At 40.5% G+C, this 57,671-nt stretch carries 43 protein-coding genes and 1 other RNA gene (2 of these 44 cut by a window edge); 2 read left to right on the top strand and 42 right to left on the bottom strand.

Annotated elements, in window-relative coordinates:
* The 4 genes from DXB43_RS03010 to nifJ form a co-directional block, all read right to left on the bottom strand.
* Positions 1–783, bottom strand: the 5' portion of a protein-coding gene (locus tag DXB43_RS03010) for an isopeptide-forming domain-containing fimbrial protein (RefSeq protein WP_117946850.1). It extends 684 nt beyond the left edge of the window; 783 of the gene's 1,467 nt are visible here — the first part of the coding sequence; the start codon lies at positions 781–783; the stop codon falls past the left edge of the window.
* Between the two features lie 66 nt (positions 784–849).
* The gene (locus tag DXB43_RS03015) at positions 850–5,868 is read right to left on the bottom strand and encodes an LPXTG cell wall anchor domain-containing protein (protein ID WP_117946702.1); all 5,019 of its coding nucleotides are present in this window, start codon (positions 5,866–5,868) and stop codon (positions 850–852) included.
* A 14-nt stretch (positions 5,869–5,882) separates the two neighbouring features.
* Positions 5,883–6,557: a signal peptidase I gene (lepB, locus tag DXB43_RS03020; RefSeq protein WP_243006628.1), complete on the bottom strand. Its 675-nt coding sequence runs from the start codon at positions 6,555–6,557 to the stop codon at positions 5,883–5,885.
* Between the two features lie 284 nt (positions 6,558–6,841).
* A complete protein-coding gene (nifJ, locus tag DXB43_RS03025; RefSeq protein WP_117946704.1) occupies positions 6,842–10,387 on the bottom strand; it encodes a pyruvate:ferredoxin (flavodoxin) oxidoreductase in 3,546 nt (1,181 codons plus the stop codon).
* Positions 10,388–10,615: 228 nt separating this feature from the next.
* Here nifJ and DXB43_RS03030 point away from each other — a divergent pair, with 228 nt between their 5' ends.
* A complete protein-coding gene (locus DXB43_RS03030; protein WP_022242433.1) occupies positions 10,616–12,256 on the top strand; it encodes an ABC-F family ATP-binding cassette domain-containing protein in 1,641 nt (546 codons plus the stop codon).
* A 164-nt stretch (positions 12,257–12,420) separates the two neighbouring features.
* Here the strand turns inward: DXB43_RS03030 and DXB43_RS03035 are convergent, their stop codons facing one another.
* The 16 genes from DXB43_RS03035 to DXB43_RS03110 form a co-directional block, all read right to left on the bottom strand.
* Positions 12,421–13,191, bottom strand: a complete 771-nt coding sequence (locus DXB43_RS03035) for a flagellar filament capping protein FliD (RefSeq protein ID WP_117946706.1) — start codon at positions 13,189–13,191, stop codon at positions 12,421–12,423.
* Between the two features lie 809 nt (positions 13,192–14,000).
* Entirely contained in the window at positions 14,001–14,690 is a 690-nt protein-coding gene (locus tag DXB43_RS03040; RefSeq protein WP_117946708.1) for a uracil-DNA glycosylase, read from the bottom strand.
* A gap of 4 nt (positions 14,691–14,694) precedes the next feature.
* Positions 14,695–15,456 carry an imidazole glycerol phosphate synthase subunit HisF gene (gene hisF / locus DXB43_RS03045; RefSeq protein ID WP_022242430.1) on the bottom strand — a complete coding sequence of 254 codons (762 nt, stop codon included), beginning with the start codon at positions 15,454–15,456 and terminating at the stop codon, positions 14,695–14,697.
* Positions 15,456–16,076 (bottom strand): imidazole glycerol phosphate synthase subunit HisH, encoded by a 621-nt coding sequence (hisH, locus tag DXB43_RS03050; protein WP_117946710.1) that lies wholly within the window; start codon positions 16,074–16,076, stop codon positions 15,456–15,458. Before hisH ends, hisF begins: the two co-directional genes overlap by 1 nt.
* A gap of 9 nt (positions 16,077–16,085) precedes the next feature.
* Positions 16,086–17,672, bottom strand: a complete 1,587-nt coding sequence (locus DXB43_RS03055) for a hypothetical protein (RefSeq protein WP_117946712.1) — start codon at positions 17,670–17,672, stop codon at positions 16,086–16,088.
* 135 nt (positions 17,673–17,807) lie between these two features.
* Positions 17,808–18,713, bottom strand: a complete 906-nt coding sequence (locus DXB43_RS03060; RefSeq protein ID WP_117698212.1) for a chemotaxis protein — start codon at positions 18,711–18,713, stop codon at positions 17,808–17,810.
* Between the two features lie 111 nt (positions 18,714–18,824).
* Entirely contained in the window at positions 18,825–19,538 is a 714-nt protein-coding gene (locus DXB43_RS03065) for a DUF4352 domain-containing protein (protein WP_117946714.1), read from the bottom strand.
* Positions 19,539–19,589: 51 nt separating this feature from the next.
* Entirely contained in the window at positions 19,590–21,128 is a 1,539-nt protein-coding gene (locus tag DXB43_RS03070) for a sensor histidine kinase (protein WP_117946716.1), read from the bottom strand.
* Between the two features lie 22 nt (positions 21,129–21,150).
* The gene (locus tag DXB43_RS03075; protein ID WP_022242424.1) at positions 21,151–21,837 is read right to left on the bottom strand and encodes a response regulator transcription factor; all 687 of its coding nucleotides are present in this window, start codon (positions 21,835–21,837) and stop codon (positions 21,151–21,153) included.
* A 68-nt stretch (positions 21,838–21,905) separates the two neighbouring features.
* Positions 21,906–22,493 carry a hypothetical protein gene (locus DXB43_RS03080; RefSeq protein WP_117840800.1) on the bottom strand — a complete coding sequence of 196 codons (588 nt, stop codon included), beginning with the start codon at positions 22,491–22,493 and terminating at the stop codon, positions 21,906–21,908.
* 15 nt (positions 22,494–22,508) lie between these two features.
* Complete coding sequence (locus tag DXB43_RS03085; RefSeq protein ID WP_117946718.1) at positions 22,509–23,834, bottom strand: enhanced serine sensitivity protein SseB; 1,326 nt, start codon at positions 23,832–23,834, stop codon at positions 22,509–22,511.
* Positions 23,835–23,945: 111 nt separating this feature from the next.
* Positions 23,946–24,464, bottom strand: coding sequence for an anaerobic ribonucleoside-triphosphate reductase activating protein (gene nrdG, locus DXB43_RS03090; protein ID WP_117698216.1), 519 nt, complete (start codon positions 24,462–24,464; stop codon positions 23,946–23,948).
* A gap of 18 nt (positions 24,465–24,482) precedes the next feature.
* Positions 24,483–26,645: an anaerobic ribonucleoside-triphosphate reductase gene (gene nrdD, locus DXB43_RS03095; protein WP_022242420.1), complete on the bottom strand. Its 2,163-nt coding sequence runs from the start codon at positions 26,643–26,645 to the stop codon at positions 24,483–24,485.
* Between the two features lie 434 nt (positions 26,646–27,079).
* Positions 27,080–28,297 (bottom strand): iron-containing alcohol dehydrogenase, encoded by a 1,218-nt coding sequence (locus tag DXB43_RS03100; protein ID WP_022242640.1) that lies wholly within the window; start codon positions 28,295–28,297, stop codon positions 27,080–27,082.
* A gap of 131 nt (positions 28,298–28,428) precedes the next feature.
* Positions 28,429–29,571 (bottom strand): LCP family protein, encoded by a 1,143-nt coding sequence (locus DXB43_RS03105; RefSeq protein WP_243006629.1) that lies wholly within the window; start codon positions 29,569–29,571, stop codon positions 28,429–28,431.
* Between the two features lie 181 nt (positions 29,572–29,752).
* Positions 29,753–32,926, bottom strand: a complete 3,174-nt coding sequence (locus DXB43_RS03110) for a type I restriction endonuclease subunit R (protein WP_117946720.1) — start codon at positions 32,924–32,926, stop codon at positions 29,753–29,755.
* 109 nt (positions 32,927–33,035) lie between these two features.
* On the opposite strand from DXB43_RS03110, the gene DXB43_RS03115 reads away from it, so the two are divergent.
* Entirely contained in the window at positions 33,036–33,683 is a 648-nt protein-coding gene (locus DXB43_RS03115; RefSeq protein ID WP_117946722.1) for a restriction endonuclease subunit S, read from the top strand.
* Here DXB43_RS03115 and DXB43_RS03120 read toward each other — a convergent pair.
* The 22 genes from DXB43_RS03120 to DXB43_RS03225 form a co-directional block, all read right to left on the bottom strand.
* Entirely contained in the window at positions 33,680–34,354 is a 675-nt protein-coding gene (locus tag DXB43_RS03120; protein ID WP_117946853.1) for a restriction endonuclease subunit S, read from the bottom strand. The genes DXB43_RS03115 and DXB43_RS03120 overlap by 4 nt on opposite strands.
* Before the next feature lie 13 nt (positions 34,355–34,367).
* Complete coding sequence (gene xerA, locus DXB43_RS03125) at positions 34,368–35,351, bottom strand: site-specific tyrosine recombinase/integron integrase (protein ID WP_117946724.1); 984 nt, start codon at positions 35,349–35,351, stop codon at positions 34,368–34,370.
* An 83-nt stretch (positions 35,352–35,434) separates the two neighbouring features.
* Entirely contained in the window at positions 35,435–36,040 is a 606-nt protein-coding gene (fic, locus tag DXB43_RS03130) for a protein adenylyltransferase Fic (RefSeq protein WP_117946726.1), read from the bottom strand.
* 87 nt (positions 36,041–36,127) lie between these two features.
* Complete coding sequence (locus tag DXB43_RS03135; RefSeq protein ID WP_117946728.1) at positions 36,128–37,303, bottom strand: restriction endonuclease subunit S; 1,176 nt, start codon at positions 37,301–37,303, stop codon at positions 36,128–36,130.
* Positions 37,304–37,353: 50 nt separating this feature from the next.
* On the bottom strand, positions 37,354–38,361 hold the full coding sequence (locus tag DXB43_RS03140) for a PIN domain-containing protein (protein ID WP_117946730.1): 1,008 nt from the start codon (positions 38,359–38,361) through the stop codon (positions 37,354–37,356).
* Positions 38,358–39,884, bottom strand: coding sequence for a type I restriction-modification system subunit M (locus DXB43_RS03145; RefSeq protein ID WP_117946732.1), 1,527 nt, complete (start codon positions 39,882–39,884; stop codon positions 38,358–38,360). The genes DXB43_RS03140 and DXB43_RS03145 overlap by 4 nt, the downstream gene beginning before the upstream one ends.
* A gap of 202 nt (positions 39,885–40,086) precedes the next feature.
* Positions 40,087–40,430, bottom strand: a transfer-messenger RNA (tmRNA) gene (gene ssrA / locus DXB43_RS03150).
* A 102-nt stretch (positions 40,431–40,532) separates the two neighbouring features.
* On the bottom strand, positions 40,533–41,000 hold the full coding sequence (smpB, locus tag DXB43_RS03155; RefSeq protein WP_022242388.1) for an SsrA-binding protein SmpB: 468 nt from the start codon (positions 40,998–41,000) through the stop codon (positions 40,533–40,535).
* Positions 40,981–43,146 carry a ribonuclease R gene (rnr, locus tag DXB43_RS03160; RefSeq protein WP_117946734.1) on the bottom strand — a complete coding sequence of 722 codons (2,166 nt, stop codon included), beginning with the start codon at positions 43,144–43,146 and terminating at the stop codon, positions 40,981–40,983. The genes smpB and rnr overlap by 20 nt, the downstream gene beginning before the upstream one ends.
* Positions 43,147–43,287: 141 nt before the next feature.
* On the bottom strand, positions 43,288–43,527 hold the full coding sequence (secG, locus tag DXB43_RS03165; protein ID WP_022242390.1) for a preprotein translocase subunit SecG: 240 nt from the start codon (positions 43,525–43,527) through the stop codon (positions 43,288–43,290).
* 112 nt (positions 43,528–43,639) lie between these two features.
* Positions 43,640–44,905: a phosphopyruvate hydratase gene (gene eno / locus DXB43_RS03170; protein WP_117946736.1), complete on the bottom strand. Its 1,266-nt coding sequence runs from the start codon at positions 44,903–44,905 to the stop codon at positions 43,640–43,642.
* Between the two features lie 84 nt (positions 44,906–44,989).
* Positions 44,990–46,423 carry an adenylosuccinate lyase gene (gene purB, locus DXB43_RS03175; RefSeq protein WP_022242392.1) on the bottom strand — a complete coding sequence of 478 codons (1,434 nt, stop codon included), beginning with the start codon at positions 46,421–46,423 and terminating at the stop codon, positions 44,990–44,992.
* 130 nt (positions 46,424–46,553) lie between these two features.
* Positions 46,554–47,999: an amidophosphoribosyltransferase gene (gene purF, locus DXB43_RS03180; protein WP_117946738.1), complete on the bottom strand. Its 1,446-nt coding sequence runs from the start codon at positions 47,997–47,999 to the stop codon at positions 46,554–46,556.
* A 21-nt stretch (positions 48,000–48,020) separates the two neighbouring features.
* Positions 48,021–48,893, bottom strand: a complete 873-nt coding sequence (locus DXB43_RS03185; RefSeq protein ID WP_022242394.1) for a phosphoribosylaminoimidazolesuccinocarboxamide synthase — start codon at positions 48,891–48,893, stop codon at positions 48,021–48,023.
* 417 nt (positions 48,894–49,310) lie between these two features.
* A complete protein-coding gene (gpmI, locus tag DXB43_RS03190) occupies positions 49,311–50,852 on the bottom strand; it encodes a 2,3-bisphosphoglycerate-independent phosphoglycerate mutase (protein ID WP_117946740.1) in 1,542 nt (513 codons plus the stop codon).
* A 40-nt stretch (positions 50,853–50,892) separates the two neighbouring features.
* Entirely contained in the window at positions 50,893–52,305 is a 1,413-nt protein-coding gene (locus tag DXB43_RS03195) for a CapA family protein (RefSeq protein ID WP_147422398.1), read from the bottom strand.
* Positions 52,306–52,422: 117 nt separating this feature from the next.
* Entirely contained in the window at positions 52,423–52,851 is a 429-nt protein-coding gene (gene sufU, locus DXB43_RS03200; protein ID WP_022242397.1) for a Fe-S cluster assembly sulfur transfer protein SufU, read from the bottom strand.
* Positions 52,841–54,052: an aminotransferase class V-fold PLP-dependent enzyme gene (locus DXB43_RS03205; protein WP_117946744.1), complete on the bottom strand. Its 1,212-nt coding sequence runs from the start codon at positions 54,050–54,052 to the stop codon at positions 52,841–52,843. Before DXB43_RS03205 ends, sufU begins: the two co-directional genes overlap by 11 nt.
* Before the next feature lies 1 nt (position 54,053).
* Entirely contained in the window at positions 54,054–55,130 is a 1,077-nt protein-coding gene (locus DXB43_RS03210) for a SufB/SufD family protein (RefSeq protein WP_117946746.1), read from the bottom strand.
* Between the two features lie 21 nt (positions 55,131–55,151).
* Entirely contained in the window at positions 55,152–56,558 is a 1,407-nt protein-coding gene (gene sufB, locus DXB43_RS03215) for a Fe-S cluster assembly protein SufB (RefSeq protein ID WP_117840781.1), read from the bottom strand.
* Between the two features lie 12 nt (positions 56,559–56,570).
* Entirely contained in the window at positions 56,571–57,314 is a 744-nt protein-coding gene (gene sufC / locus DXB43_RS03220) for a Fe-S cluster assembly ATPase SufC (protein WP_117946748.1), read from the bottom strand.
* 17 nt (positions 57,315–57,331) lie between these two features.
* Positions 57,332–57,671, bottom strand: the 3' portion of a protein-coding gene (locus DXB43_RS03225; RefSeq protein WP_117696912.1) for an RrF2 family transcriptional regulator. The gene runs 101 nt beyond the window's last position; 340 of the gene's 441 nt are visible here — the last part of the coding sequence; its start codon lies off the right edge, out of view; its stop codon occupies positions 57,332–57,334.

Consider the following 57,671-nt stretch of genomic DNA (forward strand, 5'->3'; position numbering starts at 1 on the left):
ATCTGCAAAACGAACTTCAAAAGTGCAGCTATCATCTAAATCTTCTGTAACTACTTCATAGCCGGTTGTTACTGCTGTTCCGTCCACTGTTACAGTTACAGAATCTGCATTGAAAGTAAGTCCGTCAGACATGGTATCATGGAATGCATAATAATAGCTTCCATAGTTATCGTATTTTGCATCTACAGTACCGGTTAACTGGAACGGTACATCATCTCCGATATCGTAATCTGCTGCATCCTGCCAGTCACTTTCTGCACCGGTAGAGTCATTTTTCTCTTTTACTTTCTTTTCAAGTTCCGGTCTGTCTTCCTTTGTTGTTACAGTTACGCTGTCATTTCCAGCTGTGTCTAACATAACAAGGGAATAGGTATCACCTTCATCACCTGTTTTTGTTTCTGCAATCAGGTAATAACCCTGATCAACACCGCTAAATTTATCATCGGATGTTTTTGCTTCCGGCTCTAATGTCTTGATTTTTGCAAATACTGCATCTGCAAATGCACGGATGCCATCTGCATCAAGTTCTGAAATATAACTAATAACTTCTTTATCATCTGTTTTTCCTGTTACTTCTTTTAATGCTGATGCATACTTATCATTTAATGTGTATGCAAATTTTCCGTCGCCACCATCTGTAGCATTCAACAGCTTATAAGCTGCATACTCAGAACCGTTTGCACCGTTCGTAATTGTAATATCTGCTGCATAAACAGTAACACCCATTGCGAATGCCATAACCATTGCAACCATTGCTGCAAAAAGTTTTTTCAATTTTTTCATTTTTGTTCTCCTTCTCTAACTTTTAATTATATTTGATACCTGAAACGGATTTTCTCAAAAGGGGACTTATACGCCTGCCCCCCCTTCTCTTTTCCGTCGCATCCGGTATCCATACAATAGGAATGCCGCCAGCATAATTGCTGCACCGCCTATAGTATAAACAGTAGTACCAGTTCCTCCCGTTGCCGGAAGTTCATAACCATATTCCTGATTCTTAACCTGAATCGAAATACTATCAAGATTATCATAATAGGTAAAGGTATATTTATTTTCTTTGCTTAATTCTGTACCCTTCTGACCTATTCCAACTAACTCATAACCATTTACCAGTTTTTCTTTTACCGTGTAGACCTGACCATCTTCCAACGCCTTATTGCCATTCTGGTCTGTAATGGTCTTCAATGCAACCGATCCACCCTGGCATACGGTAAATTCTGTAATATAATCAGATTCCTCCATTGAATCACCCTTATATAATGCAAAAGTAAAGGTTTTTGTCTGATCATACGGAAGTTCATTTCCATACGCATCCAGAACGTCTTTCTCAATTACCGGTTTCTTATAAATCTTTACTCCGACCTTTGGAGGCTCTGCCCGCAGTGTTTTTTCATTTCCGTTTACTTCTGCCGTATACTGGTATGCGAAGCTGTTCCATGCAGTCTCACCCGGGTTTGCATTCTCTCCTACTACTCCATTATATTTCATGGTAAGAATACAGCCCTTCTTTAATACAAAGGTATCTGCCATCTTTATACGGAAGGACACATCATCTGACTGCCAGAAGGAATGCCACTGTTCTGTTGAAGTACCCGACATATCAGCTTCAGTAAAGCTTACCAGATTTGAAAATTCCACAAAATAATCCACGCCTTCTTCCAGCTGCCGTTTTGTGCCACTCTCCTCCGTTACCAAGAGTTCCAGTCCTTCGGCATATGCAACAGAGAATTCACTTCCTCGTTTTTCTTTCTGGTTCAGTACTCCGGTATCATTTATATGTGGCATACTGTCTACAATAACCATCTGTGTAAAGGAGTTATTGCTGACATTTTCAATATTGTTGGTGTAAACCACATCTTTTCCATCTTCATCCAGATAAATGTAATTCTTTCCTTCCAGTCCAAGATAGCCGCTTCCCCGGTTATCTGAATTACCGGTTTCCTCTACCGTTTTCCATGAGAATGAACCGTAATCACCCAATGCATAAACGCAATCAGAAGCTTTTACTCCAATATATTTTCCACTGTCATCCGTCACCAGTTCTCCCGTTTTTACACTGTTATCATCAAACGGATCATCCGGCAGGAGATATGCAGTATTTTCATAAATCCTGTTCTCATATACTGTATTTCTGGTATATACCGTAAACTCCGCTTTTCCACCTGCAGGAATCTGATATTCTTTTCCCTCCAGATATAGTGAAAACTCGTGGGTCGCATTATCCGGTATCAGCTTCCATACTTCTTCAGACAAATCATACTTATGAAGTACATTATCATCCTCATCATAAATGGTCAGTACAAAAGCATTTTTGTCAAGTCCCAGGTGAAGGGTTTTATTGGTTGCCTCTTCTTTCGACAATATATGGAACGGAGACTGAACAGAATCTTTAATTGTATAATCGCAGATCGGAATGGTTCCATCGTTGCGTAACTCCAACAGCCACTTTGTCGTTACATTCGGCTGTATATTGTCCTTCTCTTCCAATTCAACAGCATCTTCCACATTTTTACCAGATGGTATATAGGACACTGCTTTCTTGGTAATTCCCGGAACAATTACATCCTTCGGTGTTATCATTACAGATGACGAAATAACACGCTTTTCTCCTACAATTCCTTTATCTTCCGATGTGCCGTTATTCTGTCTGGAATCATCTCTGGTTCCTCTCATTGTAATGTCATTCGGATTCTCACGATATTCCACATCCTTATCTACCAGTAAATCCACGGTATTGGTAATTGGAACATCTAATTCCACGTCTTTACTTACCTTGCACATCACAAAGAATGAAAGATTCTTTCCTGCCGGCAAATCATAACCTTTGCCATCGTCTCCAATCGTAAAGGTAACCATATGGTTTTCCTTATCATCATTGGTCATTGCAATGGTAACATCCCTTACCAGACTTCTGCCATCGATATTAGTTACCTGCGCCATGTTCCAGTCGTTTGACTTAATCGGTTCACTATAGCTCTTTTCAATCTGAACCGGAAGCGTATATCCCAGGCTCGGACGTATTCCAATATATTCCAACCCATCCGCCATATGATCTTCCAATGTATCAATATGAACCGGATCTTCTCCTGTATTTGTTACTGTAATATTGTAAATCACATAATTTCCGAGATAATTTCCTTCATTTACACTCTTAGAGAATATGGACTTATCTTTTAACTGGCTGGTCTTCCACTGATGGAACTGATCCAGAATTGCCCACACACTCTTCTGCACATCTACCGCCTGATCCAGCTCCTGTTTTCCTTCCGGTTCCCCTTTTACCGTTACTGTATCCTTCATTCCGTTTACGGTTGCACTATTGGTATAAGTAAAAGTTCCCGTCTGTTCATTCTCTTTATCATCCATATAAATGTAAGCATTGAATTCTTTTTCAATTACTTCACCCGGTGACATGGTGCCAATCCTCCAGATTAAACGGATTCCTTTATGTGCACTGATATTCATTCCATTGCTCTTGCCAATCCAGTATCTCCTTATCTGCACATATTCACCATTTATCTTTGTATAATAAGTTCCCCAGTCAGATGTATTTTCTACATACTCTTTCCAGCTGATACCAGCCTCTACCAGTTCCTCATCATTTTTTGGATATCTGGAATTTAACGTTCCTGCCTGCTTTGCCTTATAAATCTTGTATTCATCCGAAGGAAAAACATGATATGGCATATCATCTGTCAATGACAGTCCGTCTTTCTTATATGCGGCATCTCCATCAGCGTTTGTAATCGTTATGCTGTATTTAAATAATTCCTCTGCTTTAAAGGTTTCTCCACCTTCCCCGCCATTTACCTTCTTATCTACTGTAATCGGATTTTCAGTCTCAATTACAATTTCAGAATTCTCACCGGTTGAAGTACTCTCTACATAATTCTTAAAATGATAATCAGAAGCCTCCGGCAGTTCATTAACATCAACCTTACATACATACTTAATGGTCACCTTCTCCTTTGCATTCAGCCTGCCAAGAGAAAATGTCAATATTTTATCATTTATCTTTAAGCCAACATTGCGGCATCCACCGGTCGCATTGGTTGACTCTGCCACAAAATCCGTCTCGCCCTCCGGAACCTGTGCTCCATTCTTATCTATAACATACTGGAAAACAAGCCCCTTTGGCAGAGTATCCTCTATCGTCTGTTCAATGGTCTTATAATCTTCCATATTTTCAATCGTTATCTTATAAGTAACTAAATCACCATTTTTTACATTCTTCTTATCACCGCTCTTTTCAATAATGAGTTCCGGCTTTTTATAAATAACCGTTATTGTTGAACTCTTATCTTTATAAGAAGCTTTATTATGAATGGAAGTATTATTTTTATACTTTGCCATTTCTTCCTGGCTTTTTACATTAGCTGCAAAAGTAAATGAGACCTTTTCACCGGCTTTTAATGTACCAGGTGTAAAACTTATTGTTCTGGCTGCTTCGTCATACTCTGCTCCTTTATCACGGATTGCCTGTATCTGCTCCGATGTCAACGTCAGATGCTCTGGCAATTTATCTGTCACCTTATAAACGCTTCCATCTGAAGCTTCTCCTTTAATCGGATTGTTTCCCGTATTTTCTACCGTAATCGTATAATTAATGGTATCACCGGCAATTACTTCTTTCTTATCCGCCGTCTTAACAATTTTAAAGTCCTCTTTTATTTCTGGTCTTGACTTTACATCTGCAGACAATTTTGTATGTTCATATTCTTTATAAGGAACAGATTCAAAATCAACATGATTTGTAATTACATCCTCTTTTACTTTTTCTGCAGCTGCTGTAATATAATTATCTGTTAATACTAATTTTGATACATTCAGACTTGCACTTACATTCAGATGCTCCTGTTCTCTTGTTGGCACACCATTTGTCATATACTGGTTCGGCACACTAATCTTATATGTAACAGTTTTTCCATCCAATGTCAGGTTTGTAACGGTTCCTCCCTGAAGATCAGTAAACTGGAAAATCACATTTCCATTGCTATCCACAATGGAAACACCATCTTCACTGACCTTGGTTCCTTCCGGAAAGCTGATTCCATCCGGTAATGTCAATACATCACTCAACTCTACATGATCTGTCCAGATTGCTCCCGTATCACCAACTCCGCATGGATTCATACTGTTTGCAGTGATTCTATAATCTAATGTTCCTTCCAGCGTATTTGCCTTTCCATTCACCGGAATAATTTCCTTGCTGACAGTTTTTTTCAAATCCTGCCAGAGATTTGTTCCATGCCAGATTAATTCTGCCGGTTCAGAAATCACATCATTGTCTTTCTGATCCGGAATCTCCGGTGTCAATGTTACCTTGGAATCCTTTTCCATAATTCCATTTAAGGAATTAAACTGCAAATCGAAGGAAACGGTTGAACCTGCAGGTGGTTCAAACTCTATGTAGGTCTCATCATCCTCTTCTACCAGTTTTACTTCCAGTGTTTCTTCTGTTGTTTCACTGACCGCTTTATAAGTAACCTGCATAACATCACTTTCTTCAAAACCGGTCAATGTAACTCCTTCCGGCAAATCACTAATCCGGATACGAACCGGTACCAGATCTGTATCTGTCGGATTTGAGTTGGTTGCACTAACGGTTGCATACAGAATCTGTCCATTTTTCCCATCATCCGGACTCTTCTGTGAAACGCTCAAGTTAATACGCTCACTAATCGTGCCTCCGACTGATGTCTGCTCTGTTTCCTTATTTCCTGTTGCTGCAAGTCCCGGAAGAATCAGTCCCCAGACTACACCCACCGCCACAAGAACACAGCATATCCCCAGTAAAATTTTTGTTCTTCTGCGGATTTTTCTCTTTTCTTCTGCTTTCTTTACATGTTTTCTTACATTTTCCTGCATATCCCTATCTCTCCCTATTTAAGGAATCCCATTTTACTCAATGGCCAGAATCGAAAAGCCACCTTTCCAATTATCTGATCTTCTGCCACACACCCAATAGCTGAACTCCGGCTGTCAACCGATACCGAACGATGGTCTCCCATCACAAAATATTTGCCTTCCGGCACCTGATAAGGAAAATCAATATCACATTCCCCTAAATCTTTCTTTATTGCATATGGTTCATCTAATTTTTCACCATTTACATATACATTGCCGTCTTCGTCTATATCTATGTAATCACCTGCAGTTCCTATGACCCTTTTTACAAGAATCTTACTCTGATAGTAAAAGCCGATGATATCTCCCTGTTTGATTTTTGTAGTCTTCTTTATTACTACCAGTTCACCATTCTCTAATGCCGGTTCCATGCTCTTGCCCGAAACCTGCAATACTGGTACTAATCTCGTTGCAATCAATACTGAAATTGCTGCCACCACAAGCAGTATTCCGAGTGCACTGAAAAGATGCTGCTTCTTCTCTCTGCGAGCCTGTTCCGCCCGTATACTTTGAAGTGCCACATCTAATTCTATTTTCTTGTCCTTATTCCCGTCATTTTCTTCTGTAGTTTCCTGCAAATCCTTCTGGAGTCCCTCTATAATTTCAATCAACTCCCAGCGCTTCAGCTTGCGGAAATCCTTATCTGCCACAAACTGCACCCCCTGTTATTCTTTTGCTGCCCTTATTATGACCTTCCCCTGTCTTTTCATGCATGTGATTTTTCTTTTGTGTTGAATGTAAGTATATATTTTTTTTGTATAGAATTATGTCATATTCTGGCATATAGATTTGATTTTTTCTAACGAAATAATCAGACTAATTTAATTTGATATCGTTCTTATAAAGTAAAAAAAGAGACATAACTTACATTTCTGTAAATTACGTCTCTTTTATTTTACCTAATCGTCAGATTCTTCTGTCCAATCAGCTAATCTTATTTGTAAAGTTCAACTAATCTTAACAGATGTTCATAACGAGCCTTTGCAGCTTCCTCAGATGCTTTGAACAGTTTTTCTGCTCTGTCTGGGAAGGAACGTGTTAATCTGCTGTATCGTGTCTCGTTATTTAAGAAATCCTGGTAAGATCCATCACCTGGCTTAGAAGTCAATGTGAATGGGTTCTTTCCTTCTGCTTTCAATGCCGGGTTGTATGAGAATAAGTTCCAGTAACCTGCTGCTACTGCTTTCTTCATCTCATCCTGGCAGTGGTTCATTCCACCCTTAACACCGTGTAACTCACATGGAGCATATCCGATGATAAGTGAAGGTCCGTTGTATGCTTCTGCTTCAGCAATTACCTTAACAGCATTTGCCATATTTGCACCAAGAGCAATCTGTGCTACATATACATAGCCGTAGCTCATAGCGATTTCTGCAAGGCTCTTCTTGCCAACTTCTTTACCAGAAGCAGCGAACTGACAAACCTCACCGATGTTAGAAGCTTTAGAAGCCTGTCCACCTGTATTAGAGTACATCTCTGTATCGAATACCATTACGTTTACGTTCTCACCGGAAGCAAGTACATGGTCTAATCCGCCGAAGCCGATATCGTAAGCCCATCCGTCACCACCGAAGATCCATACGGACTTCTTAGCAAGGTAATTCTTCTTATCTAATGCATCCTTAGCATCCGGGCATCCTGCTGCTGCAGCTTTCTCTAACTCAGCAACTAATGCTTCTGTTGCAGGTGTATTAGCTTTTGTATCATTCTTAGTCTCTTCGAACTTGTCAAATGCAGCCTTTAATTCTGCGCTTGCTTTATCAGACTCAGCACATTTCTTAGCGCTTGCAATTGCCTGCTCACGAAGAACTTTCTGTCCGATTTCCATACCAAGACCATGCTCAGCGTTATCCTCGAATAAGGAGTTTGCCCAAGCCGGACCTTTCTTGGAATCTTTGTTTACTGTATATGGTGATGTTGCTGCAGGACCGCCCCAGATAGAAGAACATCCTGTTGCATTGGAAATATACATATGCTCACCAAATAACTGAGTAATCAAACGAGCGTAAGATGTCTCTGCACAACCTGCACAAGAGCCTGAGAACTCAAGCAATGGCTGATTGAACTGGGAACCTTTAACGGTATTGTCTGCCGGCATACCAGGTTTCTTTCCAACGTTTGCTACTAAGTAATCGAATACTGGCTGCTGATCTGCCTGTGATTCCTGAGGAACCATTTCGATTGCGCCTACTGGACATACAGTAATACACTCACCACATCCCATACAGTCTAATGGAGATACGCTCATTGTATATTTGTACTCGCCAGCCTTTGGCTTTGTATCAGCAAGTTTTGTCTGCTCTGGAGCAGCTTTTACTTCTGCTTCGTCTAACATGAATGGACGAATGGTTGCATGTGAACATACGAATGCACACTGGTTACACTGAATACATTTCTCAGCATCCCATGTAGGAACGGTTACGGCTGTACCACGTTTCTCATATGCTGCTGCGCCATGTTCGAACTGTCCATCCGGATTCTTTGCAAATGCAGATACTGGAAGGCTGTCTCCGTCCATCTTGGAGATTGGCTCCATTAAGTCTCTTACCATCTTAACAGTCTCAGGACGTCCGGTTAATTCCTTCGGAGCTGGATCTGCTTCTGGGTTAGACCAGGATGCCGGAACTTCAACCTTATGTACTGCGTCTACACCAGCGTCGATAGCTTTGTAGTTCATTTCTACGACAGCATCACCCTTCTTACCGTAGGATTTCTTAGCTGCTGCTTTCATGAATTCTACTGCATCGTCGATAGGCATAACGTTTGCAAGTTTGAAGAATGCAGACTGTAAAATTGTGTTGGTACGTTTACCCATACCAATTTCAATTGCTTTGTCAATTGCATTGATTGTATATAACTGAATGTTGTTATCAGCAATGTATTTCTTTGCTTCAGCATTCAGATGATGAGCTAACTCTTCGTCTGACCACTGGCAGTTAATCATGAATACTCCGCCTGGTTTAACATCCTGGGCCATCTTGAATCCTTTGGTTACATAAGATGGGTTGTGGCATGCTACGAAGTCAGCCTGGTTGATGTAATATGGGCTCTTGATTGGCTTGTCACCGAATCTTAAGTGGGAAATTGTTACACCACCGGTCTTCTTAGAGTCATACTGGAAGTATGCCTGGATGTATTTATCTGTGTGGTCACCGATAATCTTAGTAGAGTTCTTGTTAGCACCTACAGTACCGTCTCCACCAAGACCCCAGAACTTACACTCTACAGTTCCTTCTGCAGATGTGATAGGTGCTGGCTTAACCTCTGGTAAGCTTAAGTTTGTAACGTCATCTACGATACCTACTGTAAATCTGCTCTTTGGAGCATCTTTTTCCAGTTCTTTGTAGATAGCGAATACAGATGAAGGAGGAGTATCCTTAGATCCTAATCCGTAACGACCGCCGCATAATACAACGTCGTTTAATCCTGCTTCACGTAATGTTGTAGCTACGTCTAAGTATAATGGGTCGCCTAATGCTCCTGGCTCTTTTGTTCTGTCAAGAACAGCAACTTTCTTTGCAGTCTTTGGAAGAACTTTTAATAAGGAAGCAGATACCCAAGGACGATACAGACGAACTTTGATTAATCCGACTTTCTCTCCTGCTGCTGTTAAGTAGTCGATTACTTCTTCTGCTACGTCACAGATAGATCCCATTGCTACGATAACACGGTCTGCATCTGCTGCTCCATAGTAGTTGAATAAGTCATAATCTGTACCAAGTTTTTCATTGATTTTGCCCATGTATTTCTCAACGATAGCTGGTAACTCATTGTAAGCTGTATTACAAGCTTCACGATGCTGGAAGAAAACGTCTCCGTTTTCATGAGAACCACGCATAGCTGGATGCTCTGGGTTTAATGCATGCTCACGGAATGCTTTTACAGCGTCCATGTTGCACATTTCTTTCAAATCTGCGTAATCCCATTTTTCGATTTTCTGAATCTCATGAGATGTACGGAATCCATCGAAGAAGTTGATGAATGGAACTTTTCCTTCAATTGTTGCAAGATGAGCAACTGGGCTTAAGTCCATAACTTCCTGTGGGTTTGTCTCACATAACATAGCGAAACCTGTCTGACGACAAGCATATACGTCACTGTGATCACCGAAAATATTTAAGGACTGGGTTGCAACGGTACGTGCTGATACATCAAATACACATGGAAGCTGCTCTCCAGCGATTTTGTACATATTAGGGATCATTAATAAAAGACCCTGGGATGCGGTAAATGTAGTGGTTAAAGCACCTGCTGCAAGAGAACCATGTACGGCACCTGCTGCTCCTGCCTCTGATTCCATTTCTACGACTTTAACCTGATTTCCAAAGATATTCTCCTGACCTGCTGCGGACCACTGGTCTACGGAGTCAGCCATTGGGCTGGACGGGGTAATAGGATAAATAGCTGCAACGTCTGTGTATGCATAAGCTACATGAGCTGCTGCTGTATTACCGTCCATTGATTGTTTTGCTCTGGACATTATTTATTCCTCCTTATTTAAATAAAAAACTTATGTCTTATCGACCTAAATCACATTTTAGCATTTTATTTGTCGATTATCAAGATTATGGACTGTACGAAATGAAGAACAATCACGAATTTCTTCTATAAGAAGTTTTAGTTGCTTTTCCACTGTTTTTCTAGTATGATACGAATTGGTGCATAAGCATGAAAGCACCGTAAATTCAAAGAGTCAGGAGATTTGATTATGATAAGTGCAAACAATGTAACTTTACGAATCGGGAAGAAAGCCTTGTTTGAAGATGTAAATATTAAATTCACGGAAGGCAACTGCTACGGTCTAATTGGTGCCAATGGTGCCGGTAAATCTACTTTCTTAAAGATTTTATCCGGACAATTAGACTCCACCAGCGGCGATGTGGTTATTACACCGGGACAGCGTCTTTCCTTCCTGCAGCAGGATCACTTCAAATATGATGAGTACTCCGTTTTAGATACGGTTATCATGGGAAATAAACGTCTCTATGATATCATGAAGGAGAAGGATGCTATCTATGCAAAAGAGGATTTTTCCGATGAAGATGGTATCCGTGCCAGTGAACTGGAAGGCGAATTTGCTGAAATGGACGGCTGGAATGCAGAATCCGATGCTGCCATGTTATTAAATGGTCTTGGCATCCCGACAGAAGACCACTACACCACTATGCGTGACCTTCCGGGTGCTACCAAGGTTAAGGTTCTCTTAGCCCAGGCATTGTTCGGCAATCCGGACATTCTGCTCTTAGACGAGCCGACCAACCACTTAGACTTAGATGCCATTGCATGGCTGGAAGAATTCTTAATTAACTTTAACAACACTGTAATCGTCGTATCCCACGACCGTTACTTCTTAAATAAGGTATGTACTCATATTGCCGATATCGATTATGGCAAGATTCAGTTATATGCCGGTAACTACGATTTCTGGTATGAGTCCAGCCAGCTTCTTGTTAAGCAGATGAAAGAAGCCAATAAAAAGAAGGAAGAAAAGATTAAAGAGTTACAGGAGTTCATTTCCCGTTTCTCTGCGAATGCTTCCAAATCCAAACAGGCAACTTCCAGAAAACGTGCCCTTGAGAAAATCGAACTGGATGAAATCAAACCTTCCAGCCGTAAATATCCTTACATTGATTTCCGCCCACAGCGCGAAATCGGCAATGAGGTTCTTACCGTAGAGGGTCTAAGCAAAACTATTGACGGTGTAAAAGTATTAGACAATGTATCCTTTATCTTAGGACATGATGATAAAGTAGCTTTTGTCGGAAGCAACGAGCTTGCCAAGACTACCCTCTTTAAGATTCTTGCCGGTGAAATGGAGCCGGATGAAGGAACTTACAAATGGGGTGTTACGACTTCCCAGTCCTATTTTCCGAAGGACAATACCGAAATCTTTGATACTGACCTTGTTATCACAGACTGGCTGACCCAGTATTCCGAGATCAAAGATGCTACTTATGTACGTGGTTTCTTAGGAAGAATGCTTTTTGCCGGTGAAGACGGCATGAAGAAAATGAGAGTCCTTTCCGGAGGAGAAAAAGTGCGTGTACTGCTCTCCCGTATGATGATTCAGGCTTCCAATGTCTTAATCTTAGATGAGCCTACCGACCACTTAGACATGGAGTCCATTACCGCATTAAACAACGGTCTGATTAAATTCCCGGGTGTTGTACTCTTCGCTTCCCGTGACCACCAGTTCACACAGACCACTGCCAACCGCATTATGGAGCTTCTTCCAAATGGCGGACTCATTGATAAGATTACCACTTACGATGAATACTTAGAAAGTGATGAAATGGCAAGAAAACGTCAGGTTTACTCCATGAGTGAAGAAGACGAGAATGATAACTAAAAATAGCTTTTAAGATAGAAAGCAGGTGTTCCAATCAGAACACCTGCTTTTTTGCTTTACCGAAAATTGCTTTCCTGTAACACACATTTCTTGTTATTTGCATATATTATTTATACCTGACATTTACACCGTCATTATGCGAATCATAATTATTAACCGGTCACTTAGGTTGTCGTATTATAAATCTCTCCGGTATTATAATTGTAGGTATATGTACCTGTATTACCATATGTATTGCCCTTGGATGCTTCCCGTTCTGCATAATAATCTGCCAAAGATGCTTTTGCAGATACCTGATATCCATAGGAACCATTTCCATTGAACAAAGATTTTACCAAAGACATATCTGCCTTCTTAAAGGTATCCTCATCAATACTGAGTTTGTTATCTACACCAACGGTAATTCCAACCTTAGAAAGTAACTTTTCATTGGAATCTGTAGTCCGAACCATGGAAGAAACTGCATTGAGAATTCCATTGGTATTGGAATCTTCTGATTTCTTCAGCAGGTTATTGTAGCTGTCTACAAAAGCACTTACTTTCTTATAAATTGCGTCTTTATCATAATCTGTTGTGGTATTACCCTTTGCATCGGTTGTTGTTACTTTGTTAAATACAGACTTCTTGGTCTTATCCAGTAAAGCATCGGATGCACCCTTCAACTCTTCCGCAGCATCTTCAATTTTTGCTAATGTCTTAGTATCATCCTTTGCAGTAGACGTTGAAGTCTTCTTGTTTGTCTCTACAATCTTGCTGGCAGAATCATTTCCACCATAATATGCCTTCATCAGTTTAAAATAGGAACCGGTACGAATTGCAGAATAATCAGCAATATTAATTCCTAACAAACCGCTGTTTGAAGTTCTGCTTCCATTTGATAATCCGGAAAACAATGTGTTAATTGAATTCAAATCATAATTTGAAATGCCTATCATATAATCACTCCTTTGATATCTGATGTGTAACATCCTTGTCCCACGTCTGCCTATTGTTAAGTCTATTATAGCATTTTAGGCACAGGATTGCAATATTGTGTAAAATCCACAACTTTTTATGTGATTTTTTTCATCTATTGTAACTTTTCACAAAGTTTTTATGGTTTGTTCATAGTTTTGTCATATTTATAGCATACTATAGAACCATCAAAAGAAACTCATGTTTTTAGATATATTTTTTCATAATAGCCTCGGCATCCGAAAGATGTCGGGGCACTCCTCATTTTAGGAATAATTTCTTATGTTGGCTGGATACCATGTTGGCAATTCGAAGAATAACAGGATTTCATGGGGTTCTATGTTGATTCGACATGAAATACCTGCAGTTCTTAGCACATATTTTTCTTGATTACAAAATGTCTTTCCGTTGCTTTGACTGACTATCCGCACTGTCCGCCAAAGACGGATGTTACACAAGATTTATAAGGGGCACTAAGAATTTCGAAACATATTGTGTTTTGCCCGGCAACCGGTGCAAATTCACATCCATGTTCAGATTGCACCTCGCCGGCACATCCTGTGCCGGCGTTGCCGGTTGCAATACGAAATTCTAAGTGCCCCTAATAAATTGTGTCATACATCCGTCCTTTTGACGAACCGTGCGGATAGTTTGTCAAACATTGGAAAGACACTTTATATTGTAAAAGGAAAAATATGTAATTTAGAACTGCGATATTTTATGCCTGACATAGAAACCTATTAAATCCTGCAATGCTTTGTTATTTAACATTATTGGTATCAAGTCAACATTAAAATCCATCCTGCAAATTCTCAATCTGCCAGTCTATCGGTGCTACTCCATGCTCTTCTAAAAATGCATTCGCCTGTGAGAAATGTTTGCATCCGAAGAAACCACGGTATGCCGAAAGCGGGCTTGGATGAGGTGCTTTTAATATCAGATGCTTCGGATTGGTAAGCATTGGAATTTTGCTCTGTGCCGGTCTGCCCCACAGCATATAGACAACTGGTCGATCCTGGGCATTGACCGCCTGGATAATGGCATCCGTAAAATGCTCCCATCCTTTGCCCTGATGGGAGTTCGCCTGATGTGCACGGACAGTCAGAACCGTGTTCAATAATAATACACCCTGCTTTGCCCATTTTTCCAGATAACCATTGTCAGGGATATAGCAACCAAGGTCATCCTGTAGTTCTTTATAGATGTTCTGTAAAGATGGTGGAATCTCTTTCTGATCCGGCAGTACGGAAAAACTAAGGCCATGTGCCTGATGTTCATTATGGTATGGATCCTGTCCCAAAATCAGCACCTTTACTTCTGAAAGCGGTGTCAGGTGCAAGGCATTAAAGATATCATCTGCCGGTGGATATACCACATGGGTGCTGTATTCTTTTTTTACAAAATCATATAAATCTCTGTAATATGGCTTTTTAAACTCGGCAGATACACTGTCCAGCCAGTCATTGGTAATCATTGCCATAGTTTTATCTCCTTACTGATACCCCGCGACCTGCAAGATAATTCTTAAGGTCCATAATTTCAAGTTCTTTATAATGGAATAATGATGCTGCCAGTGCTGCATCTGCTTTACCCTCTGTCAAAGCTTCATAGAAATGCTCTTTCGTTCCGGCTCCACCGGAAGCAATGACCGGGATAGATACATTTTCTGCAATCTGTCTGGTCAGTTCCAAATCGTAACCGGCTTTCGTGCCATCACAGTCCATACTGGTCAAAAGAATTTCTCCGGCTCCAAGCTTCTCGACTTTCATTGCCCATTCTACCGCATCAATACCTACATCAATTCTTCCGCCATTTTTATAAATGTTCCAGCCGCTGCCATCTTCTCTTCTTCTCGCATCAATGGCAACAACCACACACTGACTTCCGAATTTGTCTGCCGCATCACTGATTAACTGTGGTGTATTAATTGCAGAAGAATTAATGGAAATCTTGTCTGCACCTTCCCTAAGCAGCACTTTAAAATCTTCTACACAGCGGATTCCTCCGCCTACGGTAAATGGAATAAATACATTTTCCGCTACACGTCTTACCATATCTACTACTGTATTACGGTTATCCGAAGATGCTGTAATATCTAGAAATACCACTTCATCTGCTCCGGCTTTATCATAGGCTGCCGCAATTTCCACCGGGTCACCGGCATCTCTTAAATTCACAAAGTTCACACCTTTTACAACTCTTCCATCATTGACATCCAGGCATGGAATAATTCTCTTGGTAAACATTATTTCACACCTCCCTGTAATGACGCAAAGTTCTTAAGTATCTTCAGTCCAACGGAGCTGCTCTTCTCCGGGTGGAACTGGCAGGCAAAGATGTTGTCCTGCTCCACAGATGCATGAATAGTGACTCCATATTCTGTAGTTGCTTTTACAATTTCTTCATACTTTGCCTGTAAATAATAGGAATGCACGAAATATACATAGGCATCCATCGGCACATTCTGAAATAGTCTTCCATTATTCTGTAAATGCAGGGAATTCCAACCGATATGCGGAATTTTTAGTCCATAGGTATCCGGGATCCGCACAATTTTTCCCTCTAAAAGCCCAAGTCCCTCTACTCCTTCTGACTCTTCGCTTCCTTCAAACATTAACTGAAGTCCGAGGCAGATTCCAAGGAATGGCACTTTTCTTTCACAGACTTCATGGATAACCTTGTCCAGTTCATAGCGTTTCAGATTATCCATTGCCACACCAAAAGAACCAACGCCCGGTAAAATCACCTTATCTGCCTGTTCAATGGTATGAAAATCTCTTGTAATTACGCTTTCCTCACCCAGATATGCTAATGCTTTTTCCACACTCTTTAAGTTTCCTGCATCATAGTCAATAATTGCTATCATAATGTTCTCCTATTCCAGTCCTGCTGCTGCAAGTATCCCCTGAATTGCCTTTGTATAATCTGTTCTCTTTGTCATCGCATGCAATTCTGCTGCCTTTTCCTCTGATACACCAAAATGGTCTGATAACTGCTGCAAAATCTGATTCTTCAGTCCTGCCATTTCGTCTGTTATCTCATATTCCTGAGCCAGGTCTGCGCCATCTACGCATCTGCCATATCCACGAATCAGTGCGTCTAAAGCCATTTCATTTTCATTGATTCCGCTTAAGCTCTCATAAGACTGATATTCGCTCTGTATGGAAGCCAGCACCTGTGCCTTCTTATAGAAATTCTCGTCTTTTCCCTTTACATAAGAACCGGCTACGGTCTGGAATGCTGTTACATAGGAGCCGCTTGCAAAATCATCCTTTGCCTGCTGCATGTCCTGCCCATACTGTAAATTGGAGCTTCCCAGCAAAATCAAGATTAGAAGGGAAAGTGCCATAATAAAAATCAGAATAACCGGCTTCTTCGGAAGAGGTGGCGTACGGTCTATTTCTTTTGGAGGCTTCTCTTTCTTTACCTTTGGCGCCTTCTCCTTCTTCGCCTTTTCCTTCTTTTCTTTTTTCTCTTTCTTTTTCTTCTCTTTCTTGCCCTTCTTACCGGCTCCCTCGTCTGCATCCATCTCTTTTAAGATTTCTCTGTTCTCAGATGAAATGCTGCCAAGGCTGTCATCTTCTGCAATCTTTGTATCATCCTCTTCTTCATCCGGTCCAAATAAAACGGACATAATTTTACTGAAGAATCCCTGTTTTTTTCTCTTTTCCTTTGCTTCCTTTAAATCTTTTAATTCTTCGATACTTCCAAGGCGTTCAAATTCATCCTGGACCTCACTGTCCTCATCTTCTGAATGCTCTAATTCTTCTCCATTTTCATCTGCTTTCAGCAAATCGCCGATATCGGATAAGTCAGCATCTCCGGATAACATATCCATAAGATTAATGGCATCATCATCTTCTGAAAGAAGTGGTTCCTCTTCCTCAGATTCTGTCTTTGATGCTTCTGGTATCTCTGCCGCAGAATCTTCATCCAGAGTATCAAAAAAGCCTAAAGGCTCTTCTTCCTCGGAAGCATCATCTTCTGGTGTTTTCGACGTATCCATATGTTCTTCCTCTCCGGAATCTCCAACCTTCTTCCGGACCGCATCCATGATATCATTCACATCTTCCATCATATCTGATGCTGCAGACTCATCTGTTGCCATATCTGTGGTTCCTGATGAGATTGACTCCGAAGCTTCCTCGACATCGGATGTCTTGTCTTCATTGACATCAATATCTGCCTGATTTGATGCCTCTTCGTCTAATTCCATTTCGAATTCCTGCAGGAAATCATCTGCTGCTCCTGTTGCCAGCTCCTGTTCAAATTCACGCTGGAATCCTGTGCCGGAGTAGTCCTCGTGCTTCTTTTCCACCGGCTTTTTCTCCCGTTCTCTTGGCTTTGCAGCTTCTTCATTCATTGATTGAATCAGATTCTCGATATCCTTCTTATTATTTCTTCTGTTAGCATCTGAAACTGAATTCAGCAAATCGTCCAGATAATCTTCACTCTTACTCAAATTTATACCTCCATGTATCCAAGTTGCCTGTATATCTGCTTACAGGGTCTGCCACAACATCTCCCAGCAGATGCCGGACAGCGTAAAGGAAAGGGATGTGATGTAACATCACACCCCTTTGTCTGCGTTCTTTCCTTACTTTCCAGTCTGGTCAATCAGTCTGTCGATAGCCTGTACCAGACTTCCAATCTCCGGTTTAGTCAATTGGGCGTCTGCTCCGAGTGATTCACCTTTTCTTCTCATTTCATCATTTACCAGGGAAGAGAAAATGATTACCGGAATATCATGCATGTTATCGTTCTCTTTTACCAGTTTTGTTAACCGGTGTCCGTCCATCAATGGCATCTCGATATCTGTAATAATACAATGTACTTTATCTTTTACATTGCCGGCTTTCTCATAAGCACAAAGCTTGTCCCATGCTTCCTGTCCGTTCATATTGACATTCAGGTTGGTATAACCTGCTTTCTTCAGACAATCTGTAATCAATTTACTTAATAATGGGGAATCCTCTGCGATCATAATCGGGGAATCATTACGGTTACGATTTTCCAGATGCTCTACATCAGATACCTTAAGTCCTGTTTCCGGACTGATATCAGAAATAATTTTTTCAAAGTCAAGAATAACAATCAACTGTCCATCCAGTTTAATGACTCCGGTTGATACACCCTTGTCCTGGACATTAATTGTTGCATCCGGTTTGATAATCTCTGACCAGGAGACACGATGAATTCCAATAACCTGATCTACATGGAATGCAATATTTAATTTATTAAAGTTTGTGATAATAAACAAACCTTTTCCTTCTTCATCCTGCATACCAAGGCATCTTCTCAGGCTGATTACCGTCAGCATGGTATCTCGTGGCATAAAGATTCCTTCCACACTCGGATGTGCATTTGGTACCGGGGTTACCGGCTGATAGGATAAAATCTCACGAATCTTCGCTACGTTAATTCCGTAATGATTATCCCCTAAAGTAAACTCCAGCACTTCCAGTTCGTTCGTACCATTTTCTAACAGAATATTTGTCTCCATTTATGTTTTCCTCCCAAGGTCATTTCTTAGAATATTTCTATTTCGAATTATAACATAATATCACATAAAAATGCACCGTTTTTTTACAATTCTCTAGATATTTTTACCATTTTATAGATTACAGGTCTTATGTACCGTGTTTTCGACTACTTCCAGAGAGATTTTACTCAAATCTTCCGGTGTACTTTCCGGCACCTCAAAGAGTAAAACTGTATCTGTACCACTTCCTGCTTCAATAGTTCCCTGATATGTTCCAAAGTCATTTAACAGAATTGTGACCTGTGCAACAGCTTCCACGCTGTCATTTAACGTCACGCGGAATGACACCTTGCGGCTTAACATATCACAAGCTACTGCTTCCGTTCCAGCATTCTCTAAATGAAAATGTAAAACCAGGTATTTATTTCCGGCATCCGGCTCTACCATATAGGATGAATTCTGCTGATAAGCTGTTGCAAATTCCGCACCGGTGTACTGCGTATCAATACCCGGTATTGCTACTGCATCGTTTAAGGACACACTGTTGTCCGATGCCGCATTCTCCGGAGTTCCTGTTGCATCTCCACCTTCTGATGGCATCTGCTCAGTGGAATCCGGCTGTTCCACAGCCTCGGTATCTGCAGTCTCTGTTGTCTCTTCACTCTTCGATAGTCTTACAATTCCATCCTGCTGCTTTATATTATACTTTGATACTACATGTGCTGCATAATCTACAATTGTCTGTTCTTCCTGCTCCGTTAATTCAATCGGCTGCTCTCCGCATCCGCCTAATAATAACGCAGCCAACAGCACGCATGCCGTTGTTTTTATCTTTCTGTCCCTCATAGGCGCTCCTTAACTTATCAATCTATTCCCATGTTAGCATTTTTCCGGCTTTCAGGCAATAGTTATTTCACATTCTTCCTCGTTATCATCGCGATTGCTGGTGTCTAATTCTATCCAGAATTCCACACCATCCTCATGGTTAATGACTCCGCACTGCTGATGCATGGAATCCATAATTGCTTTTACAATGGACAGACCAATTCCGCTGCCTCCATAAGCTCTGGTTCTTGCTTTATCTACCTTATAGAATTTAATCCAGATATTATCAATGTCTTCTTCCGGAATCGGCTTTCCGGTATTAAACACGCTGACTCTTACTACATCCTGCTTACATTCATAAGAAATTTTAATCCGGTTTTCACCTTCCAAATGGTTGATTGCATTGCTCAGATAATTGGTTATAACCTCTTCTATCTTAAATTCATCCGCCCACACAAAAAGCGGCTGCTCGTCAAATTCCAGAATAGCTCCTTTCTGTTCTAAGATAATGGCATTACTGGCAGCTACTCCACGGATCAGTTCGGTGATATCAAACCGTTCCATCACAATAGCATCATTCCCAAATTCCAGCTGATTCAAAGTAAGAAGTTTCTTTACCATGCGGTTCATCTTCTCTGCTTCATCTGTAATGACCTCACAATAGAAATTTCTGCTCTCCGGATCGTCCTGCACACATTCCTGTAAGCCTTCTGCATAACCCTGAATCAGTGCCAGCGGTGTCTTTAGCTCATGCGAAACATTTGACAGGAAATCTTTTCTCATCTCGTCAATCTGTTCCTTCTTTTCGATATCTATCTTCAATTCATTATTGGCACTCTTTAATTCCGATATGGTCCGCTCTAAGATTTCCGATAGCTGGTTCATATGCTCGCCCAACTGTTCAATCTCATTATCTCCCTTGACCTCATACTTCGCATCAAAGTCGAATTCTGCCATTTTCTTGGATATATCTGTAAGCTGCAGAATTGGGTTAGTAATACGACGGGTAACAAAAAAAATGATAATACCACTCACTATTACCGCAACAACTCCTACATCCATCAGCAGACGATTAGACACCTGCGCACTTTCCTTGATACTTTCCAATGGAGTTCTCGCCAGCAAAAGATTACCATCTGCCAGGGTTCCCCAGAGAATCAGATAATCCGATTCCAGCCTGGTATCCTCTTTTTCTCCCATGACATAATTGTCGTTTGCTTTCAGTACTTTCATATTAAGATGCATATCATCATTCTGCACACTTGCCATGATAATTTCCATAAACTGCATCCTGAGATTTTCCACACCATTGGTAGAAGAACGCACTACTGTACCATCAGATGTAATGATTAAAATCGTCAGGTTACCATTGGAACAGATTTTTTCAAAATCTATATCATAATCTGATGTATTTAAGATTCCCTGTTCACTGGCCGCATTTATCTGCTGAAACCCATTTTCCAGCACTTCCTGTTTATAGCGGGTATAATAGCCTTCCAGCAGGGTAACATTAAGAAGCCAGCACAGTAATACCGTGCCGGCCACTAATCCAACGATAGTCAATGTAATCTGCGTTGTAATGGAATGCTGCTTTTTCTTATTCTTTGCCATATATCTTCCACCTTATCACATTCTATTGCGGTGCATCAATGTCCAGCTTATAGCCCATACCCCAGATTGTCTTGATATAATCCCCTTTTTCGCCCATCTTGCTGCGCAGCTTTTTCACATGGGTATCGATGGTTCTGGCATCACCGAAATAATCATAATTCCATACATGATTCAGAATTTTCTCACGGGATAAAGCAATTCCCTTATTCTCCATGAAATATGCCAGAAGCTCAAATTCTTTATAGCTCAAATCAATGTTTTTGCCGTCAATTGTTACCATGTGGGCAGCCTTGTCCATTACAATGCCACCTACTTCCAGCACATCATCTTCTGTATAATTGCCGGTTCTCCGCAAAATTGCCTCTACCCTTGCCACCAGGATCTTCGGGCTGAATGGTTTACTGATATATTCATCCACACCAAGTTCAAATCCTAAAAGTTCATCACTTTCTTCACTCTTGGCTGTCAGCATGATAATCGGTGTCTTGGAACTTTCCCTGATTTCCCGGCATACATCCCAGCCGTTCATCTTCGGCATCATAACATCCAGAATGATCAATGCAATATCTTTATTTTTATAAAATACGTCTAAGGCTTCTTCTCCGTCTCCTGCCTCTAACACTTCAAAGTTCTGTTTTACCAGGAAATCCCTCACCAGCTTACGCATACGGCTTTCATCGTCTACCACCAGAATTTTACGTTTTTCCATATTTGCTTCCCTCTTCTTTTTTCTATAGTTTAACGGATAAATATGTCAAATTTGTGTTCTTCTGCGATTTAATTCTGCTTTTCCAAAGCATCCAGTGCCGCTTCTCTTTCATCCAGTTCCTGTTCCCACTCTTCATATTTATTAATGATTTTCGTCTCATAATTTAAGATTGTGGTACTGCCACTGGTAAGGCTGATGGCAAACATGGCAATAACAATGATAATCAGCACAATATTCACAGAAAGTAAGATGCGGCAGCGCTTCTGTAATTTCGTTTCCTGTTGTTCCTCTGAATTTTTATCAGTATTTTCATTCTGGTGCTCACCAGATTTTTCTTTGCCAGCTACATGGTCAAGGTCTAAGCCCATATCTTTCACCGGAATACCTGGTATTTCGGATGCATCCACCCCGGGCAGTCCTTTCAGATAATCCTGCAGTTCTTTTAGATAGGCATATCCTATCGGTGTATGGAACAATTCCTGAGCCATGATTCTCTGGTAGATTTCCTGTACCATCTGTGGATTATCCATGTTCATATTATCATGTATGTACTGGATTCCTTCCACTTCCTTTTTTGCCAATTTTGCCTGTTCTTCATTTTCAAATACGAATCCACTTACTTCCCAGACTTTGCCATCTAATTCTTTTTGTTCCATATTTCCTCCTGCAATTTACAATCCCAGAAAAGTCTTTTTATAAAATGGTGCAACCTCACCAATCAGCTCCATTGCCTTTTCGTCTGCTTCATGCATATCAAGACGCATATAGCCAAGGGACGGCTTTACAGCTTCAGCAATTCCTTCAAAGACGCTCTTTCTCTCACCCTTAAACTCTACAACCAGCAAATAACTAATGTCATCCTTACGTTCAATCTTCGTTACCAGATATGCTTTCTTGATATTCTTCTGTTTCTTCATATATTCACTGAGTATCTGTTTCAGTTCATCCGCCTCCGCAATTGGCTCACCAACAAATACACCCGTTTTCTTTTCAACAAGATTGCCAGATGCCATCTCAGCTTCCTGCCTCTTATAGCGTTTGAAATAACCTATAATAATTTTCTTCCGGTTCTCTTCTACCCGAAGTTCCATACTGCCCGGATTGATTACAAAATCTCGCTCTCCTGCAATCTTCATCAGCTGGTCAAAACTGACTTTCTGTCCCTTCCATTCCTTTACATTATAAATCTTCTGGAAACTCTGCCAGTCTGTATACACCGGCATCCACTGTGCTCCATTGCTATCCTGTAACAATGCAAACTGAAGGGCTGTTCCCTTTTTTCCGTCTGCATCCTTTTCTTCCTTCGGGTCCTCTACCACTTTTACCGGACATAAGAATTCCCCGCGGACTACCTCTTTTAACATACGGTCACATAAGAACTGCTCCGCACGTTTCCACTGTTCATCTTTCTTTTCTTCAAATAAAATCTGTCTGTGTCTTGCCATTGCAAGAATCAGAGCCGGATTTACAACCGGAATCTGCGCTTTGGAAAGCTCGGAAAAATCCGGTGGTGGAAGCAAATCATCTCTTTTTAATCTGCAGGAATAGCTTCCCACATCCAGTATCAGATCTTCCATACCCCACCAGTGGAGGTTTGCCCAGAAGAACATCTGCTTGTCTCCTCTGATTCCTTTTAATTCCAGTTCTACATTCTGCTCTTTATAATGTTCTATTGCCTTTTGGGCAAATTCTTTCGTTGAAAAGATTAATACACTTCCATCCCCCATAACACGCGGGTAACCGGTATGCTTGTCCCATGCGCAGTAAAGCTCTTTGCATCCCTTTATTTTATCTGCCAGAATCTTGTTAAACACTTCTATCTTCTTTAAAAAGTTATCTGCCACAAAGGTTTTCTTCTTATGATGTACTTCTGCAGAACGAATCAGAAATTCCAGTTCCTCTAAAGTAAGCTTTGCAAGTTCCTGTTCATCCGGCATTTCATAATTCAAAAGATGGGTCTCTAATAATTCTTCTTTACGCTCTTTACTAATTTCCATGTTCTTCTCCTATATCTTTCCTTAAAACAATCACGTTATTTCTATTTTAATATAAAAATGCTATAAAGTAAAATAGAATCCTTCCGGATTCTACTTTATCTTTCACGCAGTTTACATCAGTTCTTCAATGACTCCTGTTTCATTGTATTTTCTGCAGTCAATGACACGCTGATTGGAAGAACCTTTGAATTTTAATGTAATATCATATAGCTCTGCCACATAAGGGCCATCCACCAGCACATCGATTAAGGATAATAATTCTTTCGTATCCTCGGTATATCTTCTTCCCTCCGGTACCAAATCCTTATCCAGTACATATCCGGTATATGCCCATATGTCTTTTTCCGGATGTTCCGTCCGCACCCGCTTGATAAATGGAAGCAGTGCATGCTGGTTTTCCGGTTCAAAAGGGTCTCCTCCCAAAAGAGTCAGTCCCTTGATATAGGGAGATTCCAAAGATGCAAGAATTTCATCTTCTACTTCTTTTGTAAATTCTTCTCCATTTTTAAAGTCCCATGTTTCCGGCTGAAAACACTCTTTACAGTGGTTCCGGCAGCCGGATACAAACAGCACCGTTCTTACACCGGTGCCGTTCGCAATATCATTATATTTAATCGCTGAATAATGCATTTTCTTTTCACTTTCTTTTTATAAGTGAAGTACACGCTCCTTGATTTCCTGGGTTCTTCCCTGATTCCAGAACTGGGAACCAATATAACCACAGGTACGTCTTGCCACGTTCATCTTATCCTGGTCACGGTTGTGGCAATGCGGGCACTCCCAAACTAATTTTCCATCATCATCTTTTACAATCTGAATCTCACCATCATAGCCGCATACCTGGCAGTAATCGCTCTTGGTATTTAACTCTGCATACATGATATTCTCATAGATGAATTTCATTACAGATAAAACAGCATCCAGATTATCCTGCATGTTCGGAACTTCCACATAGCTGATTGCTCCACCCGGTGAAAGCGCCTGGAACTGGGATTCGAATTTCAGCTTGGTAAATGCATCGATGTTTTCGGTTACATGCACATGATAGCTGTTGGTAATGTAATTCTTATCGGTAACGCCCGGAATAACTCCGAAACGTTTCTGTAAACATTTTGCAAATTTATAGGTGGTAGACTCAAGCGGTGTTCCATATACGGAGAAATCAATATTTTCTTTCTCTTTCCACTCCTTGCAGGCATCATTTAACCGCTGCATTACCTTTAAGGCAAATGGTGTTGCTGCCGGGTCGGTATGTGGTTTTCCAGTCATATATCTGGTACATTCGCAAAGTCCTGCATAACCCAGTGAAATAGTAGAATATCCACCATATAAAAGCTTGTCTATGGTCTCGCCTTTTTTCAAACGGGCAAGTGCTCCGTACTGCCAGAGAATCGGTGCCACATCAGAAGGTGTTCCCTTCAGGCGGTTATGACGCGCCATCAATGCACGGTAGCAAAGGTCCAAACGCTCATCAAATAGCTTCCAGAATTTTTCAAAATCTCCGCCGGAAGAGCACGCCAGATCTACCAGATTCAAGGTTACCACGCCTTGATTGAAACGACCGTAGAACTTTGGCTTGCCATCTTCATCATGATATACGGTAAGGAAGGAACGGCAGCCCATACAGGTATAGCAGTTGCCATCTTTTAATTCCTTCATTTTCTTCTCAGAAATATAATCCGGAACCATACGCTTTGCAGTACATTTTGCTGCTTTCTTGGTCAGATAATAGTATTCCGAATCCTCATGGATATTATCCTCTTCCAATACATAAATCAACTTTGGAAATGCCGGTGTAATCCATACGCCATCCTCATTCTTAACACCCTGATAACGCTGGTCTAGCACTTCCTCTATAATCATGGCAAGGTCTTTTTTCTCCTGCTCATTCTTTGCTTCGTTCAGATACATGAACACGGTTACGAATGGGGACTGTCCGTTGGTAGTCATCAGGGTTACTACCTGATACTGGATAACCTGTACGCCCCGCTCGATTTCCGCATGAAGTCTTCTTTCCACAATGCTGTTAATCTTCTCTTCGCTCAGCTCCACATCGCTCTCTTTTAATGTCTGCACCAGCTCTGCATGAATTTTCTCGCGGCTGATCTGGACAAATGGTACTAAATGTGCCAGTGAAATACTCTGTCCGCCATACTGGGAGCTTGCCACCTGAGCAATAATCTGGGTAGCAATATTACACGCTGTAGAGAACGAATGTGGCTTGTCAATTCTGGTTCCGCTGATAACGGTTCCGTTCTGTAACATATCCTCTAAATTTACCAGATCACAGTTATGCATATGCTGTGCAAAATAATCTGCATCATGGAAATGGATAATTCCCTGTTCATGTGCCTCTACAATATCCTCCGGGAGAAGGAATCTTCTGGTAATATCCTTACTCACCTCACCAGCCATATAGTCACGCTGCACGCTGTTTACGGTTGAATCCTTATTGGAATTCTCCTGTTTTACTTCTTCATTATTACATTCAATCAGACTTAAAATCTGTTCATCCGTAGAGTTGGATTTACGTACCAGGGCACGTTTATAGCGGTAAGTAATGTATTTCCGGGCAACAGAAAAAGCCCTCTTGTCCATTAACTGATCCTCCACTAAGTCCTGAATATCTTCTACATTCAGGGCATGGTTGGCATCCTTACAGGAATCCTCTATATATTGTGCAATCTCCTTAATCTGGTCTGCAGTCAATCGTTCCGCTTCCACCACCTCATGGTTCGCTTTATTGATTGCAATAATAATTTTTGAAATGTCAAAAACAGCCTCTGCGCCGCTTCTTTTAATGATTTTCATTGAAATCCTCTCCCATAAAAAAATAGTCTATTCGCATAAAATCGGCACAAAACTGTACTAGATTTTGTGTCGAATCTCTTCAACGCATATACAGTATACCATATCTTGTGTTTTACGCAAGGGGGATATACAAGATTCGTGAATTTTTTTCAGAAAAATTTTTTTAGAATTTAACGCTTTTTTCATAATCTGGACAATTATTTTTCACAAAATCCGGGTATACTACAAATATCAATAGAGAACAGGTTCATCCCCCAATGTCTTGTCTCTCTATTTGATAAAACTTTTTTCATAAATTTTCATAACTCCCCTTTGTACCCCCGCAGTGCTGTGGGGGTATTACCTTTGTAAAACCATTTTTCAGACTGTAAAAACCCCGTCTCAAATATCAATGCGATATCGAAACGGGGCTTACTTCATTTTTAATCTATTTTTTAGAAATCTACTTCTGTGTCATAGTAACAGCATTTCAGCAGTTTTTCCATTTCTTCCTGACTTGGCTGTCTTGGGTTGGAGCCGGTGCAGGCATCCAAAATTGCATTGGCTGCAATCTCAGGCAGTCTCTCTAAGAATACTTCTTCCGGTACAAAGCCCTGCTCAGCCGGATAGCTGTCCGGTCCGTAGTTCTTAATACAGTGCGGAATATTCAAGTCATCATTCATCTTACGCAGGTACTGGATTAAAAGTGCGACTTTCTCGTCCAGTGTCTCTCCGCCAAGCTTCATAAAGTCTGCAATCACGCCATAACGTTTCTTTGCAGTCTCATCCTTTGCATTAAATGCAATAACCTTCGGCAGATACATGGCATTAGCTGCGCCATGAATAATATGTGCACCGTAGTCGGCAAATGCGGCACCGGTCTTATGTGCCATAGAATGTACGATTCCAAGCAGTGCATTGGAAAATGCCATTCCAGCCAGACACTGGGCATTGTGCATGGCATCACGTTTTGCCATATCTCCGTTATAGGAATCAATCAGATCATGCTGAATCATCTCAATGGCATGGAGTGCCAGCGGGTCTGTAAAATCACTGTTGGCAGTTGAAACATACGCTTCAATGGCATGTGTCATCGCATCCATTCCAGTATGGGCTACCAGTTTCTGCGGCATGGTCTCTGCCAGTTCCGGGTCAACGATTGCTACGTCCGGTGTAATCTCAAAATCCGCAATCGGATATTTGATTCCCTTCTCATAATCCGTAATAATAGAAAATGCAGTTACTTCTGTTGCTGTTCCTGAGGTAGAAGAAATTGCACAGAAATGTGCTTTCTTTCTTAATTTCGGAATTCCAAATACCTTACACATGTCTTCAAAGGTAATATCCGGATATTCATATTTAATCCACATTGCTTTTGCAGCATCAATTGGTGAACCACCACCGATTGCTACAATCCAGTCCGGCTTGAACTTCTCCATAGCGGCAGCACCCTTCATCACGGTCTCAACAGATGGATCCGGTTCAATTCCTTCAAACAGTTCCACTTCCATACCTGCTTCTTTCAGATATGCCTCTGCTTTATCCAGGAAACCAAACCGTTTCATGGAGCCTCCACCAACACAGATCATTGCGCGCCTTCCTTCAAAGTTCTTCAGTGCCTCCAATGCACCTTTGCCGTGATATAAATCTCTTGGTAATGTAAATCTCTGCATTCGTAATACCTCCTTGATAATCATTGTATGTTTACTGATATATTTTTATCATAACATAATAATATACAAAAGGTAACTGGATTTTTCTTGTTTTTTGTGAAATTTTTATAAAATTTGGTTATATTTTCCTTTTACTCTGTTGTTTCAGCAGCAGCCGCATCCTGCACCAGCGGATTCGTATCCCGGGTGGTATCTGCTGCCGTCTTTCCTGTCCTGTTGCTTACTGCCTTGCTGATTTCTTTCACCTTATCTGTCGTTTCATAATCCTCTACATCAAATAAATAGCGGTGCAGCAAATCTACATTAGTCTCCAAATCCGTTGGTACAACTACTGCTCCGATGGATTTTTCCATCATCTTGGTGTCTAACTGGAATGGCCAGCCCTGGGTATCTGCAAGCTCATACTCTTTGACATGGGCTGCAAGTCCCAATATTTCTGTGGTAGAAAGGCTGGTAGAAATGTCCGGAAACAGCTTGTCTACCAAATCATTTAAAGTAAGGATGTCTGCCTGTTTTGCTTTTTCTACAATTTTTCCAACTACAATACGCTGCCGCTCGGTCCGTCGGAAATCATCACCGCCACTCATACGGTCACGGCAATAGGCAAGTGCCTGTATTCCATTGACCTGCTGCACACCCGCTCCGGAAACCGGCTTGCCATGGGTTCCCATTACTTCATTCATTTCATCAATCCAGATATGCATATTGCTGGCTTCTTCCTTGGTAATATCCAACTCTATTCCACCTAATGCATCCACAACTTCCATTACCGCATTGAAGTCTACGGATACATATTCGGTAATATTCAAATCCAGATTCTTATTTAACGCCGCTACTGCACCGGTCGGTCCTCCCTTGGCATAAGCTGCATTCAGTTTCCGCAGGCTGTCTTTATCATCTACTGCCAGAAAGGAATCCCGGTATACGGATACAAGCTTCACTTCCTTGGTATCATCATTGATACTGGCAATCATGATACAGTCGCTGTTTCCGCTTTCATAATTTCCACTGCTCCGGTTGTCAATTCCAAAGATAGCTATATTGGTATAATTATCTAACACTTCCTGGGTCTCGCTGTCTATATTAATATTCAGCTTCTTCGCGTCTAAGGAACCGGTATTATTGATTTTATTCAGCTTACTCATTACATAAAATACTACCAGCAAAATGAGTATCACTAATACTTCTACAATAAAAAGTATCAGTTTTCTCTTTCTTCTCTGCTTTTTTCCAACCTTCTTTTTCGGACCTGTCTTCGCCTTCTGCTTTTCCATGCCCATAGTTCCTCCTTACTTTGATATACTTATACTCCTTAATCCGGACTGTTTTTCCACAGTCCATTAATTCAAATATATCTTACTGGAATTGGTTGGTCAATGTCTCACAGACAACCTTAAGAATCGGTTCCATAAATTTAACGAAATCTTAAGTTTTCGTAGTTTAGTTGTATCGGTTTTATTTTCTTACTCCATAGGTTGTTGCACTTTCAGCGACCATCATGGAATCTGCATAATCTGAATCAACATATGATGTTGATTCACTGCGAAAGTTAATAACCTTTTCATCCCCCATGTCATTATTATCTGTCCAAAGTTCACATTGTGTCATAACAGTCTGAACCGCATCTTCCATGCCTTCCGGCGGATATTTATGTTTCTTGAGCAGTTTCTTTATAAGCATACGCATTTTTGCTCTTGCCGACTCTCTCTTTTGCCAATCAATGGTTTTATTTTTTCTGAGTGTTTCAGCCAGTTCTTTTGTAATAGCAATCAGTTCTTCATTTTCATAAAAATCTTTAATTGCCTGTGGCTTTGTGAGTGCATCATAGAAAGCTAATTCATCAGCTGTAAGTCCTAACTGTTCCCCTTCTTTTTGTGCTGCAGCAATCTGTTTCGCGAGATTGAGAAGTTCTTCAATAACCTGTTCATTTGTAAGCATACCATTAAGATAACGATTCATTGCTTCATGAATAATTTCACTGAATTTTTCGGATTTAACAACATTAGTTCTTTTATAAATATGTACCTGCTCAGCAATCAGCTTTTTAAGAAGTTCCACTGCAAGATTTTTCTCTTTCATCTTTGCAATTTCTTCAAGAAACTTTGGATCAAAGAGTGAAAATTCTTCTTTTATATCTGAGAACAGGTTTATTACACCATCACTCTTTATGCTCTGCTTCAAAAGTTCATTTATTCGTGCATTCATTTCAGGTAATGAAATCTTCTTATCTGTTCCAGCATTCATCCATCTACCCACCAGAACTCTGACAGATTCAAAAAAAGCTGCCTCAAATCTCATTTCTTCATCAACAAGAGAGGAACAGAGCGAAAGTGCCTGATGAAGCATGAGTGACTCTTTAATGAAAGCGGTCTTTTCTTCTTCCTTATCTCTTGCTATTATAAAGTTTACCGCGCCGCTAATTGTTTTTGCACGCTCGAGATCAGAACCAGTTGTAAACTTGGAATAATCATATTCATGGAATAAATCTTTACAGATAGAAAGTTTCTCAAGAAATTTGGGATAAGCCACCTTGGCAACATCCGTATCTCCATAATTCTTTTTGTCACGAGTTGTATAATCATTCATCGCCTGCTTCAAAGCAGATGCTATACCAACATAATCAACAACAAGTCCACCTTCTTTATCCCTGAATACCCGGTTTACACGAGCAATAGCCTGCATAAGATTATGTCCAGCCATTGGTTTATAAACATACATTGTAGCCAATGAAGGAACATCAAATCCGGTAAGCCACATATCTACGACAATAGCTATTTTCATTGGACTGTTATTGTCCTTAAATTTCTTTGCCAACTCATCTTTATGCTGCTTGTTACCGATAATTTCCCGCCATTCTTCAGGATCATTATTGCCAGATGTCATAACAACACCGACTTTTTCTTTCCAGGAAGGACGAAGTTCTAATATTCTTTTGTAAATCTTCATTGCTATCGGTCTGGAATAGGCAACAATCATTGCCTTACCTGTAAGCAGATTCTCACGGTTGTTCTCATAGTGGTCAAGAATATCACACACAAGCGAATTGATGGTCTGGTCATTACCGAGAATTACTTCCATCTGTCCAAGTTGATGCTTACTCTTTTCAACGACTTCTGCATCAGCATTAGCAGCCATTGTATCATATTCTGCATCCATCAATCTCAATGTATTTTCATCAAGATTTAATTTGATAACCCGGCTCTCATAATAAACAGGTCTTGTTGCCCCATCCTCAACAGCCTGCGTCATATCATATATATCAATATAATCTCCAAAAACCTCACGGGTACTGCGGTCTGCTGATGATATAGGAGTACCTGTAAAACCTATATATGTAGCATTAGGCAAACTATTACGGATAATACGAGCTATACCTACAACTCTTTTGGCGACTTCTTCTCCATCTTCATTCTTCGTTATCTTAATTTTCTCTGCAAGTCCATATTGTCCTCGATGCGCTTCATCCGCCATAACAATAATATTTCTTCTTTCAGAAAGTGCATCAAAAGACTCCTCAAACTTCTGCATGGTTGTAAATATAATTCCATTCGCCTGTCTGCCCGCAAGCCAGTTTTTTAAATGTTCTCTGCTTTCAGCATGAACCGGTTCCTGTCTTAAAAACTCTTTACATTTAACAAACTGTCCGTATAACTGGTCATCAAGATCATTTCTATCCGTCAGTACAACGATTGTAGGACTGTCCAATGCTTCTTGTAATAAATGAGCATAGAAAACCATAGACAATGACTTTCCACTACCCTGTGTATGCCAGAATACACCACCCTTACCATCTGTAACTGTGGCTTTCTGTGTTGATACAATAGCTTTGCGGACTGCAAAATATTGATGATACCCTGCAAGTATCTTAAAACTGCTTATCCCCTCATTTGAGAAGCAGATAAAGTTCTTTATAATATCAAGCAATCTTTCTTTCTGGAACATTCCTTCAAAGAAAGTATCAAACTGTGCAAATTGCGTATTTTCATAGTTTCCATCCTTGGTTTTCCACTCCATAAAGCGGTCTTCACCAGAAGTGATAGTTCCTGCTTTAGAAGTAAGCTGGTCACTCATAACACAAATAGCGTTATAAATAAACATAGATGGAATTTCCAACATGTAATTACGAAGCTGTCTGTAAGCCTCGGAAGCATCTGTTTCTTCACGTGATGGAGATTTTAGTTCAACTAAAACAACTGGCAATCCATTTAAAAACAGAATTATATCCGCACGTTTATTACTGTTTTCAATAAATGTCCACTGATTAGCTACAATAAAAGAATTGTTATCTGGATTCTTATAGTCTGCAAGATATACAATAGAAGAACGTTCTTCTCCATTAACCAAAAATCTTACCGGAATACCATTTTGCAGATAATCCATAAAAACTGCATTCTTCTGCACAAGTTCACCATTTTCAAAGTTTTTCAACTTGAATATAGCATCCTGTATGGCATCGGAAGGTAAATCTTTATTCAAACGATACAGAGCATCCTCTAACACTTCCTCATATAAAGGACTGTGAAAATCCCTTTCAATATCCGGACCATAAACATATTCGTAACCTAAGTCATTTCTAAACAATTCTATAACAGAATTCTCATAATCAGCTTCTGTATAATTAGTGAACATTTAATCACCTCGCTATTCTTCTATGTAATATACTATTTTCATATATATAATATCATATGTGTTCAGCTTTGATTATTTAAATATAAACAATAATTTAGAGCAGCAAGCAATGGCTTTGTTCAAATCGTGGTTCATTGACTATGAACCATTTGACGGGCAAATGCCAACTACTTGGAAAAGTGGGGTTTTGGGCAATTTTGTTGAAATAAAGCGTGGCGGTTCACCTCGTCCAATTCAAAATTTCTTGTCTGATAGTGGATTGCATTGGCTGAAAATATCCGATGCAACCTGTATTAGTTCACCTTTCATCAATGAAATCAAAGAATACATCATTGAGGACGGATTGAAGAAAACTGTCTTTCTCAAAGCAGGAAATTTGGTTTTATCAAACAGTGCCACTCCCGGTTTACCGAAAATCCTTGATATAGATACTTGCATACACGATGGTTGGCTGTATTTTCCGTCATCCAAGTTTTCAAACGAATACTTATATCTGTATTTCAAGCACATTCGAGATAATTTGGTTGCGCTTGGAAATGGCAGTGTATTTACAAACTTGAAAACGGATATTCTCAAGAATTATCCCACTAACTTACCAACAGACGATGTGTTGAGTAAGTTTGATGAAATCATTAAGCCTATGTTTTCTATGATTCTCTCAAAAACAAGAGAATCAAAGGCGTTAATGGAAATCAGAGATTCATTACTTCCAAAACTTATATCCGGCGAACTTGATGTCTCCGACATCGACCTTTAAGCCGCTAGTAGATTCGAAAACTGCTCCGTAGTTTTCTCATTACCGCCTCTGACAGACACCTTGCCGTTCGTATGCATGCATTCGACCGGCCTCGGTATCTGTTTACGCTGCTTCGCAGCTATCTGTGCTTTGCAAAGATTAGGCGATAAATTATTGTTTATTTTTCTATTTTCAGCAATTTTATCATCCAAAGATTTCAATATACCTGCTATGGCTCTCTGAGTATTCAAATCAGGAACTCTAACCATTAGTTTTTGAACTACATCAGTCTGTACTCTTTGTCTACCAGATGAACCAACCATAGATTTGATAGCTGGTTCTCTAATTATTGGACTAATAATTAGGTAATAAAGAAAATCAGGGTCTGTTTCTTCTTTTGCTCTAAACACCATAAACTCAGTAGAACCGAAACCTATCTCATCTTCTTCAAGTATATTTACTTTAGCTGTTTTTCCATTTTCAAGACAAGGCGTAATACGAGCCATAATAGTATCATTATTTCTAAACTTTGTTCCGCCGAAAAAAGACTCTATTTCAAAGTTAGGAATATCTCTACAGAATGGTTGTAATTTATCCATTGCAATTTTTTTTGCAACACTGCCCTTTATTAATGATTCGCGAGGATTGAAATCCGCAATATCCTCCATTCTTTTTTCAATCCATTCTGCCATATCCATTTCCTCTCTATCCTATATATTTTCGATGAGCAATTTTTACATTACTCTGTTTTACCATTGCATATTGCAAAGTTGTGTCAATTTTTCTATGCCCTAAGAGCTGTTGCAGCTGCTCAATCGGCATTCCTTTATCTATCGCCATAGTTGCAAGTGTACGCCTAAATTTGTGCGGGTGTACCTTATGCAATCCTAATTGCTTTCCAAATTCTCTAAGCCTTGTTTCTATTCCACCAATCTGCAGTCTTTCATGTGGTGCTTTAAGTGATACAAACAATGCCGGATTATTATCATTTCTGCTATCTAAATAATTCTGCAAATGTATCTTTGTCCTCGCATCAAAGTAAACAACTCTTTCCTTACTACCTTTACCAAATACGATGCATTCTCTTTCATTGAAATCTATATCATTTTTATTGAGCAATACCATTTCGCCAACACGCATGCCAGTTGATGCAAGCATGTCAATCATTGCCAAATCTCTTAACTCCTGACAATTATCTCGCATTAATTCCAGTGCTTCATCCGAGTATGTTTCTTTAATGTTTATCCCGGTCTTAACTTTATGTATACGTCTTACAGGATTTTTTAATATATAATCTTCATCTTCCAGCCAAGAAAAGAAACTAGAAAGAATACGCCTGATATTATCTATTGTGACCTTACTCAATCCATTTTTTTGTTGATATTGCGTAAGATATTCTCTAATATCATCAGTCACTATATATTCTACATTTTTGTCTAATGTTGCTAGCATCGCTTCTATCGTTGCTTTGTAATATCTAAGTGATTTTTCTGAGCATCCTTCTATTCGTTTAGCCGACAAAAATAGCTCTACATAATTACGTTCCGATTCTTTCATATTCCCCGTATTTTCTGTTATTTCATAGTTTACAAACGCTGATTGAAGCACCTCTTGTAATCGCTTGCTCTGTGCATTATTCAAATATGGCAACATTCCCTGAATAATATCCGTAATTAAATTTTGTTTCATTGTCATTCTCCTTTGAAATTTTTTAGAGAACGACTAGCAACGGCAGTTCTTTTATTACTCCTGCCGTTGGTAGGAGTGTATATTTACAAATTCTCAGCTTTATATATTACGTAACCTTCATAATAATAGCTATGGTCTATACCCTTCATATAAACTTCTCTATCATCAACCTTATCCGTCAAAGCCTGCTTCAAAATATATTTTATTTCAATATCTTTGATTGGGCTTCTTTCCATCGCCAACAAATAATCTTCCTTATCCACAAGGCTCCAATCAATAACTTTGTTCAACTCCTTCTTCAGAATTAAATCAAGCCATATCCTTGTGCTTCGCCCATTACCTTCACGAAAAGGATGCGCTATATTCATCTCAACATATTTTTCAACAATTTCATCAAATGTTGATTGTGGCATCTTCTCAACATTCTCAATTGCGGCTTGCAAATACATCACCGGAGCAAATCGAAAGTTGCCTTTTGCAATATTTACATTTCGCACTTTTCCTGCAAAATCATATATCTCACTAAATAAATATTTGTGAATTGCTGCAAGCATCTCAAAAGAGCCTGCTTTATATTTATCCAAATATCCATTCTCAAATAACTCCACTGCTTTTTTCTTGCTTATCTTTTCTTCCATTCTTGCAAGTTCTGTGGAATCCGTGATATTAAGCTTATTTTCTAATGCCATATTTTTCCTTTCCAAATGCGAATTAACGCATTTTATTTTCATCTATATAATGATGTGCTTTAAGCATGTAAACAATAATTTAGTGGCTTAAAGGTCGATGTCGGAGACATCCAATTCGCCTGACATTAACTTAGGCAAAAGTGTATCACGAAGTCGAGCTAAGTTGGCGTTTTCATCTCTGAGATTACGAATTTGAGCAAAAATCGGTTGAATTATCTCATCAAAAGCACTCAAAGCCTCTTTGCTTGGTATTATTGCAGATACTTTTTTCAGATTTTGTTGACTAACCTTTTGCTGAACAGCTCCAGTTACAATTGATTTGATATTTGTAAGGCTAAAGAACAGATACAGTTCTTCAACTGAGAAGCCTTCTTTGCCTGTTATTATGTGTGCGTGATTGTTGACCCAAAATTGTCCATAGATATATTGAAGGATTGGAAAACCCAAACTATCCACGACTGTGCCATCTTCGCCAAGTAATAGATAAATGCCGTCAAATAGATAGTTGTCAACATAATCCATAAGGGATGTAGCTCCATAATAAGGATATACCTTTGCCATTTTGTCTCTTTCAGCACCCGAAAGAGGAACACGCTTAGAGTCGTGAAGCTGAATAATATCGCCAACGGCACCAAGACGCCAACCATCAGGAAGATTTCCGTCGGATGAAAATGGGCTAAAATCAAAGAACCAGTCTTTGTAGAGTACTTTCGCTTGCTGCTCTAAATTATTGTTTATCTTTTCATTTTGTCTAATTTTACTATCTATTGTATCAAGAATAGCTACAATTTTTTTCTGTATAGCTAAATTGGGTAATTTCAATTTCAGATTTTCTATATCAGTTGCCTTAATAGAAGGATACGTTGATACACTTTGTTCTGCAATCGCCTGCAATTGCTCAGTTGTATTTTTCTGTGTCAAAATATAGTAAATAAATTCTGGTATGGCTTTATTTGTATCCACATCAATTACTGTAAATCCTGTAGAAACTAATAAATTATCAACTAACTCTTTTATAATTCCGTAATGCAACTGATTAGGTCTTACTGTAGAATATAATATACTATCTTTTCTTACTTTTCGTCTTGCCCTGCTTGGCAGCTTATCTGTTTCTATATCGATATACTGTAGTTCAGTGATTTTATTTTCCGTAATACTTCCTGTATCTAAATAATTAACAATTTTCCAATTGTCTTTTGATGAATAACTGTCCTTATTTGTTGTACAGATATCTCCTAAACGGGTTGATTTCCACTCTGGCATATATCAATCCTCTCTTTCAAATTTATCCAACAATTACTTCATTAAAATAATTACTCTAATACTATAAAATCAGATATATTACAGTCTGCCATCGTTAAATTCTCATAATGATTTGTTAATAATACATCATCATTAAAGTCATAATAAATATCAAACTGTCTTTCTCCCATAATTTTATACATATCTCTATTCTTGTATTTTGAATAATACATTTTAATTTCTATCTCAACCTTATATAATATCCTATTATGTATCTTTATATCATTACAATTTATTATATTAACTTTTTTCACTTCAAAATCCGATATTACATCTCCGTCACTCCACTCAGTATCTCCCATAAGCAAATCATATAATATCTCGTTGTCATGACTCATACACATCTCTATTCTCTCATTAAGTTGTGATGAAAAAGTCTTTACCATTTCATTTTTATTGCAAAGTGTAGTAAGTCTTTTTATTAACTCATTTTTTTGTTCTATATATATTTCATCTCTGAAATCTTCTTTAAATTCTTTTCTTAGTGCATTGCTTGCCAACAAACTATCATTACAATAAAACACGATAATATCATTAATATGTTTTTCCTTATATTCTTTTATGGATTCCCAAATCAATACATCTTTAAATCCTTTATCACTATGCTTCTCTTTTCCTTCAAATGGAGGTGCTTTTTTTATCGCTCTTGATATTATATTACCGAGCTTGTCCGAATTAGGAAAATCCACGACGTCTACTTCAACAATGCCTTTTTGTATTTCCATTATTGCTTCCTTAAATATTTTTTCTAAATATTCTCCATAGTTAAAAGCTCTATCATATTGCAGATTTGGCATGCTTACATTTTCAAGTCTTTTATTCAATCCATCAAACATTTCTAATTGTTGTTGGTATAATTCATTAAGTACCATTCGTGGCAACAATAGCTTAATTTCTGTATAAATATCATTTGCTTCTATCTCTTCAATGATTTCTTTTAATTTAGTAACGAATAATGCCTTATCTAATTGTTCGTTTCTATTATATAAAACATTAGTATCAATAAATACATCTATCATATATTATACCCAATCGCTCCCAGTTTCTTACGAATCTCTTCCTCAAGTTTGTGAGACTTAGCAAACATATCAGAAAGTTCAGATGTCAGGCGACTCATTTTTTGTTCAAAAGGTTCCCCATCATCCTCTACTTCTTCAATGCCAACATACCTACCTGGTGTAAGAATATAGTCCTGTTTTGCAATATCTTGAATATCTGCTATTGCACAGAAACCTTTTACTTCTTCAAGTGTTCCATTATGAAAATCTTCAAATGTTTTTGCTAATTTATCAATATCTCCAAGACTGCCATCTTCTTGAATACCTTCCGTAAAATCTCTATGCTTGCGGTCAACCATATGTCCCATCTTACGGGCATCTATAAAAAGTGTTTTGCCTTTCTGCTTTTTATTCTTACTGATAAACCAAAGAGTTACAGGAATTGTTACGCTGTAAAACAACTGAGTAGGTAATGCAACAATACCTTCTACAAGGTCATCCTCTATAATATTTTTTCTTATTTCACCTTCGCCTGATGACTGAGAAGATAACGCACCATTAGCAAGTACCAATCCAATTTTTCCATTTGGTGCGAGATGATAAATCATATGCTGAATCCACGCATAGTTGGCATTTCCTGCTGGTGGTGTTCCATACTTCCAGCGCTTATCATCTTTTAATTTATCCTGTCCCCAGTTAGAAAGATTAAACGGTGGATTTGCCATAATGAAATCTGCTTTCAAGGTAGGGTGCAAATCATTAAAAAATGTATCAGCCTGATAAGGGCCAAAGTTCGCATCAATTCCTCGGATAGCCATATTCATTTTAGCCATTTTCCAAGTATCAGCATTTGACTCCTGACCATATACAGAAATAGAATCTCTGTTTCCTCTGTGCGCTTCAATAAAATCTGCTGATTGTACAAACATACCGCCAGAGCCACAACATGGATCATATACACGACAGTTATCGTAAGGTTTAAGTATAGCTACGATTGTTTTAACAATACTTTCCGGAGTATAGAATTCACCACCCTTAACACCTTCGTAAGCCGCAAATTCTTTGATACAATATTGATATGTTTTTCCTAGTAAATCCTTATTTTCCTTTGTGTTGTCCATATCCATATTTGTGAATAAATCAACAACATCACCCAATACTCTCTTATCCAAATCAGGACTTGCATAATTCTTAGGCAATACATTTTTAAGAGATGTATTTTCTTTTTCGATAGCTCTCATTGCCTCATCTATAACAATTCCAATTTCAGACTTATGTGCTGAAGAAGCTATTTTATCCCAACGAGCTTCTTCCGGCACAAAGAATATATTTTCTTCTACATAAGCATCTCTATCATCCTCAAAGCCTTCACCTTCCTCAACAAGTTCTTCATATCGTTTCATAAAAGCACTCGAAATGTAGCGAAGAAATATAAGGCCTACAATCACCTTTCGGTATTCTGCTGCTGGAATGTGCCCCCACAAGACACAAGCCGCATCCCATATTTGTTTTTCAAATCCAATGTTAGCATTATTTTCTGACATTTATAATTTCCTTCCTATCTCCTATTGTTAATGTTCTATCTCCACAATTTCCAGTTTCATATTTTCAATCTGTACTACATCCTAAAAAACGGTACCGTATATCATCTTCATACACAGTACCGTTTTTTCACTTTTTGTGATACATCAAACAATATTCTCATATATGATAGTATCATATATGGTGTTCGCCTACGTTCACGTTTAGTGGACTAGACGGGAGTCGAACCCGTGTCCAAAAACCAATCCCCTGTCCTTCTACGAGCGTAGTTCATAATTTGACATTCCCTCTGCAATTCCGGTATGAACACCGTAACTGTTTCAGTAGCTTCATCATACGCCCACGGGTTCAAAGCTTTGCCCATGTCGTTTCTCACATAGTCGAAGCCTGGGTCCTAAAGTGTGAGTGCTCTAGGTCAGACTGCTGCCATTAGGCAGCGTAAGCTAATTTATTATCGTTAGCGTTTAATTTTAAGTTTGGAATTTAACGCATCACCCTGCGGCTCGCTTCTCCAGCTTCATAATCCCTGTCGAAACCTTTACTAGCCCTTATATATTTATTCTATTATAACCTGCCTCCGCTATTCCTGCAAGAGGCAAAGATAGAACCACTGTTTGTATTGCCATTAACTGACAATTTTTATCCGCCTATTAACCAAGATTTCTTACTTTGAAATCCCGCTCTGCTTCACGGCGCATATCTTTCTTTGCAATATCATTCCGCTTATCATAAAGCTTCTTACCTTTTGCAAGCGCAATCTGGACTTTTACCAGACTTCCCTTGAAATATACTTCCACCGGAACAATGGTATAACCTTTTTCCTTAATCTTCTGCTCTAATTTACGAATCTCGTTTTTGTGCATCAGAAGCTTCTTCGGACGAAGCGGATCACGGTTAAAAATGTTTCCCTTTTCATATGGGCTGATATGCATACCATATATGATGACTTCCCCATGTTCAATGTGTATGAAAGACTCCTTGATACTGCATTTTCCCATACGGAGTGATTTTACTTCTGTTCCATGCAGGCTAATTCCTGCCTCATAAAGTTCTTCCAAGAAATAATCATGTCTTGCCTTCTTATTATTGGCAATCATCTTAATCGATTCTTTTCCCATTCTTCATTTCTCCTGTTCCTGTTGCCTCTGCCAATTCAAAATCGATGGTTCTTACAATTTCATCCACACCGATTACCCGGATATATACCTTCTGTCCCAGCTTGTAATGGCGGTTTGTTACTTCGCCCACCAGTTCAAAAGTGTCTTCAAAATACTGATAATAATCATCGGTAAGACTGGTTACATGCACAAGCCCTTCCACGGTATTTGGCAATTCTACATACATTCCATAGGATGCCACACCGGAAATAACGCCTTCATAAACTTCTCCGATATGCTCTGCCATATACTGTGCTTTTTTCAGCTTCTCAGTCTCACGCTCTGCCTCATCTGCCCGACGTTCTGTTTCGCTGGAATGTTTGGCTACTTCCGGCAGAATCGTTTCGTAATGCGCCATCCGCTTATGATTCATCCTGCCCCGCAATGTTTCCTTGATGATACGGTGTATCTGTAAATCAGGATAACGGCGAATCGGCGATGTAAAATGACAATAGCAGCTTGCTGCCAGTCCGAAATGTCCGGTGTTCTCTGTGGTATATTTTGCCTGTTTCATGGAACGGAGGGTCAGCCGGCTGATTAATGCTTCCTCCGGTGTTCCTTCGATTTTTCCTAACAGCTTCTGCAATTCCTTCGGGTGAATTTCCTCCTGGCTAATATGCAGTGTATATCCGAAATTTCCGATTAATGTTGCAAGTTTTCGGATTTTTTCTTCGTCCGGTGTCTCATGGGTACGATAGAGAAATGGTATCTCCTGCCAGAAAAATTCCTGTGCCACCGTCTCATTGGCAATCAACATGAAATCTTCAATTAATTTTGTAGCTGTATTTCTGTCATATGGCTTGATTTCCAATGGTCTGCCATTTTTATCCAAAAGGATTTTCGTTTCCGGAAAATCAAAATCAATCGAACCGCGTTTCATACGATTCCCTCGAAGCAGTGCTGCCAGCTCTCCCATTTTTTCAAACATCGGAACCAGTTCCCGATACGCTGCAATTGTTTCTTCGTTATGGTCTTCTAAAATTTCTTTTACCGCTGTATAAGTCATTCTGCGGTCAATTTTTACCACAGACTCTGCAATTTTATGGTCAATGACCTTGCCCTTCGGGTTAATGGTCATGATGCAGCTCAATGCCAGCCGGTTCTCTCCTGCATTCAGGGAACAGATTCCATTGGACAATGCATGGGGCAGCATAGGAATCACGCGGTCAACGAGATATACACTGGTTCCGCGGTTCAATGCCTCCACATCCAGTGCACTATGCTCCTGCACATAGTTGGACACATCTGCAATATGCACACCCAGAATATAATTTTCTCCATCCATGGTAAGAGATACCGCATCATCCAAATCTTTGGAGTCTTCTCCGTCGATTGTCACCATCTGCCAGTCCCGCAAATCTTCCCTGCCTGCCATATCAGCCTCACTGACTTCTTTGGCTACATTTTCCACCTGTTTCATAATCTTCGGTGCAAATTCTGTCGGCAGGTCAAAGCCTCTTACAATGGATAAAATATCTGTTCCCGGGTCATTGATATGACCAAGTATTTCAACAATTTTTCCTTCCGGTTTCTTACCGTTTTTACCATAATCGGTAATCTCAACGACAACTTTGTGTCCATCTACTGCTCCTTTGGAGCGTTCGATTGGAATAAAAATATCCTGCGCCAGCTTCTGGTTATCCGGCACCACAAATCCGAAGTTCTTACTGCTCTGATAAGTTCCGACAATCTGATGCAGACCTCTGGATATAATTTTTATAATTCTGCCTTCCCGGCGTTTTCCGGTCTTCTGCGGATTTACTGCAACAGTTACAGTGTCCATATGCATGGCTCCGTTGGTATTCTCCTCCGGGATATAGATATCTTCCTCTTCACCCTCTACCGTCACAAAGCCAAAGCCTCTGCTGTTTCCGGTATAAACACCGGTTAAGAATCTTCCGGAAGCCTTTACATATTTGCCCTTCTGGGTCAGCTCTACCTTGCCTTCTTCCAACAAAGCATCCAAAACCGCATGCAGCTCTTCCCGCTGCTCTTTGGATACCTGCAGAATCATTGCAATCTCTTTGGCTTTCATCGGGACATATAAGTCATCACAAATAAACTCATATACAATTTTCTTTCTTTTTTCCAGTGCTTCTCTATCCATTCTTTTCTTTCCTATTTTTTCTCGCTGCTCATGAAACAAAGAATGTGCCTTGTCACATTCTCGCGGAGCTTTTTTACTTTACAGAAAAGCAATTCCTGTAAAGTAAAAAAAGCTGTCGTTCACACGACAGCTCTTTGGTTCTTAGAAACTTCCAATATTCAGTACGATGGAAATTAACAGGAATAAGATTACCAGTACTCTGGTTACCTTTACCAACATTCCTTCCATAGAACGACCTTTATTCTTGCCCCAATAAGTATCAGCTGCTCCGCTGATTGCTCCAAGTCCTGCGGACTTACCTTCCTGAAGAAGAATAATTACTGTCAATGCGATACATATAATAATAAATACAACTGTTAAAACCGTTTTTAAAACTGCCACGAATGACACCTCCTGTGGATTTATAATACTCGTAACTTTGACAGTATATCATACACACGGACAAATTACAACCACTTATTTCGCATTTGTATTGAAATTTTGCTGAAATATATTACGATTCTTCGATCCGAATCAGACGATTATATTTTGCCGTCCGCTCGCCACGGCACGGTGCTCCGGTTTTAATCAGGTCACTGCCAAGCCCTACTGACAAATCCGCTATGGTCGTATCCTCGGTCTCGCCGCTCCGGTGGGACATGATGGTCTCATAGCCATGTTCTTTTGCCATGCGGATGGCTTCCATAGTTTCTGAGAGCGTTCCAATCTGGTTTGGCTTAATCAGAATCGCATTACCGCATCCCATGGAAATTCCTTTATTCAGGCGCACCGGATTCGTGACAAATAAATCATCGCCTACCAGAATCACTTTATCTCCCACTTTTTCTGTCAGACGTTTCCAGCCATCCCAATCCTCTTCGTCCAGTGGGTCTTCAATGGAATAAATCGGAAAACGGCGAATCATCTTTTCCCAATGAACAATCAGTTCATCCGTGCTATAACGCTTGCCGGATTTTGGCAGATAATATTCTCCCGGAGCATTGCCTTTCCATTCACTGGCGGCTGCATCCAGAGAAATCATAAACTGCTTGCCTCTGCCACAGCTGTACCCTGCTTTGGTAATGGCTTCCATAATAAGCTGAATGGCTTCCTCCTCATTTGCAATGTTCGGAGCAAAGCCGCCTTCATCTCCCACTGCCACAGACAACCCACGGTTCTTTAATAATTTTTTCAAATGATGATAGACTTCTGCACACCAGCGGATTCCTTCCGTAATGCTGTCGGCTCCAATTGGAAGTATCATAAATTCCTGAACATCCAGATTGTTATCGGAATGTGCGCCGCCATTTAAAATATTCATCATCGGCACCGGAATCGTCACTGCATTTACGCCGCCCACATAGCGGTAAAGCGGCATCTGTAATGCTTTTGCCGCTGCTTTAGCACAGGCTAAGGACACACTTAAGATTGCATTGGCACCAAGGCTTCCTTTGTTTTCTGTTCCATCCAGTTCCAGCATCAGTGCATCTAGATTTTCCTGCCGCAATACGTTTCTGCCTATCAGTGCTTTTGCAATTCTTGTATTTACATTTTCCACCGCCTGCTGCACACCATTTCCACCATAACGCTCGCCGCCGTCTCTTAATTCAATGGCTTCAAATTCTCCAGTGCTGGCTCCGGAAGGTGCTGCCGCCCGGGCAGTCGACTTCTTTCCGGTTGTCTCTGTCTCCACAGTTACTTCTGTTTCTATTGTGGGATTTCCTCTGGAATCTAATATTTCTCTTGCATGGATTCGTGTAATCGTCATTTTTACAGCCATAAAAAAATCTCCTTTTGAAAATATTCTGAATTAATAGTTCAGTATCTCCAAAAGAAGATTTTTTATTCTTTCGAAATAATTCGATTATACGTTAATCTCGGCTGTCATACCAAGAATCTCTTTGTTGTCATCCAAAATCGGCTGTACCACATTCTTTAAGAAGGCATCTACTTGAATTGGTGCTCTTCCTACATATTTTGCAGGGTCCATATTCTGCTTCAGCTCTTCTAAGGTTGTATGGAATGCAGGTTCTGCTGCAATCAGCTCAAGAAGGTTATTCTCTTTACCCTCCTGTTTTACATTTTTGCCTGCTTCCATGGAAAGTACACGAATCTTCTCATGTAATTCCTGACGGTCACCACCAGCTTTTACAGCATCCATCATAATATTTTCAGTTGCCATAAACGGAAGCTCGCTCATCATGTGTTTGTAAATAACTTTTTCATATACAACAAGTCCGTCTACTACATTTAAGCAAAGGTCTAAGATTCCGTCGATTGCAAGGAAGCCTTCCGGAATGGAAAGACGCTTGTTTGCAGAGTCATCAAGAGTTCTCTCAAACCACTGGGTTGCAGATGTAATTGCCGGGTTTAATGCATCAATCATGACATAGCGGGAAAGGGATGCAATACGTTCACTACGCATTGGATTTCTCTTATATGCCATTGCAGAGGAACCAATCTGGCTCTTCTCAAACGGTTCTTCCACTTCTTTCAGGTGCTGCAGAAGACGGATGTCATTGGACATCTTATGTGCACTTGCTGCGATGCCTGCTAAAATGTTGGCAACTCTGGTATCTACTTTTCTGGAATAGGTCTGTCCGGATACTGCATAGCACTCCTTGAAGCCCATTTTCTGTGCAATCATTGGATCAATCTTATCGATGGTTTCCTGATCTCCGTCAAAAAGCTCCTGAAAGCTTGCCTGTGTTCCTGTGGTTCCCTTGGAACCTAAAAGTTTCAGGCTGCCTAATACATAATCTAAGTCTTCCAAATCCATAATAAATTCCTGGCACCACAGTGTTGCACGTTTTCCAACGGTAGTTGGCTGTGCCGGCTGGAAATGGGTAAATGCCAATGTCGGCTGATTCTTATATTTATCTGCAAATTTTGCCAGTTCTGCAATGACATTTACTAATTTCTTACGAACCAGTTTTAATGCCTCTGACATAATGATGATATCGGTATTATCTCCAACGTAGCAGGAGGTTGCTCCTAAATGGATGATTCCTTTTGCTTTCGGACACTGTACGCCGTAAGCATATACATGGGACATAACATCATGACGGACTTCTTTTTCTCTTGCCTTTGCCACATCATAGTTGATGTCATCCTTGTGTGCCTTTAATTCGTCAATCTGTTCCTGTGTAATATCAAGTCCAAGTTCTTTCTCGGTTTCTGCCAGTGCAATCCAAAGTCTTCTCCAGGTACGGAATTTCATATCCGGGGAAAAGATGTACTGCATTTCTTTGCTGGCATAACGCTCTGATAATGGGCTGTTATATCTATCGGTACTCATATGTGTGCTCCTTTTTCTTAAAATAATATAAATAAATTACACAGTGCTCCGCTCGGTTGCCGGTGCAGGCTGTTTCATGCAATCATGAACATCCTGCCCGGCAACCGGATGACTGCTGTGTCAGTCTGCTTTATCGCTCATAGTCACCACGAATATCCTCTTTTGGCGGCTCCATCGGATATTTTCCGGTAAAGCATCCTTTACAGATTGGAAGTCCTCCTACCAGCTGCTCCAGACGCTCTATCTTTAAGTATCCCAAAGAATCTGCACCGATTATCTTCCGGATATCTTCGATGGTTCTGTTATAGGCAATCAACTGTTCCCGCTCCGGAATATCGGTTCCAAAATAACATGGCCATAAGAATGGCGGGGAACTGATTCTTACATGCACTTCTGTGGCACCGGCTTCTTTTAACATATTTACAATACGGTCAGATGTGGTTCCACGCACGATGGAATCGTCAATCATAATGATACGCTTGCCACGGACTGATTCTTCCAGTACATTTAATTTTACTCTTACGCTGGATTCTCTGCTGCTCTGCTTTGGTTTGATGAAGGTTCGTCCCACATAACCATTTTTTACAAAAGCAGTTCCATATGGAATTCCGGACTGCAGGGCATAACCCTGAGCTGCTGCATTTCCAGACTCCGGTACTCCTACTACCAAGTCTGCATCTACCGGTGAATCCATTGCAAGGAAACGTCCTGCCTGGATACGGGATGCATAAACGCTGACCCCGTCAATATGGCTGTCCGGTCTCGCAAAATATATGTATTCAAAAATACAACGTGCTTCCTGTTCTTTTGGAAGACACATAGTCATATCAGACTGAATGCCGCCTTCTGGTGAAATTGTTACCACTTCTCCCGGCAATACGTCTCTGACATACTCTGCATCAATGGTCTCCAAGGCACAGGTCTCAGAAGTAATGATATAAGCATTGTCACGTTTTCCGATTACAAGGGGTTTGAAGCCATATGGGTCTCTTGCGCCAATCAGCTTACGAGGGCTGGCTACAACCAGAGCATAAGCTCCTTTTAACTTCTGGCAGGCTCTGCGTACTGCTTCCTCGGCTGTCTTGGAATTCAGACGCTCTCTTGCAATGTGGTAAGCAATTACCTCAGAATCAATGGTGGTCTGGAAAATTGCTCCGGTATATTCCAAATCTTTGCGAAGCTCCTTTGCATTGATGAGGTTTCCGTTGTGTGCCAATGCCAGCGTACCTTTTACATAATTCAATACCAGCGGCTGTGCATTCTCACGGGTGGAAGAACCTGCAGTGGAATAGCGGACATGACCGACTCCAATATCACCCTTCATTGCTTCTAACTGTTTTCCGGTAAATACTTCGTTTACCAGTCCCATATCTTTATAGGAAGTAACTTTTCCCTTTGGTCCGTTTGTCTCACTTACTGCAATACCACAGCTCTCCTGTCCTCTATGCTGTAATGCAAACAGACCATAATAAATACTGGAAGCCACATCATTTCCGTCAAAATCATACATGCCGAAGACGCCACATTCTTCATGCAGTCCGTCCCATGGGCTTTCCTTTAATTCATTGTTATTCATAGGGTTCTCCTGACTATATTTTTAAGCAAATTTCTTACCGGTCAGTAATTCAAATGCTTCTTCGTATTTCTCAATTGTCTTCTTAATTACTTCATCCGGAAGGAGATAATCGCTGTCTGGATTTGCTTTTAACCAGTCTCTTACAAACTGTTTGTCATAAGAAGGCTGTCCCTGTCCCGGTTTATATCCTTCTAATGGCCAGAAACGGGAGCTGTCCGGTGTCAGCATCTCATCACCTAAAACTACATTTCCATTCTCATCGAGACCAAATTCAAACTTGGTATCTGCAATGATGATTCCTTTGCTTAATGCGTATTCTGCACATTTCTTGTAAAGTGCGATAGTATATTCTTTAATCTTTTCTGCATACTCAGCACCCTTGCCCGGGAATGCTTTCTCTAATACGTCAATACTCTGTTCAAAAGAAATATTCTCGTCATGGTCACCAATCTCAGCTTTGGTACTTGGTGTGTAAATCGGCTCAGGTAATTTATCGGATTCTACAAGTCCTTCCGGTAATTTGATTCCGCAGACGGTTCCGTTCTCTTTGTAGCTTGCCCAGCCACTTCCGGTAATATATCCACGAACAATACATTCGATTGGAATCATTTCCAGTTTCTTGCACATCATGCTGTTGCCATCATATTTCTCATTCTGGAAAAATTCCGGCATATCTTTTACATCAACGGAAAGCATATGGTTTGGCACGATATCCTTTGTAAAATCGAACCAGAATCTGGACATCTGTGTCAGAATTGCGCCCTTATTGGTAACCTTATTCTTTAAAATATGGTCAAACGCTGAAATTCTGTCTGTTGCAACAATGATAAGGCTTTCTCCATTATCATATACTTCTCTTACTTTTCCTTCTTTAAATGGTTTAAATTCCTGCATACTGCTTTTGTCCTCCATTTTATGCTTTCGCAAATTTTTGTTATGATAAAAAACACTACTGGAAAATTATAATACAGTGCCTTTTAGAAAGTCAATGAATTTGGGCGAAGTGCGCCTTTTGCCCCATATAGAAAAATGAGCGAAATTTATTAGTTTTTTTGTCTAATATTTTCTATTTATAAGTATTATTAATATATGTGTCGGAAAATACTTATCTATAGCAAAAGATTCTGTACCTTACACTTGAGATACAGAATCTTTTTATTTACGCGAGTAGCGAGAAAAAATCTGCGAGAAAAGAAGGAGCCAGGCTTGCCTGAGCGAGCTTCTTTTCTCAGCAGATTTTGGCGAGCACCGCGATAACTCGAGAAACTCGCAAAGCGTGTTTCTCGTAGTTTGCATTTCGCCCTTACGGTCTTATTTTTTGATTAACAAAGATTTCCCTGTCATTTCTTTTGGCTGTTCCATTCCCATCAGCTCGATTAATGTAGGAGCGATATCTGCAAGACATCCACCCTCTCTTAAACCGTATGCAGGGTCTGCATTTACCAGAATGAATGGTACCGGATTGGTAGTATGTGCTGTAAATGGTTCGCCTGTTTCATAATCGATTAACTGCTCTGCATTTCCGTGGTCTGCGCAGATGAACATCTGTCCGTCAACCTCTTTTAATGCTGCAACAGCTTTGCCTACGCACTCATCAACTGCTTCTACTGCCTTGATTGCTGCAGCCTGAACTCCGGTATGTCCAACCATATCCGGGTTAGCAAAGTTGATTATGATTACATCATATTTTTCAGATTTGATGGCATCTACTAATTTATCACATACTTCGTATGCACTCATTTCCGGTTTCAAATCATAGGTTGCTACCTTTGGAGATTTTACCAGAATTCTTTCTTCGCCTTTGTTTGGCTCCTCTACACCGCCGTTGAAGAAGAAGGTTACATGAGCATATTTCTCAGTCTCAGCGATTCTTGCCTGAGTCTTGCCATTGTCTGCAAGGAACTGTCCAAATGTATTGGTAAGTTCTACCTTGTGGAATGCAACGGTTTTGTTCGGAATGGTTCCATCGTATTCTGTGAAACATACATAAGTTACGTTCTTTCTTGTGCCTCTGTCAAATCCGTCGAACTCATCTGCACAGAATGCTCTGGTAATCTCTCTTGCTCGGTCAGGACGGAAGTTAACGAAGATAATGGTATCGTTATCCTGTACGGTTGCAGTTGGAGCACCATTTTTCATAATTACAGTCGGAACTACGAACTCGTCTGTTACATCTTTTGCATAAGATGCATCAATTGCTGCAACAGCGCTGTCTGCTGTCTCGCCAACACCTTCTGTAATTGCTTTATATGCTTTTTCTACACGATCCCAACGGTTGTCACGGTCCATTGCATAGTAACGTCCGTTGATGGTTGCGATTTCACCAACACCGATTTCTTTCATTTTTGCTTCCAGCTCTTCGATAAATCCTTTTCCGGAAGTAGGTGCGGTATCACGGCCGTCTAAGAAGCAGTGTACATATACTTTGTCTAAGCCTTCTTTTTTTGCCATTTCCAGAAGTCCGAATAAATGTGTAATGTGGCTGTGAACTCCACCATCGGATAATAATCCATATAAATGAAGTGCAGAACCGTTGTCTTTTACATTTTTCATGCCGGCAAGCAATGCTTCATTTTTAAAGAAATCTCCATCTTCGATTTCTTTGGTAATTCTGGTTAATTCCTGGTATACAATTCTTCCTGCACCCATGTTCATATGTCCTACTTCGGAGTTACCCATCTGTCCGTCCGGAAGTCCTACGGCAAGTCCGCTGGCATTTCCTTTTACCCATGGATAATCTTTCATCAGTGCATCAATGTTTGGCTTGTTTGCCTGGGCTACTGCATTACCCTCAGTTTTGTCATTCAGACCAAAACCATCTAAAATCATCAATACGGTTGGTTTTTTACTCATGTTTTTTCCTCTTTTCTTTAAAATCTTCTATTGAAACGGATTACTCCGTTGCTGTCACATAACCATCATCATCTATGGTAATTCCCACGGAAAGGGATTCCATAAAATCAAAAATACGTCTTTTCTCACTTTCATCTGTCACCAGTGAGGTCTTGTAATTCTTCTGTATACACGGCAGAAACCGGAAATCAATAGTTCCGTCATCCCGGATGATTACCTGGGATAAGCCGGTATCTAATGTTGACGCCGAAAACCAGAAATTGCCAAGACTGTAGATAATCGGCACGCCATCCATATATTCCATGCCCTGCAGGCAATGGGTATGTCCGCCGATAATGACATCCACACCGGCTTCCACAAACTGTTTTGCAAGAGCCACCTGGTCGGAACCAAAATAGTTATTTCCTTCTGTTCCCCAATGTACAAAAGCAATCACATAATCGCTGTTGTCTCTTGCTTCTTCTATTACTTTCAGAAACTTGTCCGGATTTAAGGTCTTTAACACGCCCGGTGTCGTCTCAGTTGCTTCCTTCGTATAATTTAAAGAGCGTTCAATCTGTGTAGCTGATACAATTGCTATTTTCTTTCCATTTGCCACAAAATATACCGGACACATGGCATCCTTTAAATCTTTTCCTGCTCCTACATACGGAATTCCTGCTTCTTCCAGTGTATCTATGGTATCAATCAATGCAGCTTCGCCATAGTCATAGACATGATTATTGGCAAGACTGACAATATCTGTTCCAAATGTTTCCAATAATGCGACACGCTTTGGATCTGCCCGGAAAGTATAATCCTTGCCGGCTAAAGGTTCCCCTCTTGTACTGTAGGTGAACTCATTGTTTATCATCATAATGTCTGCATTATTCATTTCCTGCAATAAATCTTTGGAAAAGCAGTCATTGATTCCATTTGGCTGTCCATCCATGTGTTCCGTTGTGCCCCAGCCTTCTGCAAAATTAATATCGCCGGTAAAATCCAGCACAATCTCATCCTCAGAGCCGCATGCCTTCCAGTAAACCTGCTGCAAATCCTCTTCATTCATGCCGGTATCCTGACAATAAAGAAGCCACAGCACATGTATGGAATTTCCGGTCTCTTCGTACCAGACATTTACATTCTGGTCTTCCTGAGACTCCTGTGCAATATTTAATACTGCTTCTTTTCCGTAATTGGCATAAACCCAGTTTAAGAAACTTTCGTCAATCCGATAATCCCCGATAAATTCTTTGCTGCAGGAATCCAGCAGTGCTTCGTATGCATCATCCAAATCTTCTATCACCAGCTTCTTCGTCTCTGTAGAGACTTCTTCTGTTTCCGTCACTGCATATTCTATTTTCTCGCTGCTTTCCGGTTCTGCATTTACCTGCGCTTTCCTGTCACATCCACTGCAAACCATTCCAAACAACAATATTCCTATCCCTGCCATCTGCAAAGCTTTTCTTCTCAAATCGGTATCCTCGCTCAACTCCTCTTTCGTCTCTTGTGTCCTGCTTTATTGCCGATAACATTATACACTATCTTTCTTTTTCTAACAATCCTTATTTTGCAAGCGTATTCTGTTATATCAAACCTCATCATTTAACATTTCTTCTAAGGTATGCCAGCCTAATACAGCGCACTTTACTCTTGCCGGCATATGGGAAATATCCTTTAATGCCGAAGCTTCTTCCAGCTCGTCAATCTCTTCATCCGAAGCTTCTCCTTTTATCATTTTTAAGAATAATTCTCCTAAATGCAGCGCTTCCTCTTTCTTCTTTCCGACAATCATGCCCAGCATAATATCGGCAGATGCCTGGGAAATAGCACAGCCATCTCCTACAAATGCACCGTCTACGATTTCATCGCCATCTAATTTTAACTTCAAAAAAATATCATCCCCGCAGTTTGGATTCACGCCCTCTAATACCAAGTCGGCATCCGGAAGGTCATGCTTGAACTCCGGGTGAATATTGTGTTCGGTAAGGATTTCATTATAAAAACTTCTACTCTCCATATCCCATTCTCCTTCTGACTCCTGCTACGCTTTTTACCAGCGCATCGACTTCTTCTTCTGTATTGTAGAACATCAGGCTTGCTCTTGTAGCGGAGCGGACGCCCAGATACTCTAACAATGGCTGTGCACAATGATGACCTGCCCGGACAGCCACACCATCGGATTCCAATACCGCACTGACATCATGCGGATGCACGTCTTCAATGGTAAATGTCAGGATTCCGGTATGTTCTTCTGCCAGTTCCGAACCCAGCACATGAACCTTTGGAATTGCTTTCAGTCCTTCCAAGGCTCTTTTCGTAAGTGTAAGTTCCCGCTCCTGCATGGTTTCAAAACCGATTTTGTTAATATAATCAATGGCGGCAGCCAGTCCCACTGCGCCTGCTGCATTGACGGTTCCTGCCTCAAACTTATGCGGAAGCTCTGCATATTTTGCACCGTCTCTTGTTACAGAATCTATCATTTCTCCGCCGGTAAGGAATGGTGGCATTGCCTTTAAAAGTTTTTTCTTTCCATATAAGACACCGATTCCCATCGGTCCCATTAACTTGTGACCGGAAAATGCCAGAAAATCCACATCCAGCTTCTGCACATCAATCGGCATATGTGGGGAGCTCTGGGCGGCATCCAGCACGACTACCGCATTGCTCTTTCTTGCTCTTCGCACAATTTCCTCTACCGGAGTCGGACGTCCCAGCACATTGGACACCTGTGTGATTGCCACCAGTCTTGTTTTATCAGAAAAAGCTTCGTCTAACTTTGCTTCGCTTAAACTACCGTCCTTTTCACATTCCAGATAAATAAGCTTTGCGCCGGTCTGTCTTGCCACCATCTGCCACGGCAGCATATTGCTGTGATGTTCCATAATGGAAACCACAATTTCGTCCTCCGGACAAAGATTATTTAAGCCATAGCTGTACGCTACTAAATTCAGGCCCTCTGTGGTATTTCTGGTAAATATAATTTCTGTCTCAGATGCAGCATGGATAAACTGCTGAACTGTTTTTCTCGCTGCCTCATAGGCATCGGTTGCTTCCAGGCTCAAAGGATAGAATCCACGCATCGGATTGGCATTATGTTTTTCATAAAATTCCTTTTCCGCTTCAATGACGCATGCCGGCTTCTGTGCGGTTGCTGCATTGTCAAGATAGATAACATCCCGGTCTTTAAAAAGAGGAAAATCCTTCTTAAAATTGTACATCCTAAATCACCTCTTCCAGCGCTTCCTTCGCAATTTTTTCTGCTGCTTCATCCTTCATCAAATCACAGATATGCTCCAATTTTGCACCTGTCACAATACGTTCTGCAGCTTCTTTATCAATACCTCTTGCTCCAAAATAGAACATGGTATCTTCATCTAATTCTCCAATGGTTGCTCCGTGATTTCCCTTTACGTCTTCCTGTGCACATAAAATCAGCGGAATGGTCTTATTTTCCACATCATCACCCAGCAGAAGTACGCTTTCCTCTTCCTGTCCTTCTGCGCCGGAGGAACCACGTTTAAAATCAATGGTTCCGCGGAAAACTTTATGTGCCTGTCCGCGAAGAGCTCCGTCAGAATTAATATAGCTCATGGTTTTCTCGCCAAAATGATTGGCTACCATATTATAGTCTAAAATCTGCTGTGCCTGGCCAAGATATCCGGTCTCTGTGGCAAACTTACTTTCTTTTCCATTCAAATCCATGCGGCATCCGGAATAGAGATTTCCTTTTCCAAGGAACAACTGGATATATTCCACCTTTGCTCCTTCGCCAATTAAATTGCCGCCTATATCACTTAATAAAGTCTCATGCTCCTGCGGCATCTGAACCTGAACTAATCTTACAGATGCACCGCTCTCGACTTTCATTCTGACACGGACTGCCAGAGATGCTTCTGCGGTACTGTCTTCCTCTTTTGTGGCATCCGGAGCCACACGGCTGTCCATCACAACAGTAAGTGTACTGTTTTCTTTTGCAACTATCTCTACACAGCCTGCCGTATGTGCATCTTTTTTGCCGGAAATGTGCAGTCTTACGGTTTTATCCTGTCCTGCATTATCTGCAAGAATCTGATATTTTGCAGTATTTTCTGTTGCAAAGATTGCATCTGCTTCTCTTCCGGCACCGGTTTCAATGTCCGAAAGCTGCTCTGTTTCAGTAGCTACTGCATCTCCCTCTGCTGCAATCTCACAAGGTTCTATCTTATTGCTCCATTTTATCGGAGTTTCATTTACCTTCAGCCAGTTCCAGGTAGGAGAAGGCAATTCATTGATTTTCATACTTACATTTTGTTCCATGCTCTTTCCACATCCCTTCTGCTATCCTATGCTGCCCTTCATCTCAAGGCGAATCAAATTGTTCATTTCCAATGCGTACTCTAAAGGCAGTTCCTTGGAAACATTATCCGCAAATCCGCTGACGATGCAGGCTCTTGCGTCCTCTTCGCTCATGCCTCTTGACATCAGATAAAAAATTGCTTCATCACTGATGCTTCCAATCTGGGCTTCATGTCCCACATTAGCATCCTTGGTACGGATGTCCATTGCCGGAATGGTATCGGAACGGGACTCAGAATCTAACATCAGAGACTGACAGGATACTGCTGACTTCGTGCCTTTCGCTTCCTTCGTTACCACAACGGAACTACGGAAAGTACTGATACCACCATCCTTGGAAATGGAACGGGTATTCATATAGGAGCTGGTGTCCGGTGCGCAGTGTACCACTTTGGCTCCGGTATCAAGGTTCTGTCCTTTTCCTGCAAAAGTTACACCGGTAAATTCCATGCGGGCGCCCTTTCCTTTTAAGACACTCATCGGATACAGATAAGATACATGGGAACCGAAGGAACCGGATACCCATTCAATGGTTCCGCCCTCTTCTACCAGTGCCCGCTTGGTATTTAAGTTATACATATTCTTTGACCAGTTCTCGATGGTGGAATAACGAAGTTTTGCATTCTTGCCAACATACAATTCCACGCATCCTGCATGCAGATTGGCTACGTTATATTTTGGTGCGGAACATCCTTCGATGAAATGAAGGGATGCTCCCTCATCTACGATAATCAGTGTGTGTTCAAACTGTCCGGCACCTTTGGCATTCAGTCTGAAATAGGACTGCAGTGGAATCTCTACGTCCACACCCTTGGGCACATAAACGAAAGAACCGCCGGACCAGACTGCACCGTGCAGTGCTGCAAATTTGTGGTCATTTGGTTTTACCAGCTTCATAAAGTGCTTCTGTATCATATCTGCATATTCGCCATGCATTGCACTTTCCAAATCCGTATAAATAACGCCCTGTGCGGCAACTTCTTCTCTTACATTATGATAAACCAGTTCGGAATCATACTGTGCGCCAACACCTGCCAGTGACTTTCTTTCTGCCTGTGGGATTCCAAGACGCTCAAAGGTATCTTTAATGTCCTTTGGCACCTCAGACCATTTTCCCTTCATCTTTGTGTTCGGGCGGACATAGGTTACGATATGCTCCATGTCCAGTCCTTCAATCGATGGTCCCCAGTCTGGCACTTCCATTTCATTGTAAATCTGTAAAGACTGTAAACGGAAATTCTGCATCCAGACGGGGTCATTTTTCTCTTTTGATATCTGCTCTACGATTTCAGGAGTAAGACCTTCTTTCAGCTTATAAGCATCCTTCTCATCGTCCCGGATATCATATATGCTTCTGTCGATATCTTCTACATAGCTTTTCTCTTCCATTCCTTACACTCCTTACTCGTATTTTGCAAAACCATTCTCGTTTACTTCATTAATCAAGGATGCATCTGCGGTCTTAACAATGTGTCCTTCCACCATGATGTGTGTGAAATCTACGTGTAATGCCTCTAAAATCTTGGTGCTGTGTGTAATAATCAAAAGGCTTCCCTCACTGCTCTTCTGGTATTCTTTGATTCCTTTTGATACGGTTCTTACCGCATCTACATCCAGTCCGGAATCGGTTTCATCCAGAATCGCAAGCTCCGGTTTTAACATCAGCATCTGCAGGATTTCAGCTTTCTTCTTTTCGCCGCCGGAAAATCCTACATTCAAATCACGTTCTGCATAAGACGGATCCATCTGTAAAAGTTCCATTTTCTCTGCCAGTTCTTTCTTAAAATCATAGAAACGGACTCTCTTTCCAGTCTTCTGTTCCAATGCACTACGGATAAAGGAACTTAAGGTAACGCCCGGTACTTCCAGTGGGTTCTGGAAAGATAAGAACATGCCGCTCTTTGCGCGTTCATTCACCGGCTCTCCGGTAATATTTTTTCCCTGGAAAAAGATTTCTCCGCTCTCTACCTGATAACGTGGATTACCAACCAGTGTATAACCCAGTGTAGATTTACCGGTTCCGTTTGGTCCCATCAGTACATGTGTCTCATGTCTTCCTATTTCAAGATTTACGTCATGTAAAATATGTTTTTCTTCTACACTGACGTTCAGATTTTTAACCTCTAAAAGTAATTCTTTGCTCATTTTTCTTCCTCCTGCATCTATTGTTTCTTCTTCGCTGCTTTCTTCTCCGCTTCCTGCTTCGACTGCAGAACATCCGCCAGCGTCATTTCATCAAAATATTTATCTATCAAATCTGCCAGTCCCTTCCAGATTGGAAGTGTACAGCAGGAATCTGATTTCTCACATGGCTCCTGGTCTTCTCTCAAGCAGGATACCGGTGCAAGCGTTCCTTCTGTCAGCCGCAGGATATCACCAACCCTGTATTCTTCCGGTTTCCGCTTCAGACGATAACCGCCCTTCTTGCCGCTGACTCCTTCTATCATATGTCCCTTGGAAAGAATGGCCGAAATACTCTCTAAATATTTCTGGGAAATATTC

The sequence above is a fragment of the Roseburia sp. OM04-10BH genome, assembly GCF_003462605.1.
GTDB classification, from domain to species: Bacteria; Bacillota; Clostridia; order Lachnospirales; family Lachnospiraceae; genus Roseburia_C; species Roseburia_C amylophila.

Bases quoted from the DNA above. Each gene is read 5' to 3' on its own strand.
- DXB43_RS03015 (WP_117946702.1), bottom strand. From the start codon at position 5,868: ATGCAGGAAAATGTAAGAAAACATGTAAAGAAAGCAGAAGAAAAGAGA.
- nifJ (WP_117946704.1), bottom strand. From the start codon at position 10,387: ATGTCCAGAGCAAAACAATCAATGGACGGTAATACAGCAGCAGCTCAT.
- DXB43_RS03030 (WP_022242433.1), top strand. From the start codon at position 10,616: ATGATAAGTGCAAACAATGTAACTTTACGAATCGGGAAGAAAGCCTTG.
- DXB43_RS03035 (WP_117946706.1), bottom strand. From the start codon at position 13,191: ATGATAGGCATTTCAAATTATGATTTGAATTCAATTAACACATTGTTT.
- DXB43_RS03040 (WP_117946708.1), bottom strand. From the start codon at position 14,690: ATGGCAATGATTACCAATGACTGGCTGGACAGTGTATCTGCCGAGTTT.
- hisF (WP_022242430.1), bottom strand. From the start codon at position 15,456: ATGTTTACCAAGAGAATTATTCCATGCCTGGATGTCAATGATGGAAGA.
- hisH (WP_117946710.1), bottom strand. From the start codon at position 16,076: ATGATAGCAATTATTGACTATGATGCAGGAAACTTAAAGAGTGTGGAA.
- DXB43_RS03060 (WP_117698212.1), bottom strand. From the start codon at position 18,713: ATGGAGACAAATATTCTGTTAGAAAATGGTACGAACGAACTGGAAGTG.
- DXB43_RS03065 (WP_117946714.1), bottom strand. From the start codon at position 19,538: ATGAGGGACAGAAAGATAAAAACAACGGCATGCGTGCTGTTGGCTGCG.
- DXB43_RS03070 (WP_117946716.1), bottom strand. From the start codon at position 21,128: ATGGCAAAGAATAAGAAAAAGCAGCATTCCATTACAACGCAGATTACA.
- DXB43_RS03075 (WP_022242424.1), bottom strand. From the start codon at position 21,837: ATGGAAAAACGTAAAATTCTGGTGGTAGACGATGAAAGCCGTATGCGT.
- DXB43_RS03080 (WP_117840800.1), bottom strand. From the start codon at position 22,493: ATGGAACAAAAAGAATTAGATGGCAAAGTCTGGGAAGTAAGTGGATTC.
- DXB43_RS03085 (WP_117946718.1), bottom strand. From the start codon at position 23,834: ATGGAAATTAGTAAAGAGCGTAAAGAAGAATTATTAGAGACCCATCTT.
- nrdG (WP_117698216.1), bottom strand. From the start codon at position 24,464: ATGCATTATTCAGCGATTAAATATAATGATATTGCGAACGGCACCGGT.
- nrdD (WP_022242420.1), bottom strand. From the start codon at position 26,645: ATGAAAATCATTAAAAGAAGCGGCGCAGAGGCTGTTTTTGACATTTCA.
- DXB43_RS03100 (WP_022242640.1), bottom strand. From the start codon at position 28,297: ATGCAGAGATTTACATTACCAAGAGATTTATATCACGGCAAAGGTGCA.
- DXB43_RS03105 (WP_243006629.1), bottom strand. From the start codon at position 29,571: ATGGAAAAGCAGAAGGCGAAGACAGGTCCGAAAAAGAAGGTTGGAAAA.
- DXB43_RS03110 (WP_117946720.1), bottom strand. From the start codon at position 32,926: ATGTTCACTAATTATACAGAAGCTGATTATGAGAATTCTGTTATAGAA.
- DXB43_RS03115 (WP_117946722.1), top strand. From the start codon at position 33,036: ATGGCTTTGTTCAAATCGTGGTTCATTGACTATGAACCATTTGACGGG.
- DXB43_RS03120 (WP_117946853.1), bottom strand. From the start codon at position 34,354: ATGGCAGAATGGATTGAAAAAAGAATGGAGGATATTGCGGATTTCAAT.
- xerA (WP_117946724.1), bottom strand. From the start codon at position 35,351: ATGAAACAAAATTTAATTACGGATATTATTCAGGGAATGTTGCCATAT.
- fic (WP_117946726.1), bottom strand. From the start codon at position 36,040: ATGGCATTAGAAAATAAGCTTAATATCACGGATTCCACAGAACTTGCA.
- DXB43_RS03135 (WP_117946728.1), bottom strand. From the start codon at position 37,303: ATGCCAGAGTGGAAATCAACCCGTTTAGGAGATATCTGTACAACAAAT.
- DXB43_RS03140 (WP_117946730.1), bottom strand. From the start codon at position 38,361: ATGATAGATGTATTTATTGATACTAATGTTTTATATAATAGAAACGAA.
- DXB43_RS03145 (WP_117946732.1), bottom strand. From the start codon at position 39,884: ATGTCAGAAAATAATGCTAACATTGGATTTGAAAAACAAATATGGGAT.
- smpB (WP_022242388.1), bottom strand. From the start codon at position 41,000: ATGGGAAAAGAATCGATTAAGATGATTGCCAATAATAAGAAGGCAAGA.
- rnr (WP_117946734.1), bottom strand. From the start codon at position 43,146: ATGGATAGAGAAGCACTGGAAAAAAGAAAGAAAATTGTATATGAGTTT.
- eno (WP_117946736.1), bottom strand. From the start codon at position 44,905: ATGGCTGTAAAAATGACGATTACACGAATCCATGCAAGAGAAATATTA.
- purB (WP_022242392.1), bottom strand. From the start codon at position 46,423: ATGAGTACCGATAGATATAACAGCCCATTATCAGAGCGTTATGCCAGC.
- purF (WP_117946738.1), bottom strand. From the start codon at position 47,999: ATGAATAACAATGAATTAAAGGAAAGCCCATGGGACGGACTGCATGAA.
- DXB43_RS03185 (WP_022242394.1), bottom strand. From the start codon at position 48,893: ATGCAGGAATTTAAACCATTTAAAGAAGGAAAAGTAAGAGAAGTATAT.
- gpmI (WP_117946740.1), bottom strand. From the start codon at position 50,852: ATGAGTAAAAAACCAACCGTATTGATGATTTTAGATGGTTTTGGTCTG.
- sufU (WP_022242397.1), bottom strand. From the start codon at position 52,851: ATGGAGAGTAGAAGTTTTTATAATGAAATCCTTACCGAACACAATATT.
- DXB43_RS03205 (WP_117946744.1), bottom strand. From the start codon at position 54,052: ATGTACAATTTTAAGAAGGATTTTCCTCTTTTTAAAGACCGGGATGTT.
- DXB43_RS03210 (WP_117946746.1), bottom strand. From the start codon at position 55,130: ATGGAACAAAATGTAAGTATGAAAATCAATGAATTGCCTTCTCCTACC.
- sufB (WP_117840781.1), bottom strand. From the start codon at position 56,558: ATGGAAGAGAAAAGCTATGTAGAAGATATCGACAGAAGCATATATGAT.
- sufC (WP_117946748.1), bottom strand. From the start codon at position 57,314: ATGAGCAAAGAATTACTTTTAGAGGTTAAAAATCTGAACGTCAGTGTA.